Consider the following 56,500-nt stretch of genomic DNA (forward strand, 5'->3'; position numbering starts at 1 on the left):
GCGCCAGTCAGGGCGCGATCCTGGAATCACTCGACCCGGCGGCGACCGAGACCGTCTGGCAGGAGGAACTGAGCAAGGTCGCCGCGCGCATCCAGCGTCTGGGCGCGGTCAATCTGGCGGCGGTCGATGAATTCAAGGAACAGTCCGAACGCAAGACCTACCTCGATGCTCAGCACGACGACATCGCCCGTTCGCTGGAGACCCTGGAGCAGGCGATCCGCAAGATCGATCGCGAGACCCGCAGCCGCTTCAAGGAGACCTATGATCAGGTCGATCAGGGCTTCCAGCAGCTCTTTCCGCGTCTGTTCGGCGGCGGACAGGCCTATCTGGAACTGACCGACGAGGATCTGCTCGAAACCGGCGTCAGCGTCATGGCACGCCCGCCCGGCAAGCGCAACTCCAGCATCCATCTGCTCTCGGGCGGCGAGAAGGCCCTGACCGCCGTGGCGCTGGTGTTCGCCATCTTCCAGCTCAACCCGGCGCCCTTCTGTATGCTCGACGAGGTCGACGCCCCGCTCGACGATGCCAATGTCGGGCGCTTCTGCGAGCTGGTGCGCGCGATGTCGGAGCAGGTGCAGTTCATCTTCATCAGTCACAACAAGGTGACGATGGAGATCGCCCACCACCTGATGGGCGTGACCATGCACGAGCCGGGTGTGTCGCGTCTGGTCAGCGTCGACGTCGACGAGGCGGTGCGTCTGGCGACCCATGGTTGACAAGCCAAAAGCTCCATAAAAAAGCCCCGCCGGGAAAGGCGGGGCGAATCACCACTGAGGAGGTCAGAGAACGAGACAGAGGGAAAAGCCTCAACTCTGCCGCCTTCAATTCAGCATTTTCAGTGCCGGCTTTGATCGAAGAGCTGTTTTCACTGCCTTATCAATCTTCTACAAACAGCGACCGATGGGGCGTGTGGCCGGATTCACGGCGAATCAAAGCCATTTCTTGCCCTGGATTCGACCCGCTCGCACTCGATTGGTGCATCGAGCCGCCTCCTTCAGTACGCTCCCAAGCCGATCCCCGCCACCGGCGTTCCACAGTCCGGACAGACACCATGCCGGATCCGGTTCTCCAGTAGTTGGAAACCGTGACGGCGAATGAGCCGCGCGCCGCATCCGGGACAATGGGTGTCCTCACCGCCATCGCCCGGCAGATTGCCGACATAGACATACCGCAAGCCGACCTCCAGCCCGATACCGGCAGCGCGTCTCAGCGTCGCCGAGGGCGTGGGCGCGACATCAGCCATGTGATAGGCCCCGTGGAACCGCGAGACATGCCAGGGGATATCGGGCGAGACCGAGTGGATGAAACGCGCGATCTCGCGCAGTTCCTCGTCCGAATCGTTGACGCCTGGGATCACCAGGGTCGTCACCTCGATCCAGACCCCGAGCGCGTGATAGCGAGCGATGGCATCGAGCACCGGCTGGAGCCTGATGTGACTGAGATGACGATAACTCTCGTCGCGGAAGAATTTGAGATCCACATTGGCTGCATCCAGCACGCCGGCCAGCTCACGCTGGGGCGCCTCGTCGATATAGCCGTTGGTGACGAAGATGTTGATCAGTCCCGCCTCGCGCGCCAGACAGGCCGTCTCATAAGCCAGCTCATAGAAGATCGTCGGTTCGGTATAGGTGTAGGCGATGGAGCGCGCCCCCGACGCCTGGGCCGCGCGCACGATCTGCGCCGGCGTCACGGGCTCGCCGGGCACCCGGTCGCCGAGCCGAGCCAGTTGGGGACAGAGCGGCGGTTCCTTTGCCGATGCGACCTCGTGCGACTCCAGATGCTTGGGCAGACGCTCGCGCGGCCACTGCGAGATCTCCCAGTTCTGGCAGAACTCACAGCGTAGATTACAACCGACGGTCGCGATCGAATACGCGCTCGAACCTGGATACACATGGAACAGCGGCTTCTTTTCGATCGGATCCAGACTGCGCGAAATGACCCGATCGGCCACCAGCGTGAAGAGGGTGCCCTGACTGTTGTAGCGCACCGCACAGACACCGCGACCGCCATTGGGAATGATGCAGTCGTGCGGACAGAGCCGGCATTGGACGCGCTTGGCGTCGAGCCGGTCGTAGAAGCGTGCCTCCCTCATGGTTTGACCCTCCCAAACAGATCATGGACCTTTCTGGGCGATCAGGCCGCGTCCCGGGCGGCGATGACGGCACGGACCGCATCGCGCAGCACGCTGGCCGCCTCCCAGTCCGTCCCTTGCGGCAGGATCGGCGCTTCGATCACGACCTCGATCATCCCCGGGCGCGGGCGGAAACTGTCGCCCGGCATGACCGCGCGCGTCCCCCGGATCGTCACCGGCAGGATCGGCACACCCGCCTCGGCCGCCGCCACGAAGGCCCCCATACGGAAGGGTAGCAGACCCGTCCGCTCGCGGAAGGTGCCCTCGGGGAAGAACGCCAGACTCGCCCCGTCACGCAACGCCGCCTGCAACCGCTCGCCCTCGCGATGACTCTGCTGGAGATCGAACCGCTCCACGAACAGCGTCCCCAGGCGTTCGAGAAAGCGCCCGACCAGCGGATTGGCGGTCAGCTCGCGCTTGGCGACGAAGCGCACCGGACGCGGAACGGCCTCGATCAGGGCCAGTGCATCGAGATAACTCTGATGGTTGGCAACCAGCACCAAACTATGCGCCGACGGCGGCAGATGCTCCCGCCCCGTCACGCGCAGACGCACGCCCGTGAGTCGACGCAGGAGCCGCACGCTGCCACGCGCCAGCGCCCAGCGCCAGGCCGGATTTGGACTCAGCATGACACCCATCCACACCCAGGGCGCGAGCAGATAGAACACCAGCCAGGCATAGCCGGCATAGAGGGTTTCAGGCAGCCGGACGCCCCAGTTACGCAGTCGCGCCAGAACCGCCCGCGTGCCGACCCGCGCCAACTGCCAGACGGGGGCCGGCGGTGTATCGAACAGCCGCCCGGCCAGATAGCGTTCGCGCGTATCACCCCGGCGCAGCTTGCCGCTGGAGGTCTTGAGCACGGCGCGCGGCGGGGCCAGCACGATCTCGTCGGGGGGCAGACCCAGCACCTCGGTGGCCCGCTCACGCGCACGCTGAGACAGCGCCGCCCGTCGCTCGGGATCGCGCTCCTTGCTCTCGGCCACGATCACCAGCCGCTCGCTGCCCTGACGCGCATCGCGTGCGGCGAAAGCGACCACGCAACCGCGCCGGATGCCCGCCAGCTCGCCGAGCGCCTGCTCGACCTCGTAGGGATAGAGATTGCGCCCGCCGCGGATGATCAGATCCTTCACCCGCCCGGTGAGATGGATGTCGCCGCCGGCCAGATAGGCGCGATCGCCGGTCTCGTGCCAGCCGTCGCGGATCAGGCGTGCCGTGGCTTGCGGATTTCGGTAATAGCCCTGAGTCGCCGATGGCCCCTGGAATTGCAGCAGACCCTCGTGCCGCTCGGGTCGCTCCCGGCCCGACTCGTCGACCACCCGCACCCGATAGCCCGGCAACGGACGCCCGCAGGCGACCACTTCCATCGCGTCCGGATCGTCGCAGGCCACCGGCAGCGCATAGCCCGAGCCGGCGAAACGCGCGCGGTCGATACAGTCGATGCGCGGCCCGCGCTCCACCGGCGGAAAGGCCAGACCGACCGCCGCCTCGGCCAATCCATAGACAGGCGCCAGCGCCTCGGCACGCAAGCCACAGGACGCAAAGCGCTCGGCGAAGCGATGCAGGGTTTCGGCGCTGACCGGCTCGGCGCCATTGAAGGCCCGACGCCAGGAACGGAGATCCAGCCCCTCCAGCTGGCTGTCGGAGAGCCGCGTCAGACAGAGTTCATAGGCGAAGTTGGGCGCCGCCGACAGCGTGCCGCGATGCGCGCTGATCGCCTGGAGCCAGCGTCTGGGGCGCGCGAGAAAGGCCAGCGGCGACATGACGATCAGCGGCACGCCGAAATAGAGGCTCCCCAGCCAGGCGCCGATCAGCCCCATGTCGTGATAGAGCGGCAGCCAGCTGACGAAGACGTCGTCGGGCGCGATGGCGATGGCCTCGCCCATGGCGCGGATGTTGGCGAGCAGGTCGGCATGGGTGAGCATCACGCCCTTGGGATCGCCCGTGCTGCCGGAGGTGTATTGCAGGAAGGCCAGATCGTCCGCTCGCGGCTCGGCCCAGTCGGTGCGGCTCAACGGCGGCGTCTCGTCCAGCCTCTCCAGCGTCAGGATCTCATGCAGCGACGGCACCTGGGCACGCAGCAAGCGGGCGACGGGCCGCGCCTCGGGTACCGTGATCAGCACGCGCACACCGGCATTGTCGAGCAGTCGGGTGTGGCGGCGCAGATGGTCTTCGAGCTGCTGGGGTCGCGCGGGCGGATAGATGGGGACAGGCACGCCACCGGCGATCAGCGTGCCGAAGAAGGCAAAGAAATACTCCAATCCGGTCGGCAGCATGATCGCGACCGTTCCACCGCTCTTGAGTCCGGCCGCACGCAGTCGGGCGGCGACGCGCGCGGCGCCCTCGGCGAGAGCGGTATGGTTGAGCGGATGGGGGCGGTCGTCGCCGTCGTAGTAGGTCAGATGGACGCGCTCGCCCCGACGGTCGCGATGCCAGGCCAGCACGTCGAGCAGCGTCCGCGCATCGGTGGGATGGTCCAGGCCGGCGCCCGTCGATGCCGCGATATTGGCGCCCTGGCCCCCGGACAGATCCCTGTCCACCGTCTCGCCCAGCAGTGCCAGCAGATCACGCGGCGTGGCCGCCAGCAGCGCCCTGTCGGGCAAATGAGCGTCCAGACCGCGCTCGATACGCGCGATCAGCTCCGAGCGGCTCAGACTGTCGAGCCCGAGATCGGATTCGAGCTGGGTATCGAGTGTCAGTCCCTCGCGCGGCTCGGGCAGATGCGACTCGCGCGCAAAGTCGCTCAGGACGGTCAGGAGTCGGTCGGCATTCTCGTCAGTGGAAGGCGGATGGTTCGTCACGGTGCGCATGGGTTTATCGATACGTTCGGCTCAAGCCCGGTTCAGTCGGGCGTCGATCCGATTCCAGGCTGCCAGCACGGCCGCCCCCGCCGCCAGACCGATCAGCGCATTCATGACCAGGGGCGTCAGCGCGCCGAGTAGCGGCCCGAGTGTGGCGACGGCGCCGAGCGATTCGCCGAGATGTTCGATGGCATGATGCAGGAATGGCAGACCATGGACGATGATGCCGCCGCCGACCAGGAACATGGCGATGGTTCCGGCAACCGCCAGCGCCTTCATCAGCCAGGGCGCGGCGCGCAGCAGGATGCCGCCGAGGACGCGCAGCGCAACCGCCTGCCAGTCCTGGCCGGTGCGGCGGCTGAGATAGAGTCCGGCGTCGTCGAGCTTGACGATCCCGGCGACCAGACCATAGACGCCGATGGTCATGATGATCGCGATCCCGGTCAGCACCAGGATCTGGGTCAGAAAACTCGCCTGCTCGACCGTGCCGAGCGTGATGACGATGATCTCGGCGGAAAGCACGAAATCGGTGCGGATGGCGCCCCGGATCCTGTCGCGTTCCAGGGCCGCCAGATCGGTGTTCGGGTCGGCGAGCGCGGCGGTCAGCTCGGCATGATGGGCCTCGGCTTCCTCGTGGTGGCCCTGGCCGAACTTGTGGGCGATCTTCTCCACGCCCTCATAGCACAGATAGAGTCCGCCGATCATCAGCAGCGGCAGGATCGCCCAGGGCGCGAGGGCGCTGATCGCCAGCGCCAGCGGCACCAGGATCATCTTGTTGACCGCCGACCCCTTGGCCACGGCCCAGACCACCGGCAGCTCGCGTTCGGCGCGCACGCCGCTCACCTGCTCGGCATTGAGTGCCAGATCGTCGCCGAGCACGCTGGCCGTCTTGCGCGCCGCGACCTTGGTCAGAAGGGCCACGTCGTCCAGGACGGTGGCGATGTCGTCGAGCAGTACCAGTAGACTCGTAGCCATGTTCAAACCGCATCCAGGTTGTGGAAAAATCGTATCGCCAGGGTCGCCCAGGTCGGTCGTGGGCGCGGGAGTGCGGAGCCGAGGTCTCCCGCCGATCGCCGCCGAGCGTGGCCGGTTATTTCAACGCCATCCCGCGCTTGTGTCGAGCGGAGCGAGGGAGGAAAATCGCCTGCTGTTTTCGCAACGCCTTCGATCGAGACCCCTGCCATGTCAGCTACACAGCGTTTTCTCTACCCACTGACCTTTCCACTGCGTCTGGTTCCCGGCACCCTGCACAGCCGCGCGCTGGCCGGCATCCTCAATCAGGTCATGAAAGAGGCCCTGGCCGAGGGTGAACTGGACTTCCTGGAAGGTCGGCGCATGGCCATCGAGATCGACGACATCGGTCTGCGCTATCGGCTGGGTCTGGAGAACGGACGCATCAAGGGCTATGGCGACGAGCACCCGGCCGATGCCAGCATCGCCGGCGGTCTGCACGAGTTCCTGCTGCTGGCCGCGCGGCGCGAGGATGCCGACACGCTCTTCTTCCAGCGCCGGCTACGCATGTCGGGCGACACCGAGCTGGGGTTGTATCTCAAGAACTTCCTCGACGCCTTCGAGCCGCCGGCACGCTGGGCGCCCATGATCCGCACTCTCGAACGACTGGCCGACATGCGTCTGCCGGGCCGCAAGGCGTAAGCCGCTCACTCCCGCCAAACGACCAAGGGCGTCCAGGATCTCTGCCGATCCCGGAGGCCCTCGATGTTTCGAGACTTCGATCTCCGACCGATCAGCGGATGTTCTCCGGCTCGTCCTTCAGCAGATAGGCCTCTTCCTCAGGCGTCAGATCCACATCGTCGAAGCCGTTGATCATCGGCATCAGGTGCTCTTTGAAGGAGTGCCCGGTGGTCAGCATGTAGATGTGCACCAGTACGAACACCAGGATGGCATAGGCCGCACCCGTGTGCACATAGGCCAGACCCGTCAGCCACTCACTGGCATGGGGCATGTCGCGCCACAGGAAATAGAACAGATAGATCAGCCCCGTGATCCAGATCAGCGGAAAGAGCACGATCTTGAGCATCAGATAGGCCAGCGCCTGGAGCGGGTTGTGTTTGCGCCAGTACGCCTTGCGATAGGGGTGATGCTCGCCCTTGAAGATGCCGAAGCTGTAGAAATGGAACACCTTCCACATCCCGGACAGGGTCGGGATGAAATGGCGCCAGCTGCGGGTGGTGAACAGCCAGAAGGTGCCGAAGGCCCAGAGCAGGAGCAGCAGCAGGGCCGACAGGGTGTGGAGCGTGACGGCGGTCTCGAAGCCGATCAGATGATGGAAGCCGTGCAGCCCGAAGCCGGAGAACAGCAGCACCATGATCAGCGCCATCTGCGCCCAGTGCCAGAAACGCTCGAACAGGCTGAAGATCTTGACGCGACGCATGGTCATGAGTGCTGTCCTCTGAACGATGAGATGATCCGGATCAGGGCATGTCCCAGGATTCCGGACAGGGTGCCGAGAACCGCGATGACGCCGATCAGATCCAGCCAGCGATTGTGATCGCGGCCCGGCAGATAGAGACCTTTCAGACCGTCGAGTCGTCCGCCGACCGCATGACAGGACTCACAGCTCAGGGCGTCCTCCTTGGGCGCGACCATGTGGGTGATGGGCCAGTAGGAGACGGTCTCGACGAAGCCATATTGGCCAGAGTAGGGCAGTCCCGCCTTCTTCATGCCGAAGGCGATCGCCTTGCCCATGTCGTAGTTGCCCCAGTAGGAGCTGTCGTCCTCGCCCCACAGATGGGTATAGACCAGGGTGCCGTTGCCCACGTCGGCCGGCATCCAGGTGTACATCGGCTTGAACGGCCAGATGCGCGAGCGCCCGTCCTCGCGATCGCCGCTGAAGTCGTTGATGGCGATCGGTTGCCGGTCGATGTCGAATTTGGTGTCGATGGTGGTGTAGTTCATCTGGCCGTCGAACCAGCGATAGAGCGGCACCAGATTCTCGGCGTAGACGAAATCGCCTTTGATCGACTTGTAGGTGTAGCGGTGCTCGCCGTTGCCCTGAGTGTAACCGTGCTCGTGATAGCCCTCGCCGTTGCGGGTCTTGCCGGCGGTGCGCCAGTCCCAGTGGGTCATGGTCGCCACGCCGCCGCGCGCGTACTCGGGGATGTGGCAGGTCTGACAGGCGAGGCTGGAGACGTGGTCGTTGCGCTTGAAGGAGGCGATGGAATCGACTTCGTGCGGCGAGAGTCCATGACAGGACTCACAGGTGGCCACGTCGCGGCGCTGGCCGGGCAGTCCGGTGCCGTCCTGATCCTTGGCCTCGATCTGATAGCGGCTGCCGGCCCACAGATGCTTGTTGGTGATGTGGCAGGCGGTGCAGGCGAAGTTCAGTCCGTCGACGCCCATGTGCACGTCGAGCGAGCGCGGCGGATGCTTCAGTGCCGAGGACAGATCGCCATGCTTGACGTTGTCCCCGCCGCCGCCGTTGAAGTGACAGGCGCCGCAGTTGGCGCGCTCCGGCAGACCGACGCTCTGGGCGATCCGGGTCAGATCCATCGGCGGCTTGCCCTCGAACATGACCGAGCAGGCGGGGCTACCGGGGCTGTTGGGCGTCTTGTAATAGGTGCCGGTGCGCTCGTGACAGACCAGACAGTCGATCTTGGTCTCGTCGGTGAAGTCGAAACCCTCGTCCTTCCAGCCGTAGCCGGCGTGACACTGGGCGCACATGCCCTCGTTGCCGCGCGCGTTGGTGCAGAAGTTGTTGACCAGATGCTTCTTGCCGAGCTGCTGACCGGTCGCCGGGTTCGTATATTCCCAGGTCCAGTGGATGTTGCGCATGAAGTGCCCGCCGGTCTCGGTGTGACAGCTCAGGCAGGCTTGGGTGACATCCGAACCTGTGGCGAAGGTTTGTTTCAGGATCTCGAACTTGGTGTGATCGGCGGTGCCGCCGGTCAGCGGACCCGAGATCTGTTCCGACGGGGTCGGGGTGGCCGGAGGCGTCGGCCATTGGCTCTGGGCGAGCGCACCGGTCGCGGCGAGCAGACCGGCGAGCAGCACGACCAGGACACGTCCGAGGAAGGGTGGCATGGGGGCTGACTCCAGGGGATGGATGGGCCCGCCTATCCTGGTGGCGGTCGCCCCGACGCGCCATGACATAGGGCAATCAAACTGCAATCGGTCGCGTCCCGGCCGACGGCATCGCGGCTCTGGACGTGGTTGAAAATCACTCTAGAATAGCGCGCGCCGTTGGTGGTTCCGTGCCAGTCGGTTCCGTCACATTCGTCTCATCGATCCCCGTGTTTTTAGGAGTTCCGGCGTGCTCGAACGCATCATCGAACGTTTGCTCTATGCCAGCCGCTGGTTGCTGGCCCCGGTCTATCTGGCGCTCTCGCTGGTGCTCATCGCGCTCGGCCTCAAGTTCTTCCAGGAGATCTATCATCTCTTCGCGCACATCATGGAGATGAGCGAGTCGGACATGGTGTTGCGCATCCTGGGACTCATCGACCTGTCGCTGGTCGGCAGTCTGCTGGTGATGGTGATGTTCTCGGGTTACGAGAACTTTGTCTCCCGCATCGACGTGCGCGAGGGCGACGACCAACTCGACTGGCTCGGCAAGCTCGACGCCGGCACGCTCAAGCTCAAGGTCGCCGCCTCGATCGTGGCCATCTCCTCGATCCATCTGCTCCAGGTCTTCGTCAACATCCCTCAGATCGAGAGCGAAAAGCTGAAGTGGTACGTCATCATCCATCTGACCTTCGTCGTCTCGGCGCTGCTGATGGGGATCCTGGAACGGATCGCCTTCGCCTCGCACCGCGAGCCGAGCGACCACAAACAGGTCGGGCATTGAGGGACCGAACTCAGCTCGGCTCCGGAACCGTGACGATCCGGTCGCGACCGCCCTTCTTGGCCGCGTAGAGCGCGCCATCGGCGGTCTTGAGCCACTGCTCGGGACTGGCCGGCGCGCCGAGTTCGGCGATCCCGATCGAGACCGTGACATCGAGTTCCAGATTCTCGTGCTCGATGCGCATGATGCGTATCGTGTCGAGCAGGCGCTGCGCGAGCGGCAGGGCGCTCTTGAGCGAGGTGTCCTGCAGGATGGCCGCGAACTCCTCGCCGCCGTAGCGCGCGACGAAATCGCTCTTGCGCGGAAAGGCCTTGGTGCAGGCGTTGGCCAGCCGCTTGAGCACGGTGTCGCCGGCCGGATGCCCGTAGGTGTCGTTGATGCGTTTGAAGTGATCGGCGTCGATCATCAGCAGACAGGCCGGCTGGCCGGAGAGCTTACAGAGTTCGAACACCCGTTCGAGCTGTCGGTCGAACGCCTTGCGGTTGTAGAGGCGCGTCAGACCGTCCAGATCGTTTTCGCGCTGGGCCGCGTCCAGTTCGCCGCGCAGTGACTGGAGTTTGCCGTTCAGGTCTTGGAGCAGCCCCTGATTACGCTTCGAGCGCTCACGCGCGATGCTGGAGATCAGATCGATGGCATTCATCGCCTCGCGGCTCAAGACCTCGATCGGGGCATTGTTCTCGATCGTGCTGCGTAGCTGGTTGATCACCTGCGTGACCTTGGCCTGCTCCTCCTGATCCTCGGCGAGCACCAGCCCCAGTGTCTGCACGAATTCGCCCATGACCTGGCGGGCACCCAGGATCTGGCGGTTGACATAGGACTGCTCGCTGCGCCGGATGCGGGTGACGAAGTCGCGCAGACCGCCCCAGTCGCGACGCGCACCCGGATTGGCCTCCGTGGCCGATGCGTCCTGGTCCTTGGCGGCATCCGGCGACGAGGCCATGAGGACGTGCCGGCTCCAGCGTTCGAGCTGCTCGGCCAGGGTCGCGGCCTTGATGTCGTCGAGATCGAAGGCGTATTTGCCCCAGGTGCGCAGCACCGAGGCGAGCTGATCGAGTGCCGCCTGTTCCAGGATCGCGAGCGTTTCGGGGTCGCCGGCATTGGCGGGCGCGGCGCTCGTCGTCTCGCTTGGAACGCCGCCGGATTCTCGTTTCCAGAATTTGACCATGTCGATGCGCGCCCCTGGACGCTGGCTGATGTCTGCTCGGAAGGTCGGATGGAGAAGATTAGCGGGTTCGGGGCGGCTAGACGAGAGGCTCTTGACGTCGGTGCACGGAGCCGGGGATTCGGATACGACATGGGCGCGACACGAGCCGTGCCGCGCCCATTGGAGTCTCCAGCTCGGCTGGAGGCCGGCGTTTAAGCCTTGTTCGTGTTGACGTCCATCGGGATGTAGAGCAGGCACTTGCGGAAATACGCCGTCGCCAGGACGACGAAGCCGATCAGGCCGAGCGCGTTGGCGTTGGAGATGCCCCAGAGCAGGATGATGACGCCGGCGATGGCGCGATAGAGTCTGTCTTTTTCACCAACATTCGTGGTCATGCGTGACACTCCTGGATGTGGTTATCGCTGTTCGATGGCTCGTCGGACCCGTCGCGTTCAGCCGATTCGGGCCGCGAGCCGACCGAGTCTTTCGATGTACGAGACGCCGCGACGGTGTCGCGGGGGCATAACCATAAAACAAAAGGGGTTTGGACGAAACCCATTTGAAACAAAGCACGCTCCGGCATGACTCGGGCCTGAGGCGGCGCGGATGGCCGCGCCCAGGCCCGCGCGATCACTCAGCGCAGCGTTTGCAGGAAGTGCATGTGACGCTCGTAGTGATCGAGCACGTCGCCGATCAAATCGGACGCGCTCCAGCCCATGACGTCATAGTCCTGCCCGCCCTCGCTGAGATGAACCTCGGCGCGACAGTACTCCAGCGCCTCGGCACGCTCCTCGGTGGTGTCACGCAGCACGAAGCTCGGCGCCTCATAGGTGCGCGGACGCACGCAGTAGTAGAAGTCGATCTCCTCGCCGTGACGGACCTCGACCCAGACCCGGCCGTCCTCGCCCTCGCCGAGACTGGCGTCGAGCTGCATCCGGCGCAGTTCCTCGGCCACGTCGCTCAGGGCCGGGCGCACCACATCCTGGATGAAGCGCACCGTCTCCTCGCGCGTCGGCTGGTGGATCAGGTTCTGCAGTCGCTGGCGCCAGCTCAACGGCGCCGCCGGTCCGACCGGGGTGACGCGCGCCTCGCGCAGGCTCAGATGCTTGATGTCGTCGATGCGTAGCGCGCGCATCAGCCCCCAGGCCATCAGGATCATGACCACGGTGAAGGGCAGTGCGCTGGCGATGGTGGCTGTTTGCAACGCCGCCAGACCACCGGCGATCAGCAGCGCCGCCGCGACCACGCCCTCGACCGCCGCCCAGAAGATGCGCTGCCAGACCGGCGATTCGGTCTGACCGCCGCCCGAGGTCAGCATGTCGACCACCAGCGAGCCGGAGTCCGAGGACGTGACGAAGAAGGTCACGATCAGCAGGGTGGCCAACACCGCCGTGACGCTCGACAGCGGCAGATACTCGAAGAACTTGAACAGCGCCACCGAGGTATCGGCGGCCACGGCGTCGGCCAGTTCGGTGATCCCCTGCATCAGGATCATGTGGATGGCGGTATCGCCGAAGAAGGTCATCCACATGAAAGTGAAGCCCGTGGGCACGAACAGTACCCCGAGCACGAACTCGCGGATGGTGCGCCCACGCGAGACGCGCGCGATGAACAGCCCGACGAAGGGCGCCCAGGCGATCCACCAGCCCCAGTAGAACAGGGTCCAGCCGCCGATCCAGTCGTTGGGTTCGTAGGCGTAGAGATTGAACGTCATCTCGAACAGGCTGGAGAGATACATGCCGGTGTTCTGCACCAGGGTCTGGAGCAGGAACACCGTGGGACCGGCGATCAACACGAAGGCCAGCAGCGCCACGGCCAGGATCATGTTGAGCTCCGAGAGCCGACGGATGCCCGAATCCAGTCCCAGGACCACCGACAGGGTGGCGATCGCCGTGATGACGACGATCAGGACCACCTGGGTGGTGATGCCGACGGGGATGTCGAACAGATAGTTCAGGCCCGAATTGATCTGGATGACGCCGAAGCCGAGCGAGGTGGCCACGCCGAACAGGGTGCCGACCACGGCGAAGATGTCGACCGCATGACCGATGGGGCCATAGATCCGTTCACCGATCAGCGGATAGAGCGCCGAGCGGATGGACAGCGGCAGATCGTGGCGGAAGGCGAAATAGGCCAGCGACAGCGCCACCACGGCATAGATGGCCCAGGCATGGATGCCCCAGTGGAAGAAGGTGATGCGCATCGCCTGACGCGCCGCCTCGATGCCCTGCGGATCGCCGACCGGCGGGGTGACGAAGTGCATGACCGGCTCGGCCACGCCGAAGAACATCAGGCCGATGCCCATGCCGGCCGAGAAGAGCATCGCCAGCCAGGAGGCATAGCTGTAATCGGGCTGCGAGTGCTCCGGCCCGAGCTTGATGCGCCCGAGACTGGTGAAGGCCAGCACGGCGACGAACACCACGAAGCCGGCCACAGACAGCACATAGAACCAGCCGGCCGATTCGATGACCCAGGACTGCATGCCCTTGAACAGCGGCTCGGCGATCTCGGTGGCCAGGGCGGCGAAGAGCACGAAGATCAGCACCAGGGCCGCCGAGATGATGAAGACGGGCGGATTCCACTGGATCCAGGGGCGTTTCTCAGCCGCCGGCGGTGCTCCAGCGTTCTCAGGTTTTTCGCTCATAGCGCGCGCTCCTTAGAAGTAGTAGCCGAGATTGAGGTTGAAACGGTAGTTCCATTCGTCGTTGCCGTTGACGCCGAAGTCGCTGACACCGTCGAGACGTCCATAGTCGTCGCTGCCGTTGCCGCTGGCCTCGTTGCCGACGAAATAGTTGCCGTTGGAATAGGCCAGATCACTGTAGATGTACCAGCCGCCGCTGGCCCAGGCCGCGCCGATCACCCACATCTGGCTGTCGTTGAAGGCGCTTTCGTCCTTGATGATGCGGCTGTATTCGACATAGGGGCGCACCGAGTCGAGCCAGGGCAGACTCGGCGTCTCCTTGAGATAACTGAGCGAGACGGCCGGAATCCAGGCCTTGGCCGCCACCGGCCAGGCGAAGTCGTAGGCGCCCATGGGGATCAGCGTGTCGGTGCCCCAAGGGTTGTTCGCATCGATGTCGTACTCGTAGCGCGTGAGCTGGGTGGCCAGGGTGAAGTCGTCGAAGCGGTTGACCATATGCGCCGAGGCCGCCCAGTGGCTGCCGTCGTCGGTGCGCTGGCCCTGGAGCTGGCCATATTGCAGCGAGACGCCGAGATCGGTCGGAATCCGGCTGTCGGTCAGGCTATAGATGGCGCGCAGGTTGAACTGATGGCGTTCCTCGTAGCCGTTGTGGGCGCCGCCGTAGATGACATTGCCGTCGGCGTCGACCGACTCTTCCCAGCGCACCGCGTCATAGCTGTAGCGGGTGCTGTCGAGACTGCGGCCGAAGTAGCTGCCCTCGCTGGCGGCGTAATAGGCGAAGTCCAGCGACCAGGGGCCGCGCTTGGTGCTGTATTTGAGGCCCAGATCCATGTCGTCGGAGAGTCCGACATAGTAGTGCTGATCGAAGAACCAGCTCTGCGACACGCCATAGGGGCCGGGGCCGAAGGGGACGCGGTTGATACCGACCTGGACCTCGCTGGCGTCGGCGAAGCGGTAGCCGAGCCAGGCGGTATGCGGGAAGTTGTAGCTGGTGCCGCTGTCGGCCGGATACCAGCGGTATTCCAGACGTCCGATGATGTTCTCGTAGTCCAGCGACAGGTTGAGGCGGAAGGTGTCGAGCTCGATGTTGCCGCCGTTGCCGCCGCGATTCGGGCCATTGTCGAAGCCCTGATAGCTGCCGATGACCGCATTGGCGCGCAGTGCGCCGCCGATGGTCACGGGGCCGATGCGAAAGGTGTCATCCGGTGCGGCGGTCGTCGTCGCCGTGTTCTCGGTCGTGACGGTCGCCGGATCACTGTCGGAGGCGGGGGCGACTGTGTTCGCCGTCATCTCGGCCGTCGAACCCGTGTCGGTGCGTGCGGCCTTCAGTGCCCGTTGCGCCTCGGCCAGTTCGCGACTCAGTTCCGAGACGCGCCGTTCGAGTTCGGCGACATTCGGACTGGCCTGGGAGATGGGTGTCTGTGCAAGAGCGGACAGACAGACGACGCCCAACCCGGAGGCCAGGCGGCCCCGCTTGGGGCGCGAAGATTGGATTGTCATGAGCGAAACTTCCTATCGATTGCACGCAGTCATGACGCTGGAGGCATGACTGGCGAAGTGTCCCGATCGACCGGCGGGCAGGCCCGAGAATCCGGCGGGCATGGGGACGATGATCGAGCAGCCCGGCCGCCAGGACGGCGGTCCGACTGCTCAGGTATCGAGTAGCGCTGCTCTCGGCTGACTCGGAAGCAGAGCGTCGAGTTCACGACGATCTGTGTCGGTTCAGGAGAACAGCGCGCCTACGCTACCGATCGAATCGATCGAACGCAAGGCTCATGACAGTTATCGGGGAGGCTTGGCAGCCTTGCAGCGCCAAGGCGTCTGGGGTCAGGCGTAGGCGGGTACAAACGCCTTTTCCGGCTCCTCGACCGGGCCGTCAACGTCCCAGTAGGGCGAGAGTTTGCGCAGTTGCGCAACGATCGGCGGCACGGCTTCGATGACGCGCTCGACTTCCTCAGCGGTGTTGTAGCGCGAGAGCGAGAAGCGGATGGTGCCATGCGCGGCCGTGTAAGGAATGCCCATGGCGCGCATCACATGCGAGGGTTCGAGCGAGCCGGAGGTGCAGGCCGAGCTTGTTGAGCAGTAGCAGGATGGCCTCGCCCTCGATGTACTCGAAAGCGATGTTGGCGGTGTTCGGCAGCCGGTTGTCCGTGTCGCCGGTGACGAAGCAGTTGGGCACGGCGGCCAGCAGCCCCTGTTCGAGCCGGTCACGCAGGGTGCGCACAGCGGTCTGCTCGTGTTCCATGTGTTCGAGCGCCATCTCGCATGCCTTGCCGAGTGCGACGATGGCCGCGCTGTTCTCGGTCCCGGCGCGCCGTCCGCGCTCCTGATGACCGCCGCGCAGCAGCGGACGAAAGCGGGTGTTGCGCCGCAGATAGAGCACGCCGATGCCTTTGGGGGCATGCAGCTTGTGGCCCGAGAGCGACAGCATGTCGATGGCGGTCCGTTTCAGATCGATCGGCACCTTGCCGACGGCCTGCACCGCGTCGGTATGAAAGAGAACACCGGCGGCCTTGGCCATCTCGGCCATGCGCTCGACCGGAAACAGGGTGCCGGTCTCGTTGTTGGCCCACATCACTGAGACGATGGCCACGCGCTCGGAGAGCAGCCGCTCATAGGCATCGAGATCGAGCCGTCCGCGACCGTCGACCGGCAGGTAGTGGACGGTGTAACCCTCTTTCTCCAACTGTTCGCAGAGCGCCAGCACCGCCGGATGCTCGACGACCGTCGTGATGATCTCGCGTCGCTCGGGCTGAACCCTGAGCGCCGAAAGAATCGCCGTCGAGTCGGACTCGGTGCCGCAGGAGGTGAAGACGATCTCGGAGTCGTGCTCGGCGCCGAGCAGGGTCTGGACCTGAGTGCGCGCGTGCTTGATCGCCTGACCGACGCGATTCCCGAACTGATGGATCGACGAGGGATTGCCGAACTGCTCGGTGAAATAGGGCAGCATGGCCTCCACCACCTCAGGGGCGACCATGGTGGTGGCGTTGTTGTCGAAATAGATGCCTTGAGCGGTGGCGGTCATGCGATGGGCCTCCTGATTTGAAGTGTCCGAAGCGCGATCAGGCACAGGCGGCCAGTTCGGATTCCTGGGTTCGTGGTCGGGCCTCGGCCGGGATCACCCGCACGAATTCACCCAGCGCCTCGACCATTCGCTCCTGGATGCCCTCCAGGGTCACGGCCGCCATCTGACAGCCGGCACAGGCGCCGCGCATCTTGACGTAGACCTGGCGGCCATCGACATCGACCAGCTCCACGTCGCCGTGATCGCGTTGCAGGGTCGGGCGGACGCTGTCGAGCACGGCTTCGATGCGGCGGATGCGCTCGACCGTGGTCAGTCGCGGGCGACCGGCCTTGACCGGCAGGGGCGTAGTGCCGGCCGTGGGCGCGAAGCTCTTTCCGGACTCGCCGAGCACGCGGTTCAGGATCTCCTCGACGCCTTCGTGACAGGCCGAACAGCCGCCGCCGGCCTTGGTGTAGTTGACCACTTCCTCGACCGTGCTCAACCCATTGGCGCGGATGGTGTTCTCGATCAGTTTTTCATCGACGGCGAAGCACTTGCAGACCAGCGCGCCTTCCTCGTGATCGTCCTTCCATTCCTCGCCGCGATAGTTGGCCACGGCCGCTTGCAGCGCCTCGCGCCCCATGACCGAGCAGTGCATCTTCTCGGGCGGCAATCCGTCGAGATAGTCGGCGATGTCCTGGTTGCTGACCTGGAGCGCCCGATCGAGCGTCATCCCCTTGATGATCTCGGTCAGGGCCGAGCTGGAGGCGATGGCTGAGCCACAGCCGAAGGTCTGGAAACCGGCGTCGAGGATGGTCTCGGTCGCGGGGTCGACCTTGAGGGTCAGTCTCAGCGCGTCACCGCAGGACAACGAACCGACCTCGCCGATCGCGTTGGCATCCTGGACCGCCCCGGCATTGCGGGGGCTGAAGAAATGCTCCTGGACCTTTTCGGAATATTCCCACATGGCTTGTCTCTCCAGCATCGTTTGGCTTGTGGTCTCGGTCGAGACGGATGCAGAAGACTAAGCAAGCAGCGAGCCAACCAGTTTCTATGATTTAAGCTGTTGTTTTTAATAGTCGCTGTGAGAGATGCAGGCGGGATCTGTCTGCTCAGGGACAGGCCCTGCACGAATTCGATGTAATGAACCCGACAAGGCCCGCTATCCCAGATGAGATCAGACAGCGGTCACGGCAGGAACGAGCAGCAGTAATCGGTCAGGCTCAGGACGCAGACGCTGAATTTGGAATCGGCCGGTACGTCGAAGGACTCGCCGCCCCGGATACGTTGCCAGCCATCCTCACCGGGAAGCTGGACGTCGAGTTCGCCGCTCAGGATCTCCATCCGCTCGGCAGCCTGGGTGCCGAACTCGAACGTGCCCGGCTGCATGATGCCGAGCGTCTTGCGGCTGCCGTCGGCGAAGGTGAGGGTGCGGCTGGTCACTTGACCGTCGAAATAGATGTTGGCGGCCTTGGCCACGGTGACGTTATTGAATTCGGACATGCTGTTTACTCGATCGAAGAGTCAATGGTTGATGAAGGAAGCGTCCCGGCCGATGGCGGTTACGCTCCGGATTGGGAATCGAAGAGATCCGCCGCGACGCTTGCCGTTGCTTGCGTGGCCCGGAGTCCGAAATGTTGATAGGCCGACTGGGTGGCCATGCGACCGCGCGGGGTGCGCATCAGGAACCCCTGCTGGATGAGGAAGGGTTCGAGCACATCCTCGATGGTGCCGCGTTCCTCGCCGATGGCCGCCGCCAGACTCTCGACCCCGACCGGGCCGCCGTCGAACTTCTCGATGACGGCCGAGAGCAGACGCCGGTCCATGTGGTCGAAGCCGAGCGCATCGACCTTGAGCATGGACAGCGCCCGATCGGCGATCGCGGCGCTGATGCGCCCGTCGCCGCGCACCTGAGCATAGTCGCGCACCCGGCGCAGCAGTCGGTTGGCGATGCGTGGCGTGCCGCGCGAGCGACGGGCGATCTCGGCGGCGCCGTCGGTTTCGGTCTCGATACCGAGGATCTGGGCCGAGCGTCGCACGATATGGGTCAGATCCTCGGCGGAATAGTATTCGAGCCGCTGCACGATGCCGAAGCGGTCGCGTAGCGGCGAGGTCAGCAGACCGGCGCGTGTGGTGGCGCCGACCAGGGTGAAGGGCGGCAGGTCGAGCTTGATCGAGCGCGCCGCCGGTCCTTCGCCGATCATGATGTCGAGCTGATAGTCCTCCATCGCCGGATAGAGCACTTCCTCGACCACCGGACTCAGGCGATGGATCTCGTCGACGAACAGCACGTCGCCCGGATCGAGATTGGTCAGGAGCGCGGCCAGGTCGCCGGGTTTCTCCAGCACCGGACCCGAAGTCTGGCGCAGGTTGACCTGCATCTCGTGGGCGATGATGTGCGAGAGCGTGGTCTTGCCCAATCCGGGCGGGCCGAAGATCAGCACATGGTCGAGCGCTTCCTCGCGCGCGCGCGCGGCGCCGATGAAGATCTCCATCTGTTCGCGCACCGCCGGTTGCCCGACATAGTCGGCGAGCCGGCGCGGACGGATGGCGCGGTCGATGGCCTTGTCGTCGGGGGCGGCCTCGGCGGTGATGAGTCGGTCGGGGTCGTTCATGGAGGTCGGTTCGAGCCGCTGATATGGGGCGAATGGGCCGGGTTCTTGATTGTGGTCAGCTTAACGGGATGCGCTCATAATGTCTGCACTCGAATCGCCAACCGATCGCTCCAAGACTCGATGACGATGCCACGCCTGACTCCGACGCTCGGCCTGACACTCTTCCTGAGCCTGACCATCGGGCTGCTGAGCCCGCTCGATGCCTGGGCCAAGAAGAGCCGCTCCAGCGGCGGCTACTCGCGTCCGTCATCGAGTCTGAGCCAGCGCACGCCATCGACACGCCCGAGCCGTGCTGCACGTACCCCGTCGGTCAGCGGCGGCTACAGCCGTCCGCGCAGTACCTCGTCCTCGATCACGACCAGTCCGGCCACGCGCGGCAGCGCCAGCGATCAGGCGCTCTCGCGACAGGGTTCCCAGCGTGCACTCGACGACTTCCGCCGTCAGCGCGAACCCGAGGCGCCGGCGATCGAAACGATCTGGAATCGTCCCTCGACCTCGACGACGCCGAGCGCACCGCGTCGGCCCTCGACCCGTGATCCGAACCTCGGTAGCACCTCCTGGTCTCGCGGTACGTCCTATGTCCCAGGAGCGCGCTATTCGGTTCCTGCCAGGAGATTGGCGAACTCCTCACCCAGCTTTGGTCCCTGGAGCGCGGTGTTGCTCTGGGGGCTGCTCGAAACCCTGTCGCGGCCCGGACATGCTGAGTTCTTCTACCATCACGCCGAGGATCCCGGTTATCGTCAGTGGCGCGCCGAGGCCGAGCAACAGGCACGCGAGGATCCCGAGCTGGCGCGTCAGTTGTCCGAACTCGACACCCGGCTGGCGTCGATGTCCGGAATGCCGCGCGATCCGAATTATCCGGCGCCGAGCGTCGAACCCGAAACGTCCGGTTTTCCCTTCGGGGCGTTGCTGACGGCGCTGTTTCTGTTACTCATCGGCGGCGTGCTCGTCATCGTGCTCTGGCGGCGCTTCTTCGGCGATGTCGGCCAGCGTCGCTCGGCGGCGAATCGCAAGTCCGGCGCTCGGACCGCCTCCTATCGTGCCGACTGGTTTCGGGTCGGCATGACGCTGCCGGTCGATCCGTCGCTGTTCATCCTGGCCGAGCCGTTCACCAAACTCCAGGCGCCGCGCGCCGCGACCGGCAGCGGCTTGGTCTCGGTCGAGCGTCTGGGAGAGGTGAAGGGGCCGGGCACGACCTGGTATCGGCTCTATGTCTCGGGTGGCGATGCCTTCTTCCAGGTGCATCTGGACGCGCGCGGTCAGCCGGACGAGTGTCGCTATTTCTCGCGGCTCGATGAAGTCGTGCCGGCCGACGCGGACGAATGGGGCGTCTGGCTCGATCGCGACGAGGGGCTGATCGGCTGGCCCGAGTTCCAGACCCAGGACGGTCTGCTCTATGGGCGTCTCTGGTCGCCCGGTCAGGCGCGCCTCGAACCCTATGCGCTCCGCGAGACCCTGGATGCTGCCGGCGGCGCAGAGATCGAGCCGAGCCGACAACAGGCGATGCTCTATGCGCGCGCCACCGACGCCCAGCCGCCCGCGCCGACGACCGAATATCTGCTGGTGGCCGCCAACGAACAGGGCGATAGCGCCTGGGTGTCGCTGCATGTCGGCATCGACATCCCCGTCGCCGGCCTGAATCTGAGCTGACCGCCACGCTCGTACCGAACCGCTTGCCTGCAACATCCTGGAGTCCCTACCGTGACCGAGACGCTCGATATCCTATGGCAGACGCTCAACAGTGGACTGCCGATCCTGTTGCTGCATTTCCTCACCACGCTGGCGCTGCTGGTGGTGGGTATTGGCGGCTATGCCCTGATCACGCCCTATCATGAGCGCGACCTGATCCGGCAGGGCAACGCCGCCGCCGGTCTGACGCTTGGCGGCGCCTGGGTGGCGCTGGCCATCCCGCTGGCCGCGACACTGGCCACCAGCGGCGTCTGGCTCGACATCCTGCTGTGGGGCAGCGTGGCGGTGCTGATCCAGTTGCTGACCTTCGGGGTCTTCGTGCTGCTGTTCCGCGATCTGCGCGCGGCGATCGAATCGGGCAATGTCGCTGCGGCGGCCTTACTGGTCGGTGTGCAGGTGGCGGTTGCGCTGCTGAACGCCGGCGCCATGGCCGGTTGAGCGAACCCCGACCCCTGTCTTTCCATACTCGAACATCTGATCTGAATCATCAGGAGCGAACATCCATGTTCAATTTCATCCGTCACTTCGCCGGGGTCAAGGCCGATCAGGCCGTCCAGAGTGGTATCGAGGCTCTGGTGCGCTGGGATCCCAAGGGCGCGACCGAGGCCGAGCTACGCGCCATGGAGGAGCATCTCGACGAGCTGGGGCTGGAGGTCGCTCAGGCGCGCGCGGTCTATGAGCGTGAGAAGCAGGAGGCCGACGCCATCCAAAAGCTGCTCGATCAGCGCATGGCCGCCGCCGAGATGCTGCAAGGTCAGATCGCCGCCGAAGCCGACCCAAGCCGCCGCGCGGCACTCGAACAGAGTCTGCATACCCTGCTCGACATGCTCGAACAGATGGCGCCCGATGTGGAACGCGAAGCGAGCGAGGCGCGCGATGCCCAGGAGTTCCTGGCGATGCTGGAACAGACCTACAACGAGGCGGGTTCCAAGCTCAAGGAGGCGCGGCGTCAGTTGGAACGTGCCGAGCGCGACATGCGCCGTGCCGAACAGCAGCGCGAGCAGGCCGAGCGTCAGGCCGAGGTGGCGCGCCGCGCGGCTGGACTCAGCGGCACCACCAACAGTCTGAACGTGGCCCTCAAGGCGATGAACGAGGCCGCCGCGCGCGATCTGGCCCAGGCCGAGGCGGCGAGCCTGAAGGCCAAGCTGCTCGCACCCACGCGCCCCGAGCAGGACGATCCCAATATCGCCGCGGCTCTGGCGGCCGCCGGCGGCAAGGGGCCGGCTCCGCAGTCGGCCAGTGACCGTCTGGCGCGATTAAAGGCGCGTCACGGCTGACGGGCGGCTGTTGCGTGGGTTGCGTGGTTGGTGAGCGCTTCGCTCAAGCATGTGAACAGCCCGGCGTCGGCAACTGCCGATATTCCGAACAGCGTCTGGGAGTCGGTACGCCCTTGCCCGGATTGAGCAGACCGAGCGGGTCGAAGGCCTCCTTGACGGCGTGGAACTGGCGCAGTTCCTCGGGCGTGAACTGGACGCACATCTGATTGATCTTCTCGATGCCCACGCCATGCTCGCCGGTGATGGTGCCGCCGACCTCGACGCACAGCTCCAGCAGACGTCCGCCCAGTTCCTCGGTGCGCTGAAGCTCGCCGGGCTGGTTGGCGTCGAACAGGATCAGCGGGTGCAGGTTGCCGTCGCCGGCATGGAAGACGTTGGCCACGCGCAGTCCGTACTCCTGGGACAGCTCGGCGGTGCGCCGGAGTACCTCGGGCAGGGCGCGGCGCGGGATGGTGCCGTCCATGCAGTAGTAGTCGGGTGAGATCCGCCCGACGGCGGGGAAGGCCGCTTTGCGCCCCTGCCAGAAGCGCAGCCGCTCGGCTTCGTTCTGCGAGGTGCGGACTTCGGTCGCACCGCTGTCGAGCAGCAGGGTGCGTACCTGCATGACCTGCTCGGAGACCTCCTGGTTGGTGCCGTCGAGTTCGCAGAGCAGGATGGCCGCCGCCTCGGTCGGATAGCCGGCGTGAACGAAGTCCTCGGCGGCCTGGATCGCCGGGCCGTCCATCATCTCCAGACCGGCCGGAATGATGCCGGCGGCGATGATGTCGCCGACGGCGCGTCCGGCGCGCTCCACGTCATCGAAGGCGGCCAGCAACGCCTGGGCGCGCTCCGGGATCGGCAGCAGCTTGACCCGCGCCTCGACCATGACCCCGAGCATCCCCTCCGAGCCGACGAAGAGCGCGAGCAGGTCGTAACCGGCTGAGTCGAGCGCCGCCGAGCCGAGTTCGATCAGCTCGCCCTCCAGTGTGACGAAGGTGACGGACAGCACGTTGTGGACCGTGAGTCCGTACTTGAGACAGTGCACGCCGCCCGAGTTCTCGGCCACGTTGCCGCCGATGGTGCAAGCGATCTGGCTCGATGGGTCGGGGGCATAGTAGAGCCCATGCGGGCGCGCGGTCTCGCTGATGGCAAGATTGCGCACGCCGGGCTGGACGCGCGCGGTGCGTCCGATCGGGTCGAGTTCCAGGATTTGGTTGAAGCGCGCCAGACTGAGCAGGAGTCCGTCGGGCAGGGGCAGGGCGCCGCCCGAGAGTCCGGTTCCGGCCCCGCGCGCCACCACTGGGATCCGGCGCTCGTGACAGAGGCGCAGGATGCGCTGGACTTCGGCGACCGTGCGCGGCAGCACCACCAGCAGCGGCAGTTGGCGATAGGCCGAGAGGCCGTCGCACTCGTATGGGCGGACTTCTTCCTCGCGCTCCAGCAGCGAATCGTCCGGCAGGAAGGCGCGCAGCTCGGCGACCAGTGCCGCGCGCTTGCCCCTGAGATCCGGGTCGTCGAAGGCCACTCGGGTGGGTTGGATCAGGCTCATCAGCCGCCTCTGTCAGATATCGAGTCTTGCACGATCAATGCGGGCACTGACTTCGGGTCGCAAGTCCCAATGCCGTCATGGACTGGAATCTGAGCGCTTTCGCCGTGGTGGCGCCGGGCCTGGAGCGGTTGGTGTGGCGGGCGCTGTGAATCATGGTGCGCGCGGAGTCGGAACGGGAATCCGCAACGGTCCGGCGGCTCAAGCCTCGGTCGCGCGTGCTCCGATCACGACGCCGAGGATATGCACGTCATCGCCTTGTGGCTCGTAGAGCACGCGCAATCCCTGGATGCTGTAGTCGCGCATCCCTTCGCTTTGAGCCGGCGCGCGTCGCTGATCGAGCGTGGGGCGGGCGAGCAGGCGCTCGGCGCCCTGAAAGACGTGCTCGACCAGCCGCCGAGCCTGGATGGCCGAATCACGGGCAACGATGGCAGCGATGGCCTCGATGTCGTCGAGCGCCGCGCGCGACCAGATCAGCTCTCCAGCCATCGGTCCAGCCGCTGCTTGGCTTCGTTGTTGAGATAACCGCGTCCCTGGGCGATGTCCTCGCGTCCGCGCTCGGCCTTCTCCATCACATAGAGGTGATACTGGATGTCCTCCAGGGTGCAGTCGTCGGGCAGTTGGCGAAGCAGTTCGGTCACGGCCTGCTTGGCGTTGCGCGTGGCTGGAGTCCGCGCCGTCGTTGCCGCGGCGGTCAGAGGCGTGGGAGCGCGAACACCAAGGCGAACGTCGTCGGGAATGTCCATGTCAAAGAACCCCAGGGTTTCGAGTCTTGAAGCGTATGAATCAGTCAGCCGTTTCAGCCGCCCGTGACCGGTGGGAAGAAGGCGACCTCCTGTCCGTCCAGGATCAGCGTCTCGGGGCGTGCCAGTTCCTGTTCGACGGCCGCCAGCACGGTTTCCAAACCGCCGAGCGCTTCGGCCCAGACGCCGCCGCGTGCGCACAGATGCCGGCGCAGCGCGGCGACAGTCGCGGTATCCGTCGACCAGTCGAGCTGTTCTTCGCTGGTGTCGAGCCGTTCGCGCAGACGGGCGAAATAGCGTATCCGAATCATCGCGCCCTCCGAATCCCCAGATCAGTGCAACAGCTCGCCGAACGGCAGGAACTCGACCGGATCGCCGCGCTCGACGACCCGCCCCGGCTGGAGCTGCACCAGACCATCGGCCCAGGCGACAGAGGACAGCACCGCCGATGAGCGGCTGGGATAGACCGCGACCTCCAGCTCGCCATCGGCACCGCGTTCCAGACGTGCGCGCTGGAATTCGAGCCGCTTGTCCGGGCGCAGCCAGTCGAAACCGGCGCGGATCCGGAGCGGACGCACATCCAGCTCGCCCGCCACACCCTGCATCCGTCGGATCAGCGGTCGCGCGAACAGCGCGGCGGTGACGAACAGCGACACCGGATTGCCGGGACAGCCGAGTAGTGGCGTGCCCTGGACCTCACCGAAGGCGAGCGGCTTGCCGGGACGGATCTTCACCTGATGGAGTTCGAGTCGACCGAGTCGCTCGACGGCAGGCTTGATGTGATCCTCCTCGCCGACCGAGACCCCGCCGCTGGCGATGATCAGATCCGCCTCGCGTGCGCCGCGTGCCATGGCCGCGACGGTCGATTCGAGATCGTCTGCGACGATGCCGAGATCCACCACCTCACAGCCCCAGGTCTGCAACAGTCCCATGAGCATGAAACGGTTGGAGTTGTAGATCTGGCTAGGCCCCAGCGGTTCGCCGGGCAACGCCAGCTCGTCGCCGCTGGAGAGCATCGCCACGCGCAGACGACGACGCACCACCAGTCGAGCCACGCCGACCGACGCCGCCAGACCCAGATGCGCCGGCGTCAACCGCGTGCCGGCCGCGATCACCTCGGCGCCGGTACGAATGTCTTCGCCCGTGCGGCGGACGTTGGCGCCGGCCTTGACGTCGAGCGGAATCCGCACCTGTCCGTCGGACGCTTCGCACACCTCCTGCACGACCACTGTATCCGCTCCCTCGGGCATGGGCGCGCCGGTGAAGATCCGTGCCGCCGTGCCGGGTGCCAGCGGTTCACCAACCGCACCGGCCGGGATGCGCTGAGCGACCGGCAGCCGACCCTCGTGCGCGGCCAGATCGGCGTGCCGGATGGCATACCCGTCCATGGCGCTGTTGTCCCAGCCGGGCACGTCGAGGGTGCTCATGACCGGCTCGGCCAGCACACGCCCGAGCGCCGCCTCGAGCCCCAGGGTCTCGGTGCCGTCGATGGGCGAGACGCGCGCCGTCAGAAAGGCGACGGCCTCGTCCCTGGTCAGGGTCTTGCCGCCGGCCGCAACCGGCGCACAGTCGTTGGATCGATCCATCATCGTTCCAATAAACGCGGAATGAGTTGAGCGAAATTGCAGGGCCGGGTGCGGATGTCGAGTTGCGGCTGGAGGATGCGCTCCCAAGCCGTGCGACAGGCCCCGGTCGAGCCGGGCAGACAGAAGACGAAGGTACCGTTGGCCAGCCCGCCGAGCGCCCGCGACTGGAGCGTCGAGGCGCCGATCTCCTCGAACGAGACCTGCCGGAACAGCTCGCCGAAGCCCTCGACCTGCTTGTCGAGCAGGGGTGCGATGGCCTCGGGCGTGCTGTCGCGTCCGGTCACGCCGGTGCCGCCCGTACTCAGGATCACCTCGATCTCGGGATCGGCGATCCAGCGCGAGAAGACCGCGCGCAACAGGTAGACGTCGTCGCGGACGATCTCTCGCGCGACGACCGCGTGTCCAGCCGCCTCGGCGCGCTCACGCAGCAACTGGCCGGAGGTGTCGCGGGACTCGTCCCGACTGTCCGAGACGGTCAGGATCGCCAATCGCAGCGGACGGAATGGCTGCTCGGTGAAATGCGCGCTCATGAGTGAGTTCCCCCTGATAGCGGAGAGTGTCCCGGATGGCCGTCAACCTCAACGCAGCTGGCTGATGTCGCGCACCGCGCCATTGGCCGCACTGGTGGTCATGGCGGCATAGGCTTTGAGCGCGCTCGACACCACGCGCTGACGCGACACCGGCTGCCAGGCATTCGCCCCCTTGGCCTCCATCGCCTGACGGCGCGCCGCGATCTGCTCATCACTGACCGCAAGATGGATGCGCCGATTGGGAATGTCGATCTCGATGCGGTCGCCTTCCTCGACCAGACCGATGAGCCCGCCCTCGGCCGCTTCCGGCGAGACATGGCCGATGGACAGTCCCGAGGTGCCGCCCGAGAACCGCCCGTCGGTGATGAGCGCACAGACCTTGCCCAGCCCCTTGGACTTGAGATAGCTGGTCGGGTAGAGCATTTCCTGCATTCCCGGACCGCCCTTGGGGCCTTCATAGCGGATGACGACGATGTCGCCGGGCTGGATGCGGTCGGTCAGGATCGCGGAGACGGCGTCTTCCTGGCTCTCGAAGATCCGAGCCGGGCCGCTGAAGCTCAGGATCTCGGCATCGACGCCGGCGGTCTTGACGATACAGCCGTCCTCGGCCAGATTGCCGAACAGCACCGCCAGACCGCCATCCTGGCTGTAGGCATGTTCGCGATCGCGGATACAGCCGGCGGCACGGTCCAGATCCAGCTCGGGCCACTGGGCGTCCTGGCTGAAGGCGACCTGAGTCGGGATGCCGCCGGGCGCGGCGCGGAAACGCGCGTGCGCTTCGCTGTCCTGACTGCGTCCGATGTCCCAGCGCGCCAGTGCCTCGCCCAGGGTCGGGCTGTGCACGGTACAGGTGTCGGTATGGAGCAGTCCGGCGCGCTCCAGCTCGCCGAGAATTGAGAGCACGCCACCGGCGCGATGCACGTCCTCCATGTGGTACTTCTGCGTGGCCGGAGCGACCTTGCACAGATTCGGTACCTTGCGGCTCAGACGGTCGATGTCGGTCATGGTGAACGCGACCTCGGCCTCACGCGCGGCGGCCAGCAGATGCAGCACGGTGTTGGTCGAGCCACCCATGGCGATGTCGAGACTCATGGCGTTCTCGAAGGCGGCGAAGTCGGCGATTGAACGCGGCAGTACGCGGTCATCATCCTGTTCATAGTAGCGGCGCGCCAGCTCCACGATCAGCCGTCCGGCTTCGAGGAACAACTCGCGGCGCTTGGCATGGGTGGCCAGCAGGGAACCGTTGCCCGGCAGACTCAGACCCAGCGCCTCGGTCAGACAGTTCATCGAATTGGCGGTGAACATGCCCGAGCAGGAGCCGCAGGTCGGACAGGCCGAGCGCTCGATCCGGTCGACGTCGGCATCACTCTCGTTGGGATTGGCGGCGGCGATCATGGCGTCGACCAGATCCAGATGCACCTCGCCCCCGGCGCGTTGCACCTTGCCCGCCTCCATCGGCCCGCCCGAGACGAACACCGCCGGGATGTTCAGGCGCAGCGCGGCCATCAGCATGCCGGGCGTGATCTTGTCGCAGTTGGAGATGCAGACCATGGCATCGGCGCAATGGGCGTTGACCATGTACTCGACCGAGTCGGCGATGATCTCGCGCGAGGGCAGGGAGTAGAGCATCCCGTTGTGGCCCATGGCGATGCCGTCGTCGATGGCGATGGTGTTGAATTCCTTGGCCACGCCGCCGGCGGCCTCGATCTCGCGCGCAACCAGCTGGCCCAGATCCTTCAGATGCACATGACCGGGGACGAACTGGGTGAAGGAGTTGACGACGGCGATGATGGGTTTGTCGAAATCGGCGTCGGTCATGCCGGTGGCGCGCCACAGGGCGCGCGCGCCGGCCATGTTGCGGCCATGGGTGCTGGTTCTGGAGCGATACTGGGGCATGAGCTTAGATGACCTCGGGACTGATCGAAGTCGCTCAGTATATCGCCGCCAGCCGCAATCCTTGAACACTTTGGGTCCGTGATCATTGCCAGGACTTGACAGTTTTTGAGTCGGCCAAGGTAATATCCCGTTCGAGGCGCGCGACACGCCCCGCCAAGAGCCGAGTCCATTCGCATGACCCCAAAGATCTCGCTGCGCACCTATACCTTCATCGACTCGCTGCAACCGCAGTTGGCCGCCTATATCGCCACGGTCTCCCAGGGGTTTCTGCCGGTTCCCGGCGATGCCTGCCTGTGGCTCGAGGTCTCGCCCGGCATGGCCGTGCATCGCCTCACCGACGCGGCCCTCAAGTCCACTCGGGTGCATCTGGCCCAGCAGGTGGTGGAGCGCGCCTACGGCTCCATGGTCATCCACCAGCGCGACCAGAGTGATGTCATCGAGGCCGGTCGCCTCATCCTCAACAGCATGCAGGCCAAGCAGGACGACCGCCAACCCTGCCGGGTTCAGTGGTCGGAGATCATCCGCGGCATGACCCCGGACCACACCGTCCTGATCAACCGCCAGGAACGACGCGGCTCCATGATCCTGCCGGGCCAGAGCATGTTCATCCTGGAAACCGAGCCGGCCGGCTATATCACCTATGCCGCCAATCAGGCCGAGAAGGCGGCCAGTATCACCCTGGTCGACGTCAAGGCCATCGGCGCCTTTGGCCGTCTGACCCTGGCCGGCAGTGAGACCAACATCGACGAGGCCGCCGCTGCCGCCATCGCCGCCGTGGCCAGTCCGCGCGGCACGCATTAGGCGCGCGGAGAGTCAGGGGGATCGAGGAACATGCACCGCAATGAATTGCTGAGTCTGCTGGAGGCCTACGACACCCAGATCATGACCGAGGCCGGCTATCTCGAACGCACCAAGGACTTCGTGCGCGCCCACGAAGACTGCTTCCATTCGGAACTGCTGCCCGGTCATGTCACAGGTTCCGCCTGGGTGGTGAACCCGGATCGTGACCTCGTGCTGATGCTGCATCACAAGAAGCATTCACAGTGGTTCCAGCCCGGCGGCCACGCCGACTGCGACGCCGACATCCGCCGTGTCGCCCTGCGCGAGACCCACGAAGAGACCGGCATCGCGCCCGAGCAGATCCGCCTGCTCAGCGAGGGCATCTTCGATCTCGACATCCACACCATTCCCGCCAGCGAACATGGGCCGCGCCATGTCCACTACGATGTGCGTTTTCTGATCGAGATCGACGACCATCTGCCCATCCCAGGCAACGACGAGTCACACGATGTCATCTGGGTTCCGCTGCATCTGGTGCCGCGCTACAACAACAACCTTTCCACCCATCGCATGGTGGACAAGACCCGCCGGCTGAAGAATCCGCATCGTCAGTAGGCGTGAGCGCCGGCTCCCATGCCGCTACGCCACAGGATCTCGATCGTGCGTGGCGCCGGCCGACAGTCAGTTTTCAGTGCGGGATCAGGAATTCGAGCAGCGCCTTCTGGGCATGGAGCCGGTTCTCGGCTTCGTCCCAGACCACCGAGCGCGGGCCGTCGATGACCGAGGCGGCGACTTCCTCGCCGCGATGCGCCGGCAGACAGTGCATGAAGAGGACGTCGCTGCTGGCCTGATCCATGATGGCATCCGTGACCTGATAGCTGGCGAACGCCGCCTGACGCCGCTCCTGCTCCTCTTCCTGACCCATGCTGGCCCAGACGTCGGTGGCGATCAGATGTGCGCCCTCGGCGGCCTCGCGCGGGTCGCGCAGGATCGTGCAGCGGTCGCCGCAGGCCGCCAGCAGGTCGGCGTCCGGATCGAATCCCTCGGGACAGGCCACGCGCAGCTCGAAGTCGAACAGTTGCGCCGCTTCCATGAAGGAATGGCACATGTTGTTGCCGTCGCCGATCCAGACCACGCGCTTGCCCTGGATGTCGCCGCGATGCTCGTGGAAGGTCTGGAGATCGGCGAGCATCTGGCAGGGATGACAGCGGTCGGTCAGACCATTGATCACTGGGACGCGCGAGTGGGCAGCGAACACTTCCACCGTCTTCTGCTCGAAGGTGCGGATCATGACCGCATCGACCATGCGCGAGATGACCCGCGCGCTGTCCTCGATCGGCTCACCCCGCCCGAGCTGGGTGTCGCGTGGCGAGAGGAAGAGCGCATGACCGCCGAGCTGGACCATGCCGGCCTCGAAGGAGACACGGGTGCGGGTCGATGACTTCTCGAAGATCATCGCCAGGGTGCGGCCGGCGAGCGGCTTGAAGTCCTGACCGGCGGCACGCATCCGCTTGAGTTCGGTGGCACGCGCAATCAGCGCTCGGGCCTCGTCCAGGCTCAGATCGAGCAATGAGAGGAAGTGCCGGCAGTCTGTCTGTTGGGTGGCCATCGGAGGATGTCTCTCGCGGGTTCGTCTTCAGGCGTCGCCCAAAAAGCCTTGGATGAGTCCGGTGAGGGTGGCGACCAGTTCATCGATCTGGGCGCGGTCGATGATCAGCGGCGGCAGCAGCCGGATCACCCGCTCGGCGGTGACGTTGATCAGGAGTCCGGCGTCGAGCGCCCGACCGACGAGTTCGCCGCAGGGACGGTCGAGCTCGATCCCGACCATGAGGCCGCGTCCACGGATCTCGACCAGGCCTTGAGTCTCGCCCAGTGCCGCACGCAGCGAATCGAGCAGATAGGCGCCTTGGGCGGCGGCGTTCTCGGTCAGGTTCTCGTCGATCAGGGTCTCCAGCACCGCGCGCCCAACGCGACAGGCGAGCGGATTGCCGCCGAAGGTCGAGCCGTGCGAGCCGGGCGAGAACACCTCGGCCGCCGCGCCGCGCGCCAGACAGGCGCCGATCGGCATCCCGTTGCCCAGCCCCTTGGCGAGCGTGACCACATCCGGCTGGATGCCCGCGTGCTGGAAGGCGAACAGCCGCCCGGTGCGGCCCATGCCGGTCTGGATCTCGTCGAGCATCAGCAGCCAGCCCGAGCGGTCGCAGATCTCGCGCAGCCGGACCAGATAGTCGTCGGACGGAAGCCGGATGCCGCCTTCGCCCTGGATCGGTTCGATCAGGATCGCAACGATGTTGGGCCGGTTGGCGGCTGCCGTTTCGATGGCGTCCAGATCGTCATAGGGCACGCGCACGAAGCCCTGGACCAGCGGCTCGAAACCGGCCTGGACCTTGCGGTTGCCGGTGGCCGAGAGCGTGGCCAGGGTGCGGCCGTGGAAACTGTGCTCGGCAACCAGGATCGCCGGGTTCTCGATGCCGCGCCGATGGGCATGGAGCCGGGCCAGCTTGATCGCCGCTTCGTTGGCCTCTGCGCCCGAATTGGCGAAGAAGACGCGATCCATCCCGGCCTGCTCGGTCAGGAGCGCGCCCAGGCGTTCCTGCTCGGCGACGCCGTAGAGGTTGGAGGTATGGATCAGCCGCCCGGCCTGCTCGCACAATGCGTCGCGCACGGCCGGATGGGCGTGTCCCAGTCCGCACACGGCGATCCCGGACAGCGCATCCAGATAGCGCGTGCCGTTGGTGTCCCAGAGCCAGACGCCCTCACCCCGGTCGAAGGTGACGGGCAGGCGATTGTAGGTGGCCATCAAGGGTTCGCTCATGGCGCAAAGACCCCGATCGAGCTTTCAGAATGAAAATAAAAAAGGCGGTTACCCCGCATGGGAAACCGCCTCTGTGTATAAGGCGAAGTGGGCGAATATAACGCGATATTTACATGCTTGACAAGGATCGCCGTATCGATTCGCGTGGTTCAGCCGCCATAATTGGCGGCGACGAACTCCCAGTTCACCTTGTCCCAGATGCTTTCGAGATACTTGGGACGGGCGTTGCGATAGTCGATGTAGTAGGCGTGTTCCCAGACGTCGACGGTCAGGAGTGCGGTCTTGCCCGAGGTCATGGGCGTGCCGGCGTTGGAGGTGTTGAAGATCTCGATCGAGCCGTCGGCGTTCTTGACCAGCCAGGTCCAGCCCGAGCCGAAGTTGGTGGCGGCCGACTGGGCGAACTGCTTCTTGAATTCATCGAAGGAACCGAACTTGGCGTCGATCGCCGCCGCCAGCGCGCCGCTCGGGGCGCCGCCGCCGTTGGGGCTGAGACAGTTCCAGTAGAAAGTATGGTTCCAGACCTGAGCGGCGTTGTTGAAGAGTCCGCCCGAGGACTTCAGGACGATGTCCTCCAGGCTCATGTCGGCGAACTCGGTGTCCTTGATCAGGTTGTTGAGATTGGTGACATAGGTCTGATGATGCTTGCCGTAGTGGTACTCGATGGTCTCGGCCGAGATCACCGGCTCCAGGGCGTTCTTCTCATAGGGCAGGGCGGGCAGTTCGTGCGTCATGATCGTCGGGTCTCCTGCGTTTTAGCGTGGGATCTTGGGTTTGGAGGGCTGAGCCGGACCGTTCGCGTGAACGGCATCAGCGACACGGCCATCCATGATGAATGCACCGTCACCATGCGGTCGACTCGCCGTTTTTACAACCATCCCCCGTCGGCGATTCAGCTATCCTCTTGGCGATAGTCATCTGATCACTTGGCGGGAGAAGATCTGAAATGTGCGGTATCTGTGGCGAGCTGCGGCTCGATGGTGCGCCGGCCGATCTGGACGCGATCGGGCACATGATGGCCGAATTGACGCGGCGCGGCCCGGATCATGGCGGTAGTTACAGCGACGGGGCGCTGGCCTTCGGACATCGGCGGCTGGCGATCATCGATCTGTCGGTGCGCTCCAATCAGCCGATGGTCGATGCCGAGCTGGGGCTGGCGCTGGTCTTCAACGGCACCATCTACAACTACCGTGCGCTGCGGCGCGAACTGGAGTCGAAGGGCTATCGCTTCTTCTCCGAGGGCGACAGCGAGGTCATCCTCAAGGCCTGGCACGCCTGGGGGACCGGTTGCGTCGAGCGGCTGCACGGCATGTTCGCCTTCGCCGTCTGGGACGCCGGCCGGCGTTCGCTGTTCCTGGCGCGCGACCGCTTCGGCATCAAACCGCTCTACTGGTCGGAGCAGGGGCGCGTGCTGCGTTTCGCCTCGAATCCACAGGCCCTGCTGGCCGCCGGCGGCGTGGATACGCGCATCGATCCAGTTGCGCTGCACAATCTCTTCACGCTCCATGCCGTGGTCCCGGCACCGCGCACTATCCTCCAGGGTGTGCGCAAGCTGGCGCCCGGACACTGGCGGCTGATTGAGGCCGATGGGCGTCAGACCGAGCGCGCCTATTGGCGTCTGACAGCCCAACGTCCCGCTTCGCCGCTGTCCGAGGGCGAATGGCTGGAGTCCATCCACGCCGCCCTGCGTCACGCGGTCAAGATCCGTAGCGAGGTTGCGGATGTCCCGGTCGGGGTGCTGCTCTCGGGCGGGCTGGACTCCAGTCTGCTGGTGGCCCTGCTCGCCGAGGCCGGAGTCGCGGATCTGCGCACCTTCTCAGTCGGTTTCGAGGACACGCCCGAGGAGGCCGGTAGCGAATTCGAATACTCGGATCTGGTCGTCGAGCGCTACGGCACGCGGCACCATAAATTCCTGGTTCCCAACGACCAGGTGCTGACCCGGCTGCCCGAGGCGATCGGCGCCATGGCCGAGCCGATGTTCGGTCAGGATGCGGTGGCCTTCTATCTGCTCGCCGAACAGGTCTCGCGCGAGATCAAGGTCGTGCAGTCGGGGCAGGGCGCCGACGAGGTGTTCGGCGGCTATTTCTGGTATCCGCGCATGATGGCCGAGACGACTGGCTCACCGCTGGAACGCTTCGCCAAGCATTATTTCGATCGCGATCACGACGAGTATCTACGGATGATCGGGGCGTCCTACGCCGGTGAGGATCATACTTCGGCCCTGATCGCCGAGCGTCTGGCCGAGCCGGACGCCGACACCTTCCTGGATGCCGTGCTGCGGCTGGATGTGACCACCCTCATCGTCGACGACCCGGTCAAACGTGTCGACAACATGACCATGGCCTGGGGGCTGGAGGCGCGCGTGCCCTTCCTCGATCACCAGCTCGTCGAACTGGCCGCGCGCTGTCCGCCCGAACTCAAGCTGCGCGAGGGCGGCAAGTATCCCCTCAAGGCGCTCGCCCGTGGACTGCTGCCGGAGGCCGTGATCGACCGGCCCAAGGGCTACTTCCCGATGCCGGCGCTCAAATACGTGCGCGGCCCTTTCCTCGACATGATGCGCGACGTCCTGACCTCACGCGCCAGCCGCGAGCGCGGTCTCTATCGCCAGGCCTATCTCGACCAGCTCCTGGCCGCGCCCGACATGCACCACACCCGCATCCAGGGCAACAAGCTCTGGCATCTGGCGCTCCTGGAACTCTGGCTCCAGCGTCACGTCGATTGAGCCGACGCGGCGCGGGCGGATTTGAAAATGCGCCAGTCCGGCCCGATTCTGGGCCGGAGCATCATTCAACGACTATCGAGGACTCTCATGATGGATGTCTTGGAACGTATCGGCGAGCAGGTCAAGAACAACCCGGTCGTGATCTACATGAAGGGCACGCCGCAGTTTCCGCAGTGCGGCTTCTCCATGCGCGCCGCGCAGGCGCTGCAACAGTGCGAGGTGCCCTTCGCCTATGTCAACGTCCTGCAGGATCCCGAGATCTTCGAGCATCTGCCGCGTTTCGCCGACTGGCCGACCTTTCCGCAGATCTACATCGACGGCGAGCTGGTGGGCGGCTGTGACATCACGCTCGAACTGCACGCCAGCGGCGAGCTGAAGACGATGATGGAACTGGCCGTCGCCAAGGCCGACAACGCCTGAGCGATCAACCCGAAACCTGGTCCGATCCCGCCACCACCTCGGTATTGCGCTCCCAGTAACGCTCGGGGTCGAGTTCGCGCCAGCGATTGACGACCGCGCAGAACAGCCGCGCGGTCTGCTCGGCGTCATAGGCCGCTGAGTGCGCCTCGCTGTGCTTCCAGTGCAGTCCCGCGGCCCTGGAGGCCTTGGCGAGCACAGTCTGGCCGAACATCAGTCCGCCGAGCGTGACGGTGTCGAAGACGCTGAAGGCATGGAAGGGATTGCGCTTGTAGCCGGTGCGCTCGACGGCGGCCTTGATGAATCCCAGATCGAAGTGCGCATTGTGTCCGACCAGGATGGCGCGGTTGCAGCCGGTCGATTTCACCGCCTTGCGAATCGGGGTGAGGATGCGTTCGAGTGCATCGTGCTCCGAGATCGCATCACGGAAAGGGTGATGGGGATCGATGCCGTTGAAGGCCAGCGCACGCGGGTCGAGTTCCGAGCCGACGAAGGGCAGCACGTGGCAGGCGAGCGTCGGCGCGGGTTCGAGCAGACCGTCGGACCGCTGGCGGATGATGACGGCCGCGACCTCCAGCAGGGCGTGGCGCTGGGCATCGAAACCGGCGGTCTCGACGTCCACCACTACTGGCAGGAAACCGCGAAAACGCCGCGCAATGCTGTTGGGGGTGTGTTCCTGTTCTCTCATCGCCACAGCATAAGTGCGCGCGCGACGAATGCCAATGCTCTCGGTCGCAGCGAGTCTCCGACGGCGCTTCGCGCTGTGGTAGGATTCGGTCAGGTCATCGAGGAGATTCGCCGGGTATATGGGTATGGTGATGGGTCGATCATGGACGCGCGCACTGGCTTGGCTGGTGGCGCCAACGCTCTTGCTGGGGTGCGCCTCCAAGCCCGATCGCGAGGTCGATCCGCGCGATCCGCTGGAGCCTTTCAACCGGGCCACCTTCCGCTTCAACATGGATTTCGACAAGGCGTTCATGCAGCCGATCGCCAGGGGCTATCAGAAGGTGACGCCCGAGCCGGTCGATCGCGGCATCACCAACTTCTTCGACAACCTCGCCGATGTCACCTCGGCGGTGAACAACGTCCTGCAGTTCAAGATGTCGCGCGCGGGCAGTGATGTCGGGCGCATCTTCATCAACTCCACCGTCGGCGTGCTGGGCTTCATCGACGTGGCCACCAACGTCGGTCTGCCGAGCTACAAGGAGGACTTCGGGCAGACGCTGGGCTACTGGGGTCTGGAGCCGGGCGCCTATCTGGTCACGCCCTTACTCGGGCCGAGCTCCATGCGCGATGCCATCGGTATGGGGGGCGACATCGTCATGGACCCGCTGGCCAATCTCAAGAAGCATCAGGTGCACTGGGGACTGGTCGGGGTGCGCTTGATCGACCGGCGCGCGGATCTGCTGACGACGACTGAGATCGTCGAGGAGGCCTCCATCGATCTCTACAGCTTCGTCCGCGACGCCTATCTCCAGCGTCGTCAGACGCTGGTCTATGACGGCAATCCGCCAACCGACGACTCACAGCCCGACTTCTGGGACGAGGTCGAGTTCTGATCCACTCCCCGCATGACGAGTTCGCCGGCAGATCCAGTCCGGCGGCTCGTCGTCACGTGTCGGCCGAGGATCACTCGATCCGCCAGCCGATGGTCTCGCCGGCGCACATCGGAACCACCTGACTGTCTCCGAACGCATAACGCTCAGGGAGCGTCCAGGAAGCGCGGATCAGTCGGATGCGCTCCTGGTTGCGGGGCAGGCCGTAGAAATCCGGTCCATGCTGACTGGCGAAGCCTTCGAGCCGGTCGAGCGCGCCGGCCCGGTCGAAGACCTCGGCATAGGCTTCCAGCGCGGCATGAGCGCTGAAGATGCCGGCGCAGCCGCAACTGCATTCCTTGCTCCCAACGGCATGAGGCGCACTGTCGGTGCCCAGGAAGAAGCGTGGATGACCACTGGTCGCGGCTTCGACCAGCGCCAGCCGATGGCGCTCACGTTTGAGCACCGGCAGGCAGTAGAAATGTGGACGAATCCCGCCGGCCAGGATGGCATTGCGGTTGTAGAGCAGATGATGCGGCGTGATGGTCGCGGCCAGGGTCTCGGGGCCGGAACGCACGAAGTTCACGGCCTCGGCGGTGGTCACATGCTCCAGCACGATCTTGAGTCCGGGAACCTGATCGATGAGCGGGCGCAACACCCGCTCGATGAAGACCGGCTCGCGATCGAAGATGTCGACCGCCTCCTCCGTCACCTCGCCATGCACCAGGAGCGGCATCCCGACCTCGCGCATCGCCTCCAGCACCGGCTTGAGCCGGGGGATGTCGGTCACGCCGCTCTCGGAATTGGTGGTCGCCCCGGCCGGATAGAGCTTGCAGGCGACCACCACGCCGCTCGCCTTCGCGCGCGCGATCTCGTCCGGGGTGGTGCGATCGGTGAGATAGAGCGTCATCAGCGGCTCGAAGCGGCTGCTCTCAGGGAGCGCCGCCAGGATACGCTCACGGTAGGCGAGCGCCTGCTCAGTCATCACCACCGGCGGCTTGAGATTCGGCATGACGACGGCACGCGCGAACTGACGCGCGCTGAAACCCACCACATCGGCCATGGCCGCACCGTCGCGCAGATGCAGATGCCAGTCGTCCGGCCGGGTGATCTCGATCGAATCGTACTCTTGCATGACTCAGGCCGCCTTGGGTCCGGCGGCAACGATGCGCGGGTCGACCTGATCGGCGAACTTGTTGAAGTTCGCGGCGAACATGCCAGCGAGCTTGCATGCCTGGGCGTCGTAGTCGGCGCCGTTCGGCCAGGTGCTCCGGGGATCGAGGATCTCGGCCGGGACACCTGGGCAGGATTCGGGGATCTGGAGACCGAAGATCGGATCGAGCCGCATTGGCACGCCGTCGAGCCGGCCGTCGAGTACGGCGTTGACCATGGCTCGGGTGTGCGGGATCTTGATGCGCTCGCCGACCCCATAGGGACCGCCGCTCCAGCCGGTATTGATCAGCCAGACCTGGGTGCCGTGCTCAGCGAGGCGCCGGCCGAGCAGTTCGGCATAGCGTTGCGGATGCAGCGGCAAGAAGGGCGCGCCATAACAGGCGCTGAACACGGGCGAGGGTTCGGTGACGCCCTTCTCGGTGCCCGCGACCCGTGCCGTATAGCCCGAGATGAAGTGATACATGGCCTGTTCGGGCGTCAGACGCGAGATCGGCGGCAGTACGCCGAAGGCATCGCAGGTCAGAAACAGCACCACGCTCGGATGTCCGCCCATGCCGGTCTCACTGGCGTTGGGGATGGCGCTGATGTGATAGGCGCCGCGCGTGTTCTCGGTCAGCGACTCGTCGTCCAGATCGAGCCGGCGGTCTTCCGAGCGCACGGTCACGTTCTCCAGCACGGTGCCGAAGCGGCGCGTGGTGGCGTGAATCTCCGGCTCGGCGCTGGGCGAGAGCCGAATCATCTTGGCGTAGCAGCCGCCCTCGAAGTTGAAGATCCCGTTTGGGCTCCAGCCGTGCTCGTCGTCGCCGATCAGGGTGCGCGCGGCATCGGCCGAGAGCGTGGTCTTGCCGGTGCCGCTCAGGCCGAAGAAGAGTGCGGTGCGTCCGTCCGGTCCGATGTTGGCCGAGCAGTGCATCGGCAGCACGTCGCGGAAGGGCATCAGATAGTTCATCACCGTGAACAGCGACTTCTTGATCTCGCCGGCATAGCTGGTTCCGCCGATCAGCACCAGCCGCTTGGCGAAGTTGACCAGGATGAAGGTCTCCGAGCGCGTCCGGTCGAGCGAGGGGATGGCGTGGAAGCGCGGCACGTCGATCACGGTGAACTCGGGCGCCAGGGTGTCGAGTTCCTCGGGCTTGGGCTGGATGAACAGATTGCGCGCGAAGAGGCTGTGCCAGGCGTACTCGGAGATGACCCGCACCGGCATCCGATAGTCGGGATCGGCGCCGACATAGCAGTCCTGGACGTAGATCTCCTTCATCTGCAGATAGGAGGCCAGACGATGATGGAGCAGATCGAAATGAGCCTCGTCGATCGGGCGGTTGATCTCACCCCACCAGATATGGTCGCGGCTATCCGGCTCCTCGACGACGAACTTGTCGTTGGCCGAGCGCCCGGTGTGATGTCCGGTGCGCACCACCAGCGGCCCCATGTGCGAGAGCACGCCCTCGTGTGCCCGGATCGCCTGTTCGTAGAGCGCCGGTGTGGGCAGGTTCCAATGGATGGTGTCGAGGTTGTAGAGGCCGTGATTGTCGAGCGAATGCTCGGTGGGACGACCAGAGACGCGCATGGTGGGGGCTCCTTCGGATGACGGCTTCGGATGTTCGATCGATGAGATCGAAGCCTAGCACAATCGATCTCCTTTCTGTCCTGCTCTCCCCGACAGCCGCCGCACCCGCTCGATGCCATCGTCGACCAGCGTATAGACCACAGGCACCACCAGCAGGCTGAGGAAGGTCGAGGTGATGAGTCCGCCGATGACCACGATGGCCATGGGCGCCCGGAAGCTCGGGTCGGTGCCGATGCCGAGCGCGATCGGCAGCATACCGGCGCCCATGGCGAGCGTGGTCATGATGATCGGGCGCGCGCGCTTGCGACAGGCATCGAGTTGCGCCTCCCAGCGGTTCAGGCCATGCTCGCGACGCGCCAGGATGATGTAGTCGACCAGCAGGATCGAGTTCTTGGCGGCGATGCCCATCAGCATGATGAGTCCGATCATCGAGGGCATGGACAGCGTGCTGTCGGTCACGAACAGGGCGAGGAAGGCGCCGGGGATCGACAGCACCAGCGCCGCCAGGATGGTCGCCGGCTGCACGAAGTCGCGAAACAGCAGCACCAGCACCGCATAGATGCAGAGCACCCCGGTCAGCATCGCCAGACCGAAGCTGGCGAAGAGTTCGCCCATGACCTCGGCATCGCCGACCGTGGTCTGGAACACGCCCGGCGGCAGCTGGCGCAGACTCGGCAGGGCCAGCGCCTGCTTCTCCACCTCGCCCAGCGGCTGCTGATTGAGTTCGATCTCGAAGTTGACGTTGCGCAGCCGGTCGTAGCGATCGATCTCGGCCGGCCCGCTGTCGAGCGTCAGCGTGGCGATGGCGCCGATCAGCACCGGACCGTCCCGTCCGGGCACGCTCAGACTGCGCAGCAGATCGAGATCCTGGCGCGCTGCGGGCGGCAGCTTGACCACGATCGGCACCTGACGCTGGGACAGATTGAGCTTGGGCAGCGATTGGTCGTAGTCGCCGCTGGTGGCGATGCGCAGGGTCTCGGCGATGGCCGCCGAGGTCACGCCCAGTTCGGCGGCGCGGGCGAAGTCGGGCCGGACCACCAGCTCGGGCCGCACCAGACTGGCGGTGTTGGTGACGCCGCCGATGCCGGGGATGGTGCGCAGTTCGCGTTCGACCAGACGTGCGTGCTCGGCCAGTCGCTCACCGTCCTCGCTGGCCAGCACCAGGATGTACTTCTCGTTGGCCCCGGCCAGACCCACGGTGAAACGGATACCGGGGATGGCGGTCAGGGCCTCGCGCAGCTCGCGCTCGATCGACTGTTTGGTGATACCGCGACGCTCGCCGCGCTCGGTGAGACGGATGGTCAGAGTCGCCTTGCGCACTTCCTGCGCCCCGGTGCTCATGAAGGGATCGCTGCCGGCCGAACCTCCGCCAATGGTGGTATAGACAAGCCGTACCTGTGGATGACTGGCGATCAGGACGCGCGCCCGCTCGGCGGCGGCCAGGGTCTCATCGAGCGTGCTGCCGGGCGGCAGTTCCAGGCTGACCTGGGTCTGGGACATGTCGTCGGGCGGCAGGAAGCCGGTCGGCAACAGAGGTACCAGTGCAAAGGCGCCGGCGAAGAAGGCCGCCGCGCTCAGTAGCGTCAGCCAACGATGGCGCACACAGAGTCCGCTCAGCCGCACCACGATATCAAGCCAGCGTGGTCGGTCGTGGAGGCGGCGCGGCGGGTGCAGCAGATAGGCGGCCATCATCGGCGTGAGCAGGCGTGCCACCGCCAGCGAGACCAGCACCGCGATGGCCGCCGTCCAGCCGAACTGGACGAAGAACTTGCCCGCCACCCCGCTCATGAAGGCCGTCGGCAGGAACACGGCGATGAGCGTGAAGGTGGTGGCGACGACCGCCAGCCCGATCTCGTCGGCGGCCTCCATCGCGGCCTGATAGGGCGTCTTGCCCATGCGCAGATGGCGCATGATGTTCTCGATCTCGACGATGGCGTCGTCGACCAGGACGCCGATCACCAGCGACAGCGCCAGCAGGGTCACGGTGTTGAGCGTGAACCCGAGCAGATACATGGCCGCGAAGGTCGGCAGGATCGACAGTGGCAGCGCGGTGGCCGAGATCAGGGTGGCGCGCCAGTCGCGCAGGAAGGCCCAGACCACCAGCACCGCCAGTAGCGCGCCCTCCAGCAGCAGCGACATCGATCCGGTGAAGTTCTCCTCCACCGGATCGACGAAGTTGAATGACTCGACGATCTCGATGTCCGGGCGCTCGGTCTGGAGCCGCGCCAGTTCGGTCCGTACCCCCTCGGCGACCTCGATCTCGCCCGCGCCGCGACTGCGCACCACTTCGAATCCGACCACAGGGCGTCCGTCGAGCAGGGCCGCCGAGCGGCGTTCGGCGACGGTGTCGGTCACGGTTGCGACTTGACCGAGCCGGATGCGCCGCCCGTCAGACAGGCTGATGTCCATCTCGGCCAGCTCGGCGGCGGTCCGGACCGTGGCCAGGGTGCGTACAGACTGCTCGGCCCCGCCCAGATCGGCGCGGCCGCCCGAGTCCTCACGCTGGATCAGGCGCAACTGGCGCGAGATGTCGGCGGCCGTGACCCGTAGCGCAAGCAGCCGGTCCGGATCCAGCTCGACACGCACTTCGCGATCCACTCCGCCGACGCGGCTCACGGCCCCGACGCCTGGCACGCTGAGCAGACGTCGCGCCAGATCGTTGTCGACGAACCAGGACAGCGCCTCCTCGTCCAGACGCGGCGAGTCGACCGTGTAGCTCAGGATCGGCAGTCCGGTCAGGTCGATCTTGGCGACGATCGGCTCTTCCAGATCGCCGGGCAGGTCGGAGCGGATACGGGCGACGGCATCGCGCACGTCATCGACGGCCTCCTGGGTCGGTTTCTCCAGCCGGAATTCCGCGGTGATGGTCGCGGTGCCGTCCTGGACCTTGGTGTAGATGTGCTTGATGCCCTGGAGGGTGGCGACGGCGTTCTCGATCTTGCGCGCCACCTCGGTCTCCAGCAGCGCCGGCGCCGCGCCGGGCAGGCTGGCCGAGACCCGCACGCTCGGCAGGTCGATGTCCATGAACTGCTGGACCTTCATCGCCATGAACGACAGCGAGCCCATGAAGGCCAGCAGGGCGAACAGCAGGATCGCCGGGATGGGATTACGGATCGACCAGGCGGAGACGTTCATCAGCCGACGCGCATCCCTCTGAACTTAGAGTCCCTGCTCGCGACGGTAGTCGCGCATCGCCTGATCAGCCATGTCGAGCTGCCGGTCGTTGCAGTTTGGCCGCGCATCGGTGCGTCGGCCACGCCGGTCGTAATAGACGGCGCAGTCGTTCCTGAAGACCGCCTCGGCTTCACCGTTGCGGCCGATCATGATCTCCGGGGGCGGACCGCCTCTGCCGGGCCCGTATCCGCTGCCGCGCTCGTCACCATACTGATCCCGGCCGCCTCGGTCGTATCCGCCTTCACGGCCCCGTCCGCCGCCCTGGCCACGTCCCTGTCCGAGCAAATAGGCATCGACGGCATCCTCGGCACGGCGTCGGTCGTTCGAGCTGCAGCGGCTGTCACGGGTGATCAGCGTGCCATCGCGATCGTAGAGCGCGGTGCAACCGCTCGGCATCCGCACCTCCAGTTCGCCGGAGCGACGCGGCACGACCTCGGGCGCATCACCGCCACCCGAGCCGCCGTCACGGCGGGGCGCGCGGCGTTCGTCGTACTGGATCTCGACGACACGCCGCCGCTGGATCTCGCAGGTCCAGGGATACTTCCGCCCATCGATCTTGGTCTTGCCCTCGACCCGGTAGTTCTTGTCGCCCGGCAGTTGGACGACCTGCTCATCGCGCAGATCGATGAGTCCGTAGTCGCTGCGCAGTCGGGCCTCGCAGTCGCGGATGGCGTCCCTGGTGTCATAGGCCAGGACGGTTCCGGGGACCGCGAGTGCCAGGGCGAGCAGGAGGCGGGTCGGGGTGGCTCTGTGTGGGTTATGACGCATGATCGTTGAGTTCCATGGATGGGTCGGATCAAACGGAATGATGTTGCGTTGCCGAGCCGGTCGGATGCGGATCGGGCGTTGCGCATGATAGCGAAGTCCTTGCCGGGGCGGCGGTCGAAAGACTCGGCTTATCGACGACCGGCATGCGAAGGTGCGGGTTCCGCGACTCGCACCAGATCGCCGTCGGCAAGGAAAACGACGCCGCTGTCGACGACTTCGGCTTTGGCCTCCAGTCCGGCGGTGATCTCGACCCGATCGCCCAGGCGTCGATCGACCCCGACCTTGGTTTGGATCACGGTCCTGTCCGGCTCCAGCCGGAACACATAGGTGAACCCCTCGCGCGTCAGCAGCGCCGACTGGGGCAGTGTCAGGGCGGGAGCCGCACCGAGATCCAGCTCGCCGCGGACGAACATCCCGGCGCGCAATGGCTGGCCGGTCGTCTCGGCGGGCAGGTCGACATAGACCAGTCCGGTGAGCGTGCGTGCATCGACGGTCGGGGCGACGCGCCGGATCCGGCCGTTCACCGGCGTTCCATCAGTGGCGAGGATACGGGCCGGGCCGCCCGGTTCCAGCCGCGCCAGATCGGTCGCCGGCACCTCGGCGCGCCATTCCAGTCGGCTGTCGCGGATGAGGCGCAGCAACTCGTCTCCGGGCTGGACGAGCGAACCCTGGGCGGCGCTCAGCGAGGCGACGATGCCAGCGACGGGGGCGCGCACCTGGGTGCGTGACAGGCGTAGCTCCTCGGCGCGAACTCGCGCGCGGGCGGCATCGAGTCGGGCCAGCGCGGTTCGTTCGGCGCTCAGGTATTGATCGGCCTGCTGGGTGCTGAGCGCCGCCGTGCCCCGCGACTGACGCGCGCGATCGGCGTCGGCGCGGGCCTCGGCGAGCAGTGCCTCGGATTCGGCCAGGGCGGCGCGCGCCTGTTCGAGCGCCGCCGTCACGCTGTCGCTGTCGATCCGGGCGAGCAACTGACCGCGCTCGACCCGGTCGCCGATCTCGACCGGCGCCTCGACGAGTCGATCGCCGCCGATCTCGGCGCCGACGATCACCTCGCGCCAGGCGGCGATCGTGCCGGTGGCGGCGATCGTGCGCGGCCAGTCGCGGATCTCGGGGCGGGTGGTGGTGACGGTCAGGGCCGGTTTGGCCGGCCCGGCAGGCGCGTCATCGGCCGCCTGGATCCAGGCCGGTTGTGCGACCGGGCCGAATATCAAAATCAGTCCCAGGCCAAGGCAACGGAACCGGCCGGATCGTCGAGGATGGGCGTTGTCGGGTGCGTGCATGTCGGTATCGTTCAGGGGCGGCGGATGACGCTGAGCAATCAGGACTCGACGGTATTCAGGCGCAGCATCAGCGTCAATACAACCCATCATCCACCCTTGGGCGGCAGGCGCCAGGCATCGAGGATGATCAGCAGTCGGTCGCCGGTCGGCTCCGCGATCCAGGTCAGGGCGCGGACGCCGTTGGCACGCTGGCGCGCCGCCAGCAGGGACGGGCAGGGTTGGATGGCGCGTGTCGGCAGCTCGAAATGCACCACGGGTTCGTCGACCCGGATGTAACGTCGTCGGTCCGGATGGATGATTTCGAGCAGGCGTCGGCGTGGCCGTTCGGATGCGGCCACCTCGGGCAGTTCGAGCAGCTCGGCCAGACTGGGCGCCTCTGTGTCTTCACTCAGGTCGCACATGGCGCCGATCTTGGCTGCCTCCAGCGCCAGACACAGCCCGCCACTCTCGCACCGAACCAAGGCGATGGTCTCGGACGCCGACGACGAACCGCGCTCGGACTCGTCCGGACGCACTCAGCCCGCCCCGCTCAGGTAGTCCTGAAACAGCGCATCGAGATTCAGCAGGAGTACGCTGCGCTCCTGCAACTGGAAGACACCGCGCGCCGCGCGCCGCAGCGATTCGGGCAGGGTATCGGGCACCGGCTGGAGACTGTCCTCGACGACATCCAGCACATCCACGACACGATCGACCCGCAGTCCGCTGCGCATCGGCTCGCCGCCGACTTCGAGTGACCCCTGAGCCAGCAGGATCGCGCCCTGGCGACCGGAGGCCCCATGCTCGATCCCCAGCAGATCCCCCAGCCGGATGACCGAGGTGATGTCGCCGCGCACGCTGATGACGCCCTCGAGCGCCGGCGGACAGCCGGGGACGAAATGGATGGTCGACAGCGGCAGGATCTCGCCGACCTGAGCCCCCGGCAGCGCCTGGAGCCGCTCGCCGATGGCGAAGACCACGAGCTTGACGGTGGGCGCGTCGACTTCGACCAGTTCTTTCTCGCCGCTGCGGCGGCGTTCCAGGATCTCGCCCAATGGATCCTGATTCGGGTGCAGGCTGTCGGAGGCCATCGCGGTCGTCACTGCCGGCTGTTGGTATGGGCGATCAGGATGCGATTGCGTCCCGCGCGCTTGGCCTGGTAGAGCGCGGCATCGGCCGCCTCGATCAGGGCCGAGGGATCGCCGTATTCGGGGAAGGCCGCCAGCCCGCCGCTGAAGGTACAGTGGAACTCGGCTCCGTCGGCCAGGAAGGTCACGGCCGCGAAGCTCTCGCGCAGCGCATCCATGATGGACTTGGCCTGCTCGGCGTCCAGACCCGTCATGATGACGGCGAACTCCTCGCCGCCGTAACGCCCGACGATGTCGGACTCGCGCAGTCGCAGTCTGAGCGTGCGCCCGAGCGCCATCAGCACCTGATCGCCGATCGGATGCCCATGGGTGTCGTTGACGGCCTTGAAGTGGTCGACGTCGATCATGGCCAGACAGAGCCGGCGTTCGGTGCGCTGACAGGAGGCCATGGCGACCTTGAGCAGTTGCAGGATGGTGTTGTGGTTGAACAGCCCGGTGAGACTGTCGCGGATCATCAGTGAGCGCAGGGTGCGCATACGCTCGGCGCGCAGATGCACCTCGGTCACCAGCCGCTCCGGTTCGATCGGCTTGGTCAGAAAACCGTCGGCGCCGACTTGCAGCGCCTTGAACTGGCGTCGCGCATCGGTTTCAGACGACACATAGATGATCGGCAGTCCCAGATAGCCGGGGATCTGGCGCAGCACGCGCGCCAGTTCAGGGCCTGAGCACTTGGGCATGTAGAGATCCATCAACACCAGATCGGCGTCGAAGTCCTCCAGGATCGCCGGCACGCGTTCGGGTTCGCTCGCGACGCGCGTGACCATGCCGGCCGCTTCCAGCACCATGGCATAGAACTGACCCACGTCCGGGTCGTCGTCGACGATCAGGATGTGATAGGGATCGGGCGTGCCGCGACTGGTGAGCTGATCGAGCAGCTCGGCCAGTTCGACCGCCTTGACCGGTTTGCGACAGTAAGCATGACCACCGGCCTTGATCGCGCGCAGACGGGCCTGGAAGTCGTCGCGCATCGACATGAAGAGACAGGGAATGGGCGCATCCAGCCGGGCATTCAGTTCGGCGATGGCCGCCGGCCCGGCATCACGCCCCTCCGGAAACATGATGTCCATGATCATGGCCGCCGGCGGTCGGCTCAGAACCGCCTCGCGCAGTGACTCCAGTGAAACGTGAGGCTCGACCCGATAGCCGAAGCAGCCGAGCTGATCGGATAGGTCGCGTGCCAGTAGCGCATCGTCGTCACAGAGATAGATGAGGCGCTGATTCGAGCCGTCCTCGTCGGCGCGTTGCGCCGGCAGGGCGAAACGCGGGCCGCTGTCGGCCGTCATGGCGCTGTCGACGCTCAGCTTGAGTTCTTCGAGCGTCTGGACGTGCCGGCGCAGATCGGCGAGCAGATTCGGCGAGAGCCGCCGGTCGCCGTCGAGTACCTCGCGCAGGGTCTGCTCGGCTTCCTTGGCCGAGGCGTTGATGGCGTCGAAACCGAAGGAGGCGCCCGATCCCTTGAGCGTATGGAAGATGAGATGGAGCTGACTGAGCGGCTCGTCCTGGCGTTCGCCGGCCGTGAGGGCGGACAGCAGCTCGCGCGCCTGACGCAGACGGTCGGGAAGCTGTTCGATGAAGGAGGCGCGCAGACGCCGCTTGCGTTCCTGGAAGGAGTCCTGGGGGCCGGCCGGCATGTCGATGGCGCCTCGCTCGTGTCTCCAGTCGTTGCGGTTCAGAATCGGTCGAGCAGTTCGATCAGGCGCTGCTCCAGCGCGCCGTCCTTGCTCAGACAGGCATGGAGTCCGGGCGCGCGCTCCAGCAACGGCGCCGGGTCGTCCCCGGTCAGGAGCACGAAGGGCCGTTCCAGGCCGCGTTCGCGCAGTTCCTGAAATAACTCTAGTCCATCGAGCAGCGGCATGTGCAGGTCCGAGACCACCAGCTCGAAGGTCGCATCCTCGCTGAGTTGCTCCAGGGCCTCCAGGCCGTGTTCGGCGAGCCGGCAACTGTGTCCGGCCTCTTCGAGGACGGCCAGGGTCATCTCGCCGGCCAGCGGATCATCGTCGACGATCAGTATGCGCATGGGGTTCTCGGATCCTCGAATCAGGGGCGGGTGCGCGTCGGGCGCTAACCTAACAGATTCATGAGTGTATCGACCAGACTCGATTGATTGAAGTCGCCCTTGACGATATAGGCGTCGGCGCCGACCTGGATGCCGCGCTGCTTGTCTTCCGGCTTCTGGCGCGAGGTGACGATCACGATCGGCGTGGAGCGGTACTGCTCGTGACCGCGCAGGCGCGCCGTCAGGGAGAAGCCGTCCAGCCCCGGCATGTCGACGTCGGTGATCACGGCGTCGAAGTGTCCGCCGAGCGCCTTTTGCCAGCCGTCGAGTCCGTCCTCGGCCAGGGTGACGCGGTAGCCGTGGGCCTCCAGGATCTCGCGCTCGATCTCGCGGGTGTTGAGCGAGTCGTCGACGACCAGCAGGCGCTGTCCGCCGGGCGTCTGATGGGGCTGGTGACGGTCGGCGTTCACCAGGGGCGTCTCGCCGCGCAGCCGGCGCGCCATCTCCAGCAGCGCCGGCGCCTGGAGGATGCTGACCAGGGCGTTGTCGCCGGTGACGACCATGCCCGTCACCAGCCCGCCGGCGCGCAGATGGGCCGGCAGCGGTTTGATGACCATGTCGCGCTCGTCGAGCAGCCGATCGACGATCAGGCCCAGCTTGGTCTGGCGCGACTGGATGACCACCACCAGCCAGCCGGCTCCGGACAGTTCACCGGCCGTGATCTGGAGTGCGGGCAGGTCGCCGGCCTGAACCAGGGGCAGGAATTCGTTGCGCAGCACCATGGCCGGGCGGTCGCCGACCAGCAGGGTTCGGTCGCGCGGCACCCGGATCAGCTCGGCGATCTGGCGCGCGGTCAGCCCGAAGGCGCGTCCGCCGGCCTCGAACAGCAGCACCCGCATCACGGCGAGCGAGGCCGGGAGCTGGAGACCGAAACGGGTGCCGAGGCCGGGACGGCTGGAGATCGACAGCGAGCCGCGCAGATCCTCGACGATGGCGCGCTTGACCACGTCCAGGCCGACGCCGCGCCCGGAGATGTCGGTGATGATGGCGCTGGTGCTGAATCCGGGCAGCAAGCAGAGATTCTCGACGGCCTCGTCGTCGAGACCTGGGGCGCGGGCCGGATCGATCAGGCCCTTCTGGATCGCCTTGGCGAGGATGCGTTCTCGATCGAGTCCGCGACCGTCGTCCTCGATCTCGATGAGCACGCCGACGCCCTCCTGGCGTGCCGAGAGTCGCAGTCGCCCGAGGCGCGGCTTGCCGGCGGTCTGGCGTTCGTCCGGGGATTCGAGTCCGTGGTCGATGGCGTTGCGCAGCAGATGCACCAGGGCATCGCTCAAGTGATCGATGAGCTGACGATCCAGCTCGATCTCGCCGCCGCTGATCTCGCAGTGGACGTCCTTGCCCAGCTCGCGTCCGAGTTGGCGCGCCAGGGGCGCGATCGGCTCGAAGACGATGGCCAGCGGCAGCATCCGCATCACCAGGGCGCGATCGTTGAGTTCGGTCGTCAGGCGTTCCTGCTCCTGGACCAGATCGCGCAGGGCGAGCGTGAAACCGTGCATGGCCTGTGACTGGGCCGTCAGTCGCTCGCGGTCCGGTTCGGTCTCGGCCGACGCCAGCGCAGCCAGGGATTTGTCGAGGGTGCGGGCCTCCAGCAGCTTCAGACGCAGCTTGGCCTGATTGGAGACGACCTCGCCCATGAGCTTGATGAGCTCGTCGAGCTTGTCCATGCGCACCCGCACGCTGTCGGGGGCGCGCAGGGCAGTCGGGGCGTCGCGTGCCGGTTCCGCCGGTGGCTCGGTCGGCGTCGGCGCGGGCTGAGTCGGAGTGCTCGTCCCTGCCGCCGTCGCCGCTGAAGGCGAGGGCGCCGCAATGCGCGTCGGCTCGGGTTCAGGTTCAGTTGCAGATGACGCCGACTCAGCCCCGCTCCCCTCGCGGGAGAGGGGTTGGGGAGAGGGGGAAAACGACTCGGCAGGATTCCCTTCAGCCGCCGCCGCGAGTGCCGCGCAGAGTGCTTCATCAGCGGGCGGGATCTGACCCGCGTTCGGCTCCACCTGTTCGACCAGAGCGCCGATGGCATCCAGAGACCGCATCAGCAGCGCACCGAGTTCGGGGTTCGGGCGTACCCGACCCTCGCGCAGTGCGCCCAGCACCTCTTCGAGCTGGTGCGCGGTGTCGGCGATGCCCGTCAGCTTGAGCATCCGCGCCGAGCCCTTGATGGTATGGGCGGCGCGGAAGAGTTCGTTGATCGAATTGCTGTCCAGACCGGCGCCCGAAGCCAGCGGCGCCAGTCCGGCTTCGAGCCGCCCCAGATGGTCGCGGGCCTCGCCAGTGAAACGGGGTAGGAATTTCTTGATGTCCAGGGCCATGATGGGTAACGGCTCAGACGCTCGCTTCGAGTCGGGTCAGACGCAGTCGGCACAGTCGGTGCAGATCACCGAGCGCCAGGGCCGGCGCGCCGATCAGGATCGCCTGCGGATCGACGCCCTGAGTGTCGCGTTCGATCTGGCGCAGGACGATGCCGTACTCACGCCGCGCCAGTTCCGTCTGCCCGCTCTCGCGATAGACCTCGGCGAGCTGGAAATGGGCCGGCCAGGCTTCGGGCTGGTGGTAGATGGCGCGGCGCAGGAAGGCGACGGCCTCCGTCGTCTGCTTCTGGTGCCGGGCGCCGCGTCCCAATAGCAGCAACCCCTCCAGATTCCATTGATCGCTCTCCAGCACCTGATGCGCCAGCGCCATCGCGTCCGCGATCCGATCCTGCTCGAACAGCAGATACGCCTTGAGCATCAGATCCTTCGCCCTTGGCTGGGGACAAGCACAGAGCGGTTCGAGCCGTTCGAGCGCCGCCTGATGACGTTCGGACTGGGCGAGCGCGAGCGCCTCGTCATGGATGGCGTCCGCCGCCGAGTCGTCGAAAACCGGCGAAACCAGCGGCTGGGAGCGCGTGACCGGCACCGGAGCCGAGATCGGCGCGCCGCTGTCAGCGTGCAGAACGGGCGGCGCCGGCCGCATCGCTCGGGCCGGCGACGAGGCTTTGGCGTCAGCCACCACCAACGCCCCATTGGAGCGCCGAGTCGAAGCCGCCGAGCCACTGTTCGCTAAAGACGGCTCCAGCTTAGCCCCTCTCCCATTGCGGGAGAGGGGAGCGGGGGCGAAACGATCGACAGAGCCGATGTGTTTTTGCTTCGCCTCAAACAGCGGACGAGTCACGGACGCCGTCCCCATCCCCGGCGGCTCGTTGACGAACAGAAACACCCCATCACGCTCGCGCAGCGTCAGGATGCCGAAGTCATTGGCCAGCGTCTCCGAGATGCCGACGATCAGATAGCCGCCGGGCGCCAGCAGCGTCTTGAGACGCTCCAGCACCCGCCGTCGGGTCGGCTCATCGAAATAGATCGAGACATTGCGAAAGAAGACCACATCCTGACCGGCCAGCGTCTCGGGATAGTCGGCGGCGAGCAGGTTGAGCGGCTGGAAGCTCACCCGTCGGCGCAGACTCTCGTCGATCTGGAAATAGTTGGCGTCGACGGCACTGAAGTAACGCTCCTGGAGCTGAGGACTCAGAGCGCGGAACGAGAAACGTCCATAGATCCCGGCACGCGCACGCTCCAGCACCGCGCGATCGACGTCCCCGGCGTTGACCTCGAAGAAACGCTCGGCCAGCTCGCCATAGCGCTCGCGCAGGGCCATCAGGATCGAATAGGGTTCCTCGCCGGTCGAGCAGCCGACCGACAGTAGCCGAACAGGTGAATCGGAGGCACGACGCGCCAGCAACTCGGGACAGATCCGCTCGGTCAGCAGCCGCAGATGTTGGGACTCGCGATAGAAGTAGGTCTCGTTGATGGTGATGAGACTGGTGAGCGTGTGCAGCTCGGTCTCATCGTCGCGCAGCCGCGCCAGATAGTCCTCGGGCGAGCGGGCGCCGACGGTGTCGAGGCGCTTGACGAGCAGCTCGCGCCAGAGATCATTGCCATAGGCGCCGGCATTCAGCCCCAGATGCTCACGAATGAAGTGCTGGATGGATTCGAGATTCATGGCGCCGTGCCCGCGAGACGGCACAGCGCGCCCGCGATCTCGTCGAGCGGCAGCACGCGCCCGATGGCGCCGGCGAGAATGGCCTCGCGATTCATGCCGAAGATGATCGAACTGGCCTCGTCCTGGGCCAGGGTCTGACCGCCTGCGGCACGGATGTCGAGCAGCCCGCGCACGCCGTCACGGCCCATGCCGGTCAGGATCACGCCCAGCGCCTGCTCGCGGTAGCGCTCAGCCACCGAGCACAGTAGCCGGTCACAGCTTGGATGATAGATGTCGCGCTCGTCCGGTTCGACATAACGCAGACACCGATCGGCACTCAGGATCAGATGCCGGGCCGGATCGGCCAGATAGACGCACCCTGGTTGTGGCCGCTCGCCGGCCTGGGCCACCACGACCTTCAGCGGACAGAGGGCGTTGAGCCAGTCGGCCATGGCCTCGGCAAAGCCGACCGACAGATGCTGGGCGATCAGGACCGGAGCGGCGAGCGTCGCCGGCAGCTGGGGCAGCAGGGCGGCCAGCGCCTGGGGGCCGCCGGTGGACGAAGCGATGGCGATCAGACGTTCGCCCCGGCTGTCCGGATGATCGCCGACCGCCACCGGCGTCGAGAGCGGCTGGAGCACCAACTCGGACTGAGGCACGAGCGCGGTACAGCCCGACTGCCGTCGAATGTGCCGGATCACGGGTACCCCGGCGAGCATCCGTAGCCGTCGCGCCAGGGCGCCGCCATCGTCGATCCTCGGCTTGGCGGCCGCCTCCAGCGCCCCGCGCGCCACCGCCGACATGGCATTGTGCGAGTCGGCCAGATCCGAGAGCACCAGGATCGGCGTGGCCCGCGCCGCCATGATCTCTTCGATGGCGGTCAGACCGTCCATCACCGGCATCTGCAAGTCCAGGGTGATGACATCGGGCTTGAGTTGGAGCGTCAGCTCCAGCGCCTCACGCCCGTCGGACGCCTCGCCGCAGACGCTCAATCCGGGCTCGGACTCCAGCAGGGCGCGGATGAGCGCCCGCGCCGAGCCGCTGTCGTCGACCACCAGGACGCGGATCGGTTTCATACGTCGCCCTGGGTCTTCTGAGGTAAGGCCGTCGGCGGCTCGGATTCGGTCGGCCGTTCATCGAGCACGAAGCGGTCGACCTGGCCTTTGAGCGTCGCCGACAGTTGCGTCATGCTCTGGGCCACCTGCGAGATGCGCCGCACCGACTCGGCCGTCTCCGCGCTGGCGGTCACGATCTCCTTGAGCGCGACCACGACCTGATTGCTGGCGGTGCGCTGCTGCTGGGTCGAGAGACTGATCTGCTGGGCCGAGCTGGTGGTCTCGCTGGCGGTCTGCACCAGCTCGTGCAGGAAATCGGCGGTGCGCGCCGAGGCGTCCAGTCCCTGATCGATCCCGACCGAGCCTTTTTCCGACGTGATGACCAGCCGGCCGATGGTCTCCTGGATCTCGCCGATCTTGTGCGCGATCTCGGCGGTCGACTCGCTGACCGAATCGGCCAGACGCCGGATCTCGGCGGCGACCACGCCGAAGCGTTTGCCCGCCTCACCCGCCGATGAGGCCTCGAGCGCGGCATTGAAGGCGATCAGCTTGGTCTGATCGGCCACGGTGTCGATGATCTCCATGATGCGCGTGATCTCCTTGGACTTGCCGCCCAGATCGACGATCTCCTTGAGCGAGACCTGATTGTCGTGGCGGATCTCCTCCATCTTGTCGACCAGTTGACGCATCGCGTCCTCGCCCTGGCGGCTGCCGTCATAGGTGCGGCGCGCGATCTCGACCACCGAACCCGAGTATTCGGCGATCTGGGCCGAGGACGAGGACAGTTCCTCCATGGTCGAGGTGATCTCGGCCACCGAGCTGGACATCTCGCTCGACGTGGCCGCCTGACCGTCGACGGCCTGGGCGATCTGGCGCGCCGCCTCGTAGACCGAGATCGCATTGCGCTCGACCTCCGCGACCAGATCGCGCAGATGACGGCGCATCCGGTCGGTCGCGCCCGCCAGCTCGGCCAGCTCGTCGCGTCCGTCCAGGGCGACGGCGCGCGCCAGATCGCCGCCGGCCACACGATCGACCCCCAGGGTCAGGCGTTCGATGCGCCGGGCCAGTACCCGCGCCGAGACCAGCGCGAGCACCAGACCGATCGCCAGCACCAGACCGCCGAGCATCCAGGTTCGCTCGATCGCCCGCGCCCGGATCTGGCTGTAGACCTGACGATCCTTGGCGACCTCGATCACGCCGAGCGGCTGGCCGGCATAGTCCCGAACCTGTTCGGCATAGACGGCCATGCTCAAGCCGCCGATGGTCAGTTGGGCATACTGGGGCGTGCCGGCGGCGGCCGCGGCGATGGTCGCCTCGTCGAGAAGCGGACGCTCACCGGCGGTGCTGGCGAAGGTCTCGATCGTGCCGTCGCGGGTCAGATGAAGCGCGGCCTCGACGCCGTGGCGTGCCTTGAAGCCCTCGAAGAAGGCCGGCCCGAACGACATGCCGAACTCGACCGAGCCGAGATGACGCCCCTGATCGAAGACCGGAACCATGCCGCGCGCGCCCAGACCGGCGACGCCGGACTCCAGGCCGCGATGGGGCGTGCGGCGGGTATTGGTGTCGACGACCGAATGCCGGAAGCCGGAGAGATCGTCGCCGTATTTCTCGATCTGGTGCAGCCGCAGGAAGGAGGTCGCGGGCGGGGTGTGGAACTGGAACTGGACCGCGCCATAATCCTTGCTCAGCACCTCATAGGACGCGAGGAGTTGCTCGCGCAGCCAGTCGCGATCGCCGGCGGCGAAACGCTGCCGGACCTCGGGGATGTTGGCGACCAGGGCGCTCATGGCCTCGGCCAGCCGGGTCTCGGCCTCGACGTCGAGCCGGATGCGTTCGGCATACTGGCGCAGCTCGGTGCGCTCCGCCTCCAGGGCCAGACCGTCCAGGGCGCGCAGATTGAAGAAGGACAACACCGAGACGGCGAGCAGGATCGCGGTCCCGGCACCGATCATGTAGTTGACCCAGAGACGGAGGTTGGTGAACATCGATCGCTATCTCGTGCAGGCCGCGTCTGGCGCGGACGTTGAAACCGCGTTTCCGACGGATGCTAGCCTAAGCCGAGCCGCCAAAGAAGACCGTCACCCAAAAGAAGATTCAAACCGCCTCTGGAGTCGTCATGGAGAGTTACACCGTCGTCCGTCCCGAACATCTCAACCACTACGGCCATCTGTTCGGCGGCTGTCTGCTCAAATGGGTCGACGAGATCGCCTGGATCGCCGCCAGTCGCGACAATCCGGGCTGTCGTTTCGTCACCATCGGTATGGATCGGGTGGAGTTCCATCGCGGCGTCGAGCTGGGCACCGTGCTGCGCTTCGTCGCCGGCGAGAGCTGTCGGGGGCGCACCTCGCTGACCTATGGCGTGAGCGTCTATGCCGACGATCTGGAGACCGGACGCGAGGAGCCGATCTTCTCGACCTGTATCACCTTCGTGCGGCTCGACGAGCAGGGGCGCAAACTTCCACTGTCCAGCGCCGAACCGACCCTGGTCTGACGACCGGCGAGCGCATCACTCCATCGGCTGGGTGCGAGCGATGACATGGCTCATCAGCCCTGCACGCAGCGCCTCCGGCAGCGACTCGCCGACATGCACCTCATCCGTCACCAGGACATGGATGGTCCTGGCCGTGGCCATCTCCTCGCCGGCTTCGCTCAGGAAGCGATAGCCGATCGCGAACGAACGCCGGCGCAGATCCTCGACCTGCACCTCGACCCGAACCCGGTCGCCGTGGCGCATCGGGCGCCGGTAGTCGGCCTCGGCATGGGTCAGGGGCAGCAGGATCTCGCCATCGCGGAGCATGGCGTCGATCGGATAGCCGATATGCTCCATGAAGGCCTCGAGCGCGTCCTGCGCGTGCCGGAACAGATGGGCGAAGAAGAGCCGTCCGGCTGCATCCGTGTCGTGCAGCCGAATCCGATAGTGGTACTGGAACGCAAGCCCCGTCGTGTGGATCAAGTCGATGGCCCCAGGCTGGAGGACTGTTCAGGGGGGAGACACATCCCTGTGTCCGGACGTCCTGTCGGGCGTGTCAGAGCCTGGAAAATGCCCGACGCACCCGATCGCGCTTCAGGACGAACGCTTGGAAGCCACCGAGCCACGGGTGCTCAGCAGGAAGAACGCGGCCACCAGGAAGGCGACGATGGCCAGGGCGATGACCATGGTCACGGGCTTGTTGGCCGGATCGACGACCTTGAAGGGCTCGCCGAGCTTGACCAGGATGGCCGAATGGCTCGGATCGGCCAGCAGATAGCCGCAGAAGCCGAGGAAGACGCCATAGACGACCATCTTGGTGTCCAGATAGAGGCCGACCAGCAGAGCGACCAGAGCGGTCATCATGACCAGAGTCACGGCGGCCTTCTGACCACCGAGGGCCGAGTCGACGCCCATCTTGTGCAGGATGGTCAGCACCCAGGCCAGGGCGCCCCAGATGATGATCTGCTTGGCCAGATAGAACAGACGCGAGTCGCCCCGCACATAGGCATTGCCCCAGGCGGTGACCAGCGAGATGAGTCCGATGACCGGAACGAAATAGCCCCAGTAGACGGCGATGCCGCTCGCGTTCTCACGGGTGAGTGCGAAGAGCGCGACGGTGCCGGCATAGAGGATGATGAGCGGGAACAGGGCGAGCATCAACGAGCCTTGCGATTTTGCGGATGTTGTCACGACGAACCCTCCTAACGTTTTGGGTTGCTGTGGTTGATAGCCGATAGC

The 56,500-nt window shown here is 65.8% G+C and carries 52 protein-coding genes (1 of these 52 cut by a window edge); 12 read left to right on the plus strand and 40 right to left on the minus strand.

Going from position 1 to position 56,500, the window contains the following annotated elements; all coding sequences use genetic code 11:
• Nucleotides 1-716: the 3' end of a chromosome segregation protein SMC gene (smc, locus tag HW932_RS04355; protein WP_176975264.1), read on the plus strand. 2,797 nt of this gene lie to the left of the window's left edge; only the last 716 of its 3,513 coding nucleotides appear in the window; its start codon lies beyond the left edge, outside the window; the stop codon is at nt 714-716.
• A 278-nt stretch (nt 717-994) separates the two neighbouring features.
• On the opposite strand, the gene amrS is transcribed toward smc, so the two are convergent.
• From amrS to HW932_RS04370, 3 genes are read right to left on the minus strand one after another with little or no spacing between them, the layout of a single operon-like run.
• The gene (gene amrS / locus HW932_RS04360; RefSeq protein WP_176975265.1) at nt 995-2,092 is read right to left on the minus strand and encodes an AmmeMemoRadiSam system radical SAM enzyme; all 1,098 of its coding nucleotides are present in this window, start codon (nt 2,090-2,092) and stop codon (nt 995-997) included.
• Nucleotides 2,093-2,133: 41 nt separating this feature from the next.
• On the minus strand, nt 2,134-4,938 hold the full coding sequence (locus HW932_RS04365) for a 1-acylglycerol-3-phosphate O-acyltransferase (RefSeq protein ID WP_176975266.1): 2,805 nt from the start codon (nt 4,936-4,938) through the stop codon (nt 2,134-2,136).
• A 21-nt stretch (nt 4,939-4,959) separates the two neighbouring features.
• Nucleotides 4,960-5,904 (minus strand): DUF808 domain-containing protein, encoded by a 945-nt coding sequence (locus HW932_RS04370; RefSeq protein ID WP_176975267.1) that lies wholly within the window; start codon nt 5,902-5,904, stop codon nt 4,960-4,962.
• Between the two features lie 207 nt (nt 5,905-6,111).
• On the opposite strand from HW932_RS04370, the gene ubiT reads away from it, so the two are divergent.
• Entirely contained in the window at nt 6,112-6,582 is a 471-nt protein-coding gene (gene ubiT / locus HW932_RS04375; RefSeq protein ID WP_176975268.1) for a ubiquinone anaerobic biosynthesis accessory factor UbiT, read from the plus strand.
• A gap of 91 nt (nt 6,583-6,673) precedes the next feature.
• Here ubiT and HW932_RS04380 read toward each other — a convergent pair whose 3' ends face one another.
• Together HW932_RS04380 and HW932_RS04385 are read right to left on the minus strand one after the other, a co-directional pair.
• Nucleotides 6,674-7,327, minus strand: a complete 654-nt coding sequence (locus HW932_RS04380; RefSeq protein ID WP_176975269.1) for a cytochrome b/b6 domain-containing protein — start codon at nt 7,325-7,327, stop codon at nt 6,674-6,676.
• A complete protein-coding gene (locus HW932_RS04385; protein ID WP_176975270.1) occupies nt 7,324-8,970 on the minus strand; it encodes a tetrathionate reductase family octaheme c-type cytochrome in 1,647 nt (548 codons plus the stop codon). The genes HW932_RS04380 and HW932_RS04385 overlap by 4 nt, the downstream gene beginning before the upstream one ends.
• Nucleotides 8,971-9,199: 229 nt before the next feature.
• On the opposite strand from HW932_RS04385, the gene HW932_RS04390 reads away from it, so the two are divergent.
• Nucleotides 9,200-9,730: a TIGR00645 family protein gene (locus tag HW932_RS04390; RefSeq protein ID WP_176975271.1), complete on the plus strand. Its 531-nt coding sequence runs from the start codon at nt 9,200-9,202 to the stop codon at nt 9,728-9,730.
• Between the two features lie 10 nt (nt 9,731-9,740).
• Here HW932_RS04390 and HW932_RS04395 read toward each other — a convergent pair whose 3' ends face one another.
• The 9 genes from HW932_RS04395 to ruvB all read right to left on the minus strand — a co-directional run bounded on the left by HW932_RS04395 (nt 9,741) and on the right by ruvB (nt 19,131).
• Entirely contained in the window at nt 9,741-10,892 is a 1,152-nt protein-coding gene (locus HW932_RS04395) for a GGDEF domain-containing protein (protein WP_176975272.1), read from the minus strand.
• Between the two features lie 191 nt (nt 10,893-11,083).
• Entirely contained in the window at nt 11,084-11,266 is a 183-nt protein-coding gene (locus HW932_RS04400) for a YgaP family membrane protein (RefSeq protein WP_176975273.1), read from the minus strand.
• Between the two features lie 239 nt (nt 11,267-11,505).
• The gene (locus tag HW932_RS04405) at nt 11,506-13,515 is read right to left on the minus strand and encodes a BCCT family transporter (protein ID WP_176975274.1); all 2,010 of its coding nucleotides are present in this window, start codon (nt 13,513-13,515) and stop codon (nt 11,506-11,508) included.
• A gap of 12 nt (nt 13,516-13,527) precedes the next feature.
• Nucleotides 13,528-15,012: a hypothetical protein gene (locus HW932_RS04410; RefSeq protein ID WP_176975275.1), complete on the minus strand. Its 1,485-nt coding sequence runs from the start codon at nt 15,010-15,012 to the stop codon at nt 13,528-13,530.
• A gap of 327 nt (nt 15,013-15,339) precedes the next feature.
• Nucleotides 15,340-15,534, minus strand: coding sequence for a hypothetical protein (locus tag HW932_RS21775; RefSeq protein WP_246296647.1), 195 nt, complete (start codon nt 15,532-15,534; stop codon nt 15,340-15,342).
• A complete protein-coding gene (locus tag HW932_RS04415) occupies nt 15,467-16,537 on the minus strand; it encodes an aminotransferase class V-fold PLP-dependent enzyme (protein ID WP_246296648.1) in 1,071 nt (356 codons plus the stop codon). Before HW932_RS04415 ends, HW932_RS21775 begins: the two co-directional genes overlap by 68 nt.
• A 37-nt stretch (nt 16,538-16,574) precedes the next feature.
• Nucleotides 16,575-17,483, minus strand: a complete 909-nt coding sequence (nifU, locus tag HW932_RS04420; protein ID WP_176975276.1) for a Fe-S cluster assembly protein NifU — start codon at nt 17,481-17,483, stop codon at nt 16,575-16,577.
• A gap of 221 nt (nt 17,484-17,704) precedes the next feature.
• The gene (ppnP, locus tag HW932_RS04425; protein ID WP_176975277.1) at nt 17,705-18,019 is read right to left on the minus strand and encodes a pyrimidine/purine nucleoside phosphorylase; all 315 of its coding nucleotides are present in this window, start codon (nt 18,017-18,019) and stop codon (nt 17,705-17,707) included.
• Between the two features lie 59 nt (nt 18,020-18,078).
• On the minus strand, nt 18,079-19,131 hold the full coding sequence (gene ruvB / locus HW932_RS04430) for a Holliday junction branch migration DNA helicase RuvB (protein WP_176975278.1): 1,053 nt from the start codon (nt 19,129-19,131) through the stop codon (nt 18,079-18,081).
• A gap of 126 nt (nt 19,132-19,257) precedes the next feature.
• Between ruvB and HW932_RS04435 the strand changes: the two genes are divergently transcribed.
• From HW932_RS04435 to HW932_RS04445, 3 genes are all read left to right on the plus strand, one after another.
• Nucleotides 19,258-20,781, plus strand: coding sequence for a DUF2491 family protein (locus HW932_RS04435; protein ID WP_176975279.1), 1,524 nt, complete (start codon nt 19,258-19,260; stop codon nt 20,779-20,781).
• Between the two features lie 51 nt (nt 20,782-20,832).
• Nucleotides 20,833-21,258 (plus strand): DUF350 domain-containing protein, encoded by a 426-nt coding sequence (locus tag HW932_RS04440; protein WP_176975280.1) that lies wholly within the window; start codon nt 20,833-20,835, stop codon nt 21,256-21,258.
• Nucleotides 21,259-21,323: 65 nt separating this feature from the next.
• Nucleotides 21,324-22,097, plus strand: a complete 774-nt coding sequence (locus tag HW932_RS04445; RefSeq protein WP_176975281.1) for a hypothetical protein — start codon at nt 21,324-21,326, stop codon at nt 22,095-22,097.
• 43 nt (nt 22,098-22,140) lie between these two features.
• Here the strand turns inward: HW932_RS04445 and HW932_RS04450 are convergent, their stop codons facing one another.
• The 7 genes from HW932_RS04450 to ilvD form a co-directional block, all read right to left on the minus strand.
• The gene (locus HW932_RS04450; RefSeq protein ID WP_176975282.1) at nt 22,141-23,625 is read right to left on the minus strand and encodes an FAD-linked oxidase C-terminal domain-containing protein; all 1,485 of its coding nucleotides are present in this window, start codon (nt 23,623-23,625) and stop codon (nt 22,141-22,143) included.
• A gap of 198 nt (nt 23,626-23,823) precedes the next feature.
• Nucleotides 23,824-24,111, minus strand: coding sequence for a type II toxin-antitoxin system RelE/ParE family toxin (locus tag HW932_RS04455; RefSeq protein ID WP_176975283.1), 288 nt, complete (start codon nt 24,109-24,111; stop codon nt 23,824-23,826).
• Complete coding sequence (locus HW932_RS04460) at nt 24,096-24,368, minus strand: hypothetical protein (protein WP_176974927.1); 273 nt, start codon at nt 24,366-24,368, stop codon at nt 24,096-24,098. Before HW932_RS04460 ends, HW932_RS04455 begins: the two co-directional genes overlap by 16 nt.
• A gap of 53 nt (nt 24,369-24,421) precedes the next feature.
• Nucleotides 24,422-24,676 carry a molybdopterin converting factor subunit 1 gene (gene moaD / locus HW932_RS04465; RefSeq protein WP_176975284.1) on the minus strand — a complete coding sequence of 85 codons (255 nt, stop codon included), beginning with the start codon at nt 24,674-24,676 and terminating at the stop codon, nt 24,422-24,424.
• A 21-nt stretch (nt 24,677-24,697) separates the two neighbouring features.
• Nucleotides 24,698-25,951, minus strand: a complete 1,254-nt coding sequence (locus HW932_RS04470; protein WP_425485092.1) for a molybdopterin molybdotransferase MoeA — start codon at nt 25,949-25,951, stop codon at nt 24,698-24,700.
• On the minus strand, nt 25,951-26,481 hold the full coding sequence (gene moaB / locus HW932_RS04475; protein WP_176975286.1) for a molybdenum cofactor biosynthesis protein B: 531 nt from the start codon (nt 26,479-26,481) through the stop codon (nt 25,951-25,953). The genes HW932_RS04470 and moaB overlap by 1 nt, the downstream gene beginning before the upstream one ends.
• A 48-nt stretch (nt 26,482-26,529) precedes the next feature.
• Nucleotides 26,530-28,377: a dihydroxy-acid dehydratase gene (gene ilvD, locus HW932_RS04480; RefSeq protein ID WP_176975287.1), complete on the minus strand. Its 1,848-nt coding sequence runs from the start codon at nt 28,375-28,377 to the stop codon at nt 26,530-26,532.
• 174 nt (nt 28,378-28,551) lie between these two features.
• Between ilvD and HW932_RS04485 the strand changes: the two genes are divergently transcribed.
• Together HW932_RS04485 and HW932_RS04490 are read left to right on the plus strand one after the other, a co-directional pair.
• A complete protein-coding gene (locus HW932_RS04485; protein ID WP_176975288.1) occupies nt 28,552-29,178 on the plus strand; it encodes a hypothetical protein in 627 nt (208 codons plus the stop codon).
• Between the two features lie 30 nt (nt 29,179-29,208).
• The gene (locus tag HW932_RS04490) at nt 29,209-29,772 is read left to right on the plus strand and encodes an NUDIX hydrolase (RefSeq protein ID WP_176975289.1); all 564 of its coding nucleotides are present in this window, start codon (nt 29,209-29,211) and stop codon (nt 29,770-29,772) included.
• A gap of 73 nt (nt 29,773-29,845) precedes the next feature.
• Here the strand turns inward: HW932_RS04490 and argF are convergent, their stop codons facing one another.
• From argF to HW932_RS04505, 3 genes are all read right to left on the minus strand, one after another.
• A complete protein-coding gene (argF, locus tag HW932_RS04495) occupies nt 29,846-30,766 on the minus strand; it encodes an ornithine carbamoyltransferase (protein ID WP_176975290.1) in 921 nt (306 codons plus the stop codon).
• A 27-nt stretch (nt 30,767-30,793) separates the two neighbouring features.
• Nucleotides 30,794-31,972: an aspartate aminotransferase family protein gene (locus tag HW932_RS04500; RefSeq protein ID WP_176975291.1), complete on the minus strand. Its 1,179-nt coding sequence runs from the start codon at nt 31,970-31,972 to the stop codon at nt 30,794-30,796.
• A 149-nt stretch (nt 31,973-32,121) separates the two neighbouring features.
• The gene (locus HW932_RS04505; protein ID WP_176975292.1) at nt 32,122-32,703 is read right to left on the minus strand and encodes a superoxide dismutase; all 582 of its coding nucleotides are present in this window, start codon (nt 32,701-32,703) and stop codon (nt 32,122-32,124) included.
• 212 nt (nt 32,704-32,915) lie between these two features.
• On the opposite strand from HW932_RS04505, the gene HW932_RS04510 reads away from it, so the two are divergent.
• Both HW932_RS04510 and grxD read left to right on the plus strand, forming a co-directional pair.
• Nucleotides 32,916-34,691, plus strand: coding sequence for an N-acetylglutaminylglutamine amidotransferase (locus tag HW932_RS04510; protein ID WP_176975293.1), 1,776 nt, complete (start codon nt 32,916-32,918; stop codon nt 34,689-34,691).
• Between the two features lie 90 nt (nt 34,692-34,781).
• Nucleotides 34,782-35,111, plus strand: a complete 330-nt coding sequence (gene grxD / locus HW932_RS04515) for a Grx4 family monothiol glutaredoxin (RefSeq protein ID WP_281358179.1) — start codon at nt 34,782-34,784, stop codon at nt 35,109-35,111.
• A 4-nt stretch (nt 35,112-35,115) separates the two neighbouring features.
• On the opposite strand, the gene rnt is transcribed toward grxD, so the two are convergent.
• Nucleotides 35,116-35,796: a ribonuclease T gene (gene rnt / locus HW932_RS04520; protein WP_176975295.1), complete on the minus strand. Its 681-nt coding sequence runs from the start codon at nt 35,794-35,796 to the stop codon at nt 35,116-35,118.
• 124 nt (nt 35,797-35,920) lie between these two features.
• Here rnt and HW932_RS04525 point away from each other — a divergent pair, with 124 nt between their 5' ends.
• A complete protein-coding gene (locus HW932_RS04525; protein ID WP_176975356.1) occupies nt 35,921-36,667 on the plus strand; it encodes an MlaA family lipoprotein in 747 nt (248 codons plus the stop codon).
• 70 nt (nt 36,668-36,737) lie between these two features.
• On the opposite strand, the gene pyrC is transcribed toward HW932_RS04525, so the two are convergent.
• The 13 genes from pyrC to HW932_RS04590 all read right to left on the minus strand — a co-directional run bounded on the left by pyrC (nt 36,738) and on the right by HW932_RS04590 (nt 54,776).
• Nucleotides 36,738-37,778 (minus strand): dihydroorotase, encoded by a 1,041-nt coding sequence (pyrC, locus tag HW932_RS04530; RefSeq protein ID WP_176975296.1) that lies wholly within the window; start codon nt 37,776-37,778, stop codon nt 36,738-36,740.
• Between the two features lie 3 nt (nt 37,779-37,781).
• A complete protein-coding gene (pckA, locus tag HW932_RS04535; RefSeq protein WP_176975297.1) occupies nt 37,782-39,383 on the minus strand; it encodes a phosphoenolpyruvate carboxykinase (ATP) in 1,602 nt (533 codons plus the stop codon).
• Nucleotides 39,384-39,437: 54 nt separating this feature from the next.
• Complete coding sequence (locus HW932_RS04540) at nt 39,438-42,518, minus strand: efflux RND transporter permease subunit (RefSeq protein WP_176975298.1); 3,081 nt, start codon at nt 42,516-42,518, stop codon at nt 39,438-39,440.
• Nucleotides 42,519-42,542: 24 nt separating this feature from the next.
• Complete coding sequence (locus HW932_RS04545; protein ID WP_176975299.1) at nt 42,543-43,325, minus strand: hypothetical protein; 783 nt, start codon at nt 43,323-43,325, stop codon at nt 42,543-42,545.
• A gap of 128 nt (nt 43,326-43,453) precedes the next feature.
• Nucleotides 43,454-44,605 (minus strand): efflux RND transporter periplasmic adaptor subunit, encoded by a 1,152-nt coding sequence (locus tag HW932_RS04550; protein ID WP_176975300.1) that lies wholly within the window; start codon nt 44,603-44,605, stop codon nt 43,454-43,456.
• 86 nt (nt 44,606-44,691) lie between these two features.
• Complete coding sequence (locus HW932_RS04555; protein WP_176975301.1) at nt 44,692-45,120, minus strand: hypothetical protein; 429 nt, start codon at nt 45,118-45,120, stop codon at nt 44,692-44,694.
• Nucleotides 45,121-45,672 (minus strand): chemotaxis protein CheW, encoded by a 552-nt coding sequence (locus HW932_RS04560; RefSeq protein ID WP_176975302.1) that lies wholly within the window; start codon nt 45,670-45,672, stop codon nt 45,121-45,123. It lies immediately after the preceding gene.
• A gap of 8 nt (nt 45,673-45,680) precedes the next feature.
• Entirely contained in the window at nt 45,681-47,360 is a 1,680-nt protein-coding gene (locus tag HW932_RS04565) for a GGDEF domain-containing response regulator (protein ID WP_176975303.1), read from the minus strand.
• 38 nt (nt 47,361-47,398) lie between these two features.
• A complete protein-coding gene (locus HW932_RS04570; RefSeq protein WP_176975304.1) occupies nt 47,399-47,746 on the minus strand; it encodes a response regulator in 348 nt (115 codons plus the stop codon).
• A 44-nt stretch (nt 47,747-47,790) separates the two neighbouring features.
• Nucleotides 47,791-50,091, minus strand: a complete 2,301-nt coding sequence (locus HW932_RS04575) for a hybrid sensor histidine kinase/response regulator (RefSeq protein WP_176975305.1) — start codon at nt 50,089-50,091, stop codon at nt 47,791-47,793.
• A 13-nt stretch (nt 50,092-50,104) separates the two neighbouring features.
• Nucleotides 50,105-51,757, minus strand: a complete 1,653-nt coding sequence (locus HW932_RS04580) for a CheR family methyltransferase (protein ID WP_176975306.1) — start codon at nt 51,755-51,757, stop codon at nt 50,105-50,107.
• Nucleotides 51,754-52,812, minus strand: coding sequence for a chemotaxis-specific protein-glutamate methyltransferase CheB (gene cheB, locus HW932_RS04585; RefSeq protein WP_176975307.1), 1,059 nt, complete (start codon nt 52,810-52,812; stop codon nt 51,754-51,756). The genes HW932_RS04580 and cheB overlap by 4 nt, the downstream gene beginning before the upstream one ends.
• Nucleotides 52,809-54,776 (minus strand): methyl-accepting chemotaxis protein, encoded by a 1,968-nt coding sequence (locus HW932_RS04590; RefSeq protein WP_176975308.1) that lies wholly within the window; start codon nt 54,774-54,776, stop codon nt 52,809-52,811. The genes cheB and HW932_RS04590 overlap by 4 nt, the downstream gene beginning before the upstream one ends.
• Before the next feature lie 131 nt (nt 54,777-54,907).
• Here HW932_RS04590 and HW932_RS04595 point away from each other — a divergent pair, with 131 nt between their 5' ends.
• The gene (locus tag HW932_RS04595; RefSeq protein WP_176975309.1) at nt 54,908-55,282 is read left to right on the plus strand and encodes an acyl-CoA thioesterase; all 375 of its coding nucleotides are present in this window, start codon (nt 54,908-54,910) and stop codon (nt 55,280-55,282) included.
• 15 nt (nt 55,283-55,297) lie between these two features.
• Here the strand turns inward: HW932_RS04595 and HW932_RS04600 are convergent, their stop codons facing one another.
• Both HW932_RS04600 and HW932_RS04605 read right to left on the minus strand, forming a co-directional pair.
• Nucleotides 55,298-55,744, minus strand: coding sequence for an acyl-CoA thioesterase (locus HW932_RS04600; RefSeq protein ID WP_222932218.1), 447 nt, complete (start codon nt 55,742-55,744; stop codon nt 55,298-55,300).
• A gap of 111 nt (nt 55,745-55,855) precedes the next feature.
• Nucleotides 55,856-56,452: a hypothetical protein gene (locus HW932_RS04605; protein ID WP_343046956.1), complete on the minus strand. Its 597-nt coding sequence runs from the start codon at nt 56,450-56,452 to the stop codon at nt 55,856-55,858.
• Between the last annotated feature and the right edge of the window lie 48 nt (nt 56,453-56,500).

The sequence above is a fragment of the Allochromatium humboldtianum genome (assembly GCF_013385175.1).
Taxonomy (GTDB): domain Bacteria; phylum Pseudomonadota; class Gammaproteobacteria; order Chromatiales; family Chromatiaceae; genus Thermochromatium; species Thermochromatium humboldtianum.

What these genes read in the sequence shown, in the direction of transcription:
- amrS (WP_176975265.1), bottom strand. Translation starts at nt 2,092, where the DNA reads ATGAGGGAGGCACGCTTCTACGACCGGCTCGACGCCAAGCGCGTCCAA.
- HW932_RS04365 (WP_176975266.1), bottom strand. Translation starts at nt 4,938, where the DNA reads ATGCGCACCGTGACGAACCATCCGCCTTCCACTGACGAGAATGCCGAC.
- HW932_RS04370 (WP_176975267.1), bottom strand. Translation starts at nt 5,904, where the DNA reads ATGGCTACGAGTCTACTGGTACTGCTCGACGACATCGCCACCGTCCTG.
- ubiT (WP_176975268.1), top strand. Translation starts at nt 6,112, where the DNA reads ATGTCAGCTACACAGCGTTTTCTCTACCCACTGACCTTTCCACTGCGT.
- HW932_RS04380 (WP_176975269.1), bottom strand. Translation starts at nt 7,327, where the DNA reads ATGACCATGCGTCGCGTCAAGATCTTCAGCCTGTTCGAGCGTTTCTGG.
- HW932_RS04385 (WP_176975270.1), bottom strand. Translation starts at nt 8,970, where the DNA reads ATGCCACCCTTCCTCGGACGTGTCCTGGTCGTGCTGCTCGCCGGTCTG.
- HW932_RS04395 (WP_176975272.1), bottom strand. Translation starts at nt 10,892, where the DNA reads ATGGTCAAATTCTGGAAACGAGAATCCGGCGGCGTTCCAAGCGAGACG.
- HW932_RS04400 (WP_176975273.1), bottom strand. Translation starts at nt 11,266, where the DNA reads ATGACCACGAATGTTGGTGAAAAAGACAGACTCTATCGCGCCATCGCC.
- HW932_RS04405 (WP_176975274.1), bottom strand. Translation starts at nt 13,515, where the DNA reads ATGAGCGAAAAACCTGAGAACGCTGGAGCACCGCCGGCGGCTGAGAAA.
- HW932_RS04410 (WP_176975275.1), bottom strand. Translation starts at nt 15,012, where the DNA reads ATGACAATCCAATCTTCGCGCCCCAAGCGGGGCCGCCTGGCCTCCGGG.
- HW932_RS21775 (WP_246296647.1), bottom strand. Translation starts at nt 15,534, where the DNA reads ATGGGCATTCCTTACACGGCCGCGCATGGCACCATCCGCTTCTCGCTC.
- HW932_RS04415 (WP_246296648.1), bottom strand. Translation starts at nt 16,537, where the DNA reads ATGACCGCCACCGCTCAAGGCATCTATTTCGACAACAACGCCACCACC.
- nifU (WP_176975276.1), bottom strand. Translation starts at nt 17,483, where the DNA reads ATGTGGGAATATTCCGAAAAGGTCCAGGAGCATTTCTTCAGCCCCCGC.
- ppnP (WP_176975277.1), bottom strand. Translation starts at nt 18,019, where the DNA reads ATGTCCGAATTCAATAACGTCACCGTGGCCAAGGCCGCCAACATCTAT.
- ruvB (WP_176975278.1), bottom strand. Translation starts at nt 19,131, where the DNA reads ATGAACGACCCCGACCGACTCATCACCGCCGAGGCCGCCCCCGACGAC.
- HW932_RS04435 (WP_176975279.1), top strand. Translation starts at nt 19,258, where the DNA reads ATGCCACGCCTGACTCCGACGCTCGGCCTGACACTCTTCCTGAGCCTG.
- HW932_RS04445 (WP_176975281.1), top strand. Translation starts at nt 21,324, where the DNA reads ATGTTCAATTTCATCCGTCACTTCGCCGGGGTCAAGGCCGATCAGGCC.
- HW932_RS04450 (WP_176975282.1), bottom strand. Translation starts at nt 23,625, where the DNA reads ATGAGCCTGATCCAACCCACCCGAGTGGCCTTCGACGACCCGGATCTC.
- HW932_RS04455 (WP_176975283.1), bottom strand. Translation starts at nt 24,111, where the DNA reads ATGGCTGGAGAGCTGATCTGGTCGCGCGCGGCGCTCGACGACATCGAG.
- HW932_RS04460 (WP_176974927.1), bottom strand. Translation starts at nt 24,368, where the DNA reads ATGGACATTCCCGACGACGTTCGCCTTGGTGTTCGCGCTCCCACGCCT.
- moaD (WP_176975284.1), bottom strand. Translation starts at nt 24,676, where the DNA reads ATGATTCGGATACGCTATTTCGCCCGTCTGCGCGAACGGCTCGACACC.
- HW932_RS04470 (WP_425485092.1), bottom strand. Translation starts at nt 25,951, where the DNA reads ATGGATCGATCCAACGACTGTGCGCCGGTTGCGGCCGGCGGCAAGACC.
- moaB (WP_176975286.1), bottom strand. Translation starts at nt 26,481, where the DNA reads ATGAGCGCGCATTTCACCGAGCAGCCATTCCGTCCGCTGCGATTGGCG.
- ilvD (WP_176975287.1), bottom strand. Translation starts at nt 28,377, where the DNA reads ATGCCCCAGTATCGCTCCAGAACCAGCACCCATGGCCGCAACATGGCC.
- HW932_RS04485 (WP_176975288.1), top strand. Translation starts at nt 28,552, where the DNA reads ATGACCCCAAAGATCTCGCTGCGCACCTATACCTTCATCGACTCGCTG.
- HW932_RS04490 (WP_176975289.1), top strand. Translation starts at nt 29,209, where the DNA reads ATGCACCGCAATGAATTGCTGAGTCTGCTGGAGGCCTACGACACCCAG.
- argF (WP_176975290.1), bottom strand. Translation starts at nt 30,766, where the DNA reads ATGGCCACCCAACAGACAGACTGCCGGCACTTCCTCTCATTGCTCGAT.
- HW932_RS04500 (WP_176975291.1), bottom strand. Translation starts at nt 31,972, where the DNA reads ATGAGCGAACCCTTGATGGCCACCTACAATCGCCTGCCCGTCACCTTC.
- HW932_RS04505 (WP_176975292.1), bottom strand. Translation starts at nt 32,703, where the DNA reads ATGACGCACGAACTGCCCGCCCTGCCCTATGAGAAGAACGCCCTGGAG.
- HW932_RS04510 (WP_176975293.1), top strand. Translation starts at nt 32,916, where the DNA reads ATGTGCGGTATCTGTGGCGAGCTGCGGCTCGATGGTGCGCCGGCCGAT.
- grxD (WP_281358179.1), top strand. Translation starts at nt 34,782, where the DNA reads ATGGATGTCTTGGAACGTATCGGCGAGCAGGTCAAGAACAACCCGGTC.
- rnt (WP_176975295.1), bottom strand. Translation starts at nt 35,796, where the DNA reads ATGAGAGAACAGGAACACACCCCCAACAGCATTGCGCGGCGTTTTCGC.
- HW932_RS04525 (WP_176975356.1), top strand. Translation starts at nt 35,921, where the DNA reads ATGGTGATGGGTCGATCATGGACGCGCGCACTGGCTTGGCTGGTGGCG.
- pyrC (WP_176975296.1), bottom strand. Translation starts at nt 37,778, where the DNA reads ATGCAAGAGTACGATTCGATCGAGATCACCCGGCCGGACGACTGGCAT.
- pckA (WP_176975297.1), bottom strand. Translation starts at nt 39,383, where the DNA reads ATGCGCGTCTCTGGTCGTCCCACCGAGCATTCGCTCGACAATCACGGC.
- HW932_RS04540 (WP_176975298.1), bottom strand. Translation starts at nt 42,518, where the DNA reads ATGAACGTCTCCGCCTGGTCGATCCGTAATCCCATCCCGGCGATCCTG.
- HW932_RS04545 (WP_176975299.1), bottom strand. Translation starts at nt 43,325, where the DNA reads ATGCGTCATAACCCACACAGAGCCACCCCGACCCGCCTCCTGCTCGCC.
- HW932_RS04550 (WP_176975300.1), bottom strand. Translation starts at nt 44,605, where the DNA reads ATGCACGCACCCGACAACGCCCATCCTCGACGATCCGGCCGGTTCCGT.
- HW932_RS04560 (WP_176975302.1), bottom strand. Translation starts at nt 45,672, where the DNA reads ATGGCCTCCGACAGCCTGCACCCGAATCAGGATCCATTGGGCGAGATC.
- HW932_RS04565 (WP_176975303.1), bottom strand. Translation starts at nt 47,360, where the DNA reads ATGCCGGCCGGCCCCCAGGACTCCTTCCAGGAACGCAAGCGGCGTCTG.
- HW932_RS04570 (WP_176975304.1), bottom strand. Translation starts at nt 47,746, where the DNA reads ATGCGCATACTGATCGTCGACGATGATCCGCTGGCCGGCGAGATGACC.
- HW932_RS04575 (WP_176975305.1), bottom strand. Translation starts at nt 50,091, where the DNA reads ATGGCCCTGGACATCAAGAAATTCCTACCCCGTTTCACTGGCGAGGCC.
- HW932_RS04580 (WP_176975306.1), bottom strand. Translation starts at nt 51,757, where the DNA reads ATGAATCTCGAATCCATCCAGCACTTCATTCGTGAGCATCTGGGGCTG.
- cheB (WP_176975307.1), bottom strand. Translation starts at nt 52,812, where the DNA reads ATGAAACCGATCCGCGTCCTGGTGGTCGACGACAGCGGCTCGGCGCGG.
- HW932_RS04590 (WP_176975308.1), bottom strand. Translation starts at nt 54,776, where the DNA reads ATGTTCACCAACCTCCGTCTCTGGGTCAACTACATGATCGGTGCCGGG.
- HW932_RS04595 (WP_176975309.1), top strand. Translation starts at nt 54,908, where the DNA reads ATGGAGAGTTACACCGTCGTCCGTCCCGAACATCTCAACCACTACGGC.